Genomic DNA, 56149 nt, shown 5'->3' on the forward strand with positions numbered 1-56149 from the left:
CTGGCCCGTCCTGCTGGTCCTGTCGCGTGCTGCCACGGCGGGTGCCTCCCTGACGGGTGCGCGGTCGGGCAGCGCGGTGCTGGAGACGATCGCATCCGAGGGGTTCACGGTAGCGCGCCTTACGGCGTAAGGTCTGAATCGCGCTTACACCGTAAGCGACCCCGAACCCACGACACTCCGGCCACCACGCCGGGGATAGGAGCATCACCATGATCGACTCCCGCGACATCGGCAGCATCGTCGGCGCCACCGTGCACGACACGGACGGCGACAAGATCGGCTCCGTCGGCCAGGTCTACGTCGACCCCGACACGAACGCGCCCCTCTGGGCCACCGTCAAGACGGGCCTCTTCGGCACGTCCGAGTCCTTCGTCCCGCTCGAGGGCGCGGACTGGGATCGCGAGACCCTCACGGTCCGCTACGACAAGGCGAAGGTCAAGGACGCCCCGCGCGTCGACGCCGACGGCGCCCTCAGCGAGCAGGAGGAGGACGCCCTCTACGCGCACTACGGCCTCGGCGGCGGATTCTCCACCACCACGACGGGCGCCGGCACGCAGGGCCTGTTCGACCAGGACGAGCACGCGGGCGTCGACGGCGACCGCGACGTCGACCGCGACCGCGACCGTGACGGCGTGGTCGGCCACGACACCTCCGGCCCCACCACCGACGACGCGATGACCCGCTCCGAGGAGCAGCTCCACGTCGGCACCGAGCGCGTCCAGACGGGCCGCGCCCGCCTCCGCAAGCACGTCGTCACCGAGCAGCAGACCGTGACCGTCCCCGTCAGCCACGAGGAGGTCCGCCTCGAGCGCGAGCCCATCACCGACGCGAACGTGGGCGCCGCGACCTCCGGCCCCGACCTCTCCGACGAGGAGCACGAGGTCGTCCTCACCGAGGAGCGCCCCGTCGTCCACATGGAGACGGTCCCCGTCGAGCGCGTGAAGCTCGGCACGGAGACCGTGACCGACGAGCGCACCGTCACCGAGGACGTCCGCCACGAGGAGATCGAGGTCGACGGCGACACGGACGGCACCACCCGCCGCTGAGCCACCCGCACCACCCCGATGCCGGGACGACCGCCGGTCGTCCCGGCATCGGCCGGGCGGATCCCCGCAGCTCCGCCCGGCTGAGCACCCCCGCACCCCCGCACCACCCGCACCGCCTCCGCCGACGCCCCGCGTCGGCCCACCCGACCCTGAAAGGGCCACCCCATGGACTTCCCCGCCGTACTGCAGGACGGGCTCGCCGCGGTCATCGCGTTCGTGCCCCTCGCCCTGCTCTTCCTGCTCATCCTCGTCGTCGGCCTGATCGTCGCGAAGGTCATCTCGAAGGCCCTCGACAAGCTCCTCGAGAAGGTCGGCTTCGACCGCCTGGTCGAGCGCGGCGGCATCAAGAAGGCCCTCGCCGGATCCAAGCTCGACGCCTCCGACATCGTCGCGAAGATCGTCTACTACACGCTCGTGCTGTTCGTCCTGCAGTTCGCCTTCGGCGTCTTCGGGCCGAACCCGGTGAGCGACCTGCTCCAGGGCATCATCGGCTTCCTGCCGAAGATCATCGTCGCGATCATCATCGTGGTCATCGCGTCGGCCATCGCCGCCGGCGCCAAGGGCCTCATCCAGAACACCCTGGGCGGCCTCTCCTACGGGAAGCTGCTCGGCAACATCGTCGCCGTGTTCATCCTGTTCCTCGGCGTGACCGCGGCCCTCAACCAGATCGAGGTCGCGACGACCGTCACCACCCCGATCCTCATCGCCGTGCTCGCGATCATCGCCGGCGTGATCATCGTCGGTGCCGGCGGCGGCCTCATCAAGCCGATGCAGGCCCGCTGGGAGGCCATGCTGACGAAGGCCGAGGAGGAGGCCCCGAAGATTCAGCAGCACGCGAAGGACGCCCCGAGCGTGCAGCAGCAGGCCAAGCAGGCGCAGCAGAAGGCGCAGGACTCCTCGCGCCCCCGCCGCGCCTGATCCCACCCGCGTCCCCGGCCATCGCCATGCGCGCGGCGGCCGGGACGCACCCCGCACGCGACGACGGCCGGTTCCCCTCGGGGAGCCGGCCGTCGGTCGTGGTGCGGTCGCGCGGTGCCGTTGCTCGGCGGAGCGCATGCGGCGGCGGCGGCGGCGGCGGCGGCGGCGGCGGCGGCGGCGGCGGGCGGCGGCGGCGGCGGCGGCGGCGGCGGCGGCGGCGGGCGACGATCGCACGCCGAGCAGGTGGTCGACGACCGGATCTCCGCGGGGGCCCTGTCTCGTCGTGCCGATCGTGCGTCTTAGGTGCTGGCGCCATGGCTGTTCACGGGCAGAGCAGCAGGCCCGCGATCTCCCGAGGATGGTTCCCGCACGCGCACACCGGCGCGTGACATGGATGCTGGAGGAGAAGAATGACCATGATCCCACGTGCCCGATGCCGAATCGCGGCCGCGACCCTCGGCGCCACCCTCGCCGCCAGCCTGTCCCTTGCGGGGGCATGCGCCCCTGCGACAGCCTCCGCGGCGCAGGAGAGGCCGACCTTCACGATCATCGCGACCTCGACCGGCTCGGCCCCCAGCGTCGGGTCAGCGCGGATCACCTTGCGGGACGGCGAGACGCGCTGCGTCGTGATGAAGCGCACGACGAAGCCGGGCGACGGTCCGAAGTCGGGCACCGTAGTCAAGAAGGCCCGAATCCATCTCCCGATCACGAGGGCGACTGTCACGAGCTTCCGCGACGAGGGCTGCGATTCGCCCTACCCGCACACGACGGCAACGGCGCCTCTTGTGAAGGGCAAGGACACGATCATCGTGTCCACCGACCGGGTGCCGCAGATCAGCATCTGACCTCTCCGCTCCCGGAAGGCCGGCGGCCGGATCCATGATCCGGCCGCCGGCCGTTCTGTGGTGCGGTGCCGCTACTCCGCGGAGCGCAGGCGGCGGCGGGCCACGACGGCGCCCGCGCCGACGAGCGCCAGCAGCGCGCCGATCCCGCCGAGGCCGAGGGCCGCGGCGCCGTCGGTGCCCGTGACGGGCAGCGTGTCGTCGTGGTGCGCGGCAGGCTTCTGGATCGGCTTCGGGGCGGTGCCCGCGGGCTCGATCGAGGGCGCGGTCGGCGCCGGGGTGGCCGTGCCGGGCAGCGTGGGCAGGCCCGGGATGACCGGTCCGCCCGCGTCCGCGCCGGTGAGCTCGACGGTGCCGCCCTGCGTGAGGCCCGACTCGAGGCCCGCGACGGACACCCGGTAGGTGCCCGGCTGGACGTCGCCGAACAGGATGATCGGCTGCGCGAAGGTGCCGTCGACGTCGGCGCGCACGAGGTCCTTCAGCGACCGCGTGCCGACGCCGACGCCGCTGTTCGCGTCGCTGATCTCGATCACGCGGCCGTCGGGCGCGGTGACCGTGACCTCGACGGCCTCGTAGCGGAGGTAGCCGGTCGCGGTGATCTTCAGGCCGCCGAGGATGCTGGTCGCCTCGGTGACGGAGATCGGCGAGATGGTCGAGAACGACGCCTCGGCGCGCACGAACGGGCCGACGGGCGCCTCGGCGAAGCGCACCAGGCCGCGGATCTCGCCCGTCACGGTGAGGTCGAGGCCGACCTGCGTGAGCGTGACGCTCGCGGTCCGCGAGCCCTGCAGGAGCTCGGTGAAGCTCGCGGGGAACGCGTACGTGCCGTCCTCGCCGACGATGCCGATGCCGGCGATCGACCTGACGCCCACGGCGTTGAAGTAGCTGGCGGTGACGATGCTGCCCGCGGTGCCGGTGCCGGCGAACGGCACGGCCTCGTTGATCGGCAGGGCGACGCCGCGGTCGGGCGTGGTCCAGGTGAAGGGCAGCTCGACGACGGGCGCGGTCGGCTCGAGCGTCGGGAGGCCGGTCGTGGGCGCGCCGGGGGTCGCGGTGCCGGGGGCCGGGGCCGGGGTCTCGACGGGCGCGTCGTCGACGGGCGCGGTCTCCTCGGGGACCTCGGTGGGCGCGGGCGTCGGGGTCGCGTCCTCGGCCGGGGCCTCGACGGCGGGGGTCGGGGTCGCGACGGGGGTCGGCGCGGCGACGGGCGCCTCGGCGGCCGGGGTCGCCTCGGCCACGGGCGCGGCGGGGACGGTCTCGGCGTGGGCGGCGGGCGCCATCGCGAGGGGCAGGATCACGAGCGACGCCGAGAGGCAGGCGCCCGCGGCGGCGCGGCGGAAGGACCGGCCGCGGCCGGCGGCGGGGGTGGGACGGGTCATGACATCTCCAGTGGTGCCGACCGCGCGTCCGCATGGTGCTGTGCTGCGGCCGTGCGGGAGTGGGGTCTGCGTTCCGGGGTCTCGGGAACGCCGGGGGAGGATCTGCTCCCCACCGCGACTGTAGGGAATCCCGCTACTCACCTGGGGAAATATCCGGCGCCGTGTGACGCGTGGGACGTGCGAGGCCCGGAGTTGCGGGGGTGACACGCGGGACCGACCCCCGCACTGGGGGTCCGAGGGGCCGGCTCCCGGGATCCGGAGCCGGAAGCCGAAGCCGCCCGGCGTCAGACGACGGGCGCCAGCACGAGGTCGTCGCCGGCGACGGCGACGAGCACGGCCTGGTCCCGGCCGACGGCTCGGCCCGTCACGGACGGCAGGTCGAGGAGCGCGCGCGGCGCCACGACGCCGTGGCCCGCATCGGCCAGCCGGTGCGCGAGCTCGCGCCGCGGGAGGCGCCGCGTCGGCTCCTCGGCGAGCGCGCGCACGACCACGAGGTCCATCGGATCCAGGTCCAGCGGCACGCCCGCGAGCCACGCCTCGCCGGACACCGGGTCGAGCACGAGGTCGCCCGCGGTGACGAGGGCGGGCGCCAGGCCGCGGCGGCGGAAGAGCTCGCGGAGCGTGTCGACGACCTCCTCGAGCCCGAACGGCTTCGTGACGTAGTCGTCGGCGCCCGCCCCGAACGCGGCGAGCCGGTCCTCGAGCGAGTCGCGTCCGGTGAGGAACAGCACGGGCGACGCGACGCCCGCGCGGCGCAGCTCCGCCACCACCTCCACGCCCGAGACGTCGGGCAGCATCATGTCGAGCAGGATCGCGTCCGGCGCGGCCTCGACGGCGGCATCGATCGCGGCCCGACCGGTGGCGAAGGCGCGCACCTCCCAGCCCTCCATCCGCAGCGCGAGCGACAGGAGCTGCGTGATGGGCGCCTCCTCGTCGACCACGAACACGCGGAGCGCCCGGGGACCGGGGCCGGGCAGGGCCTGCTCGTCGTCACGGGCGGCGGGGCTCACGGTGCCGGTCATGCGGATCCTCTTCCGTCGGGGGGGCGTCGCCGCCGGCCCGAGGGGGCGGGCCGGCGGCGGATGCTCCTCGCGGAGCGCGCCTCCTCGCGGGGACGCATCCTCGCGGAGCGGCGGCCGGGGGTGGGCCGCTCCCCCATCCTCGCGAGCGGGGAGGGCCGGGGCGTCATCCGGGGGGACCGTCACGGGTAGTCCCTACGGAGTGCACGGGCGGAGCACCGGGGACCGCGAGGAGGCGCACGGCGCGTCCGCAGGCGCGCGCCGCGGGACGGACGGCGGGACGCACGGCGGCCGGCCGGACGCCCGCCTACCGGCCCGGGCGGCGGATCCGCGAGACTGATCCGCACGCCGACCTCACGGATCACCCCGCCCCGGCGTCTACCCGGTGTGGAGATGATGCAGCCGTTCGACAGGGTCGTGACCGAGCACGGCGCCGTGGTGCTCCGCGTTTGCCGGGCCGTGCTCGGCGGGCACGCGGATGCCGAGGACGCGTGGTCGGAGACGTTCCTGTCGGCGCTCCTCGCCTACCCGCGGCTCGGGCCGCGCGCCGACGTGCGGGCCTGGCTCGTGACCATCGCGCACCGCAAGGCCCTCGACGCGATCCGCGCCCGCGGCCGCCGCGCGCTCCCCGTCGACGAGGTGCCCGAGCGGGTGTCCGACCTCGGCGTGCCCGGATCCGACGACCCGGACCTCTGGCGCGCGGTCGCCGCCCTGCCCGAGCGGCAGCGGCTGGCGGTCGCGTACCGCTACCTCGGCGGGCTGCCGCACGCGGAGGTGGCCGCGATCGTCGGCGGCAGCCCCGAGGCGGCGCGGCGGGCGGCGGCCGACGGGGTCGCGAGCCTGCGCCGGACGATGGGCGCGGATCCGCCGGGCGGCGAGCGCGCAGCCGCATCCGCACCCGCCGCGACCGCTGGAGGACGACCGTGACCGACCCCGACGACACCACGCCCTTCCCCGACGCCGACGCCCTCGAGCGCACGGACCCGACCGCGCCCGCGCTCCACGCGCTGCGCCTCCGCCTGGCCGACGCGGCCGAGGACCGGGGCGCGCTCGACGTCGGCTTCACGACGATCGACTCCCCCGTCGGCCCGCTCCTGCTCGCCGCCACGGAGCGCGGCCTGATCCGCGTCGCCTACTCCCGCGAGGACCACGACACCGTGCTCGGCGACCTGGCGCGGCGGCTCGGTCCGCGGATCCTCCGCGCCCCGAAGCGCCTCGACCAGACCGCCCGCGAGCTCGACGAGTACTTCGCCGGCCGCCGCCGCTCCTTCGACCTGCCGCTCGACCGCCGCCTCTCCACCGGGTTCCGCGACCGGGTGCAGCAGCTGCTGCCGGGCATCCCGTACGGCTCGACGCGCACCTACCGCGAGGTCGCCGAGACCGCGGGCAGCCCGGCGGCCACGCGCGCGGTCGGCACGGCGTGCTCGACGAACCCGCTGCCCGTCGTGATCCCCTGCCACCGCGTGCTCCGCTCCGACGGCACGCTCGGCGGCTACATCGGCGGGCTCGCGGCGAAGACGACGCTGCTGGAGCTGGAGGGGCGCATCTGACGCGCGCGGCGCCGGCGGACGTCCCCCGTGAGGCGGACGCGCGCGGCGGCCCCGATGCCTAGCGTGGGGCCATGGACGACGAGCGGACGCCGGCCGATCCCGCGGGAACCGAGGACGACCCGGACCAGAACACCACCCTCGGGATCGTGTTCGGCATGCTCGGGCTGGTGCTGATGCTCACGCTCGAGGACACGCGCGTGGCCGGCCTGCCGTTCCTGGTGCTCGGCGTCACCTTCTTCGTCATGGGCATCCGGACCGCCGCGGGGAAGCGCGACCGCGCGGCGACGGACGGCGAGCAGCCCCCGCCGCCGGCGGCGTAGACAGGGCCATGCCCTCCTCGTCCGGCCACCCGCGCCTGCTGCAGACCGTCCTCGACGCGCCGGATCCGCGTCGCCTCGCCGAGTTCTACCGCGAGCTCCTCGGCCTCCGGTACCGGCCGGGCGACGAGCCGGAGGCGACTGGCCCGGATCCGGACTGGCTGGTGCTGATCGGCGAGGACGGCAGCCGCCGCCTCGCGTTCCAGCTCGCACCCGGCATGCCCGCCCCGAGCTGGCCCGAGGGCTCGCCGCCGCAGATGCTGCACCTCGACCTCACCGTCGGATCCGCCGCCGACCTCGAGCGGCAGCGCGCCCGCGCGGTCGCGCTCGGCGCCGAGGTGCTGCGGGACCGGTCGGCGGATCCCGACGAGCCCCTGTTCGTGCTGCGGGATCCCGCCGGGCATCCGTTCTGCGTCTTCGTCGCGCCGGCGTCCGCGGGCGCGGCGCCGTCGTCGGGGGCGGCACCCCCGTGAACGGCCGATGACGAGGCCGTCCGCTCCCGCCCACGGGCACGGACGGCTCCCCGCGTCCCCGTAGGGTGAGCGGATGCCCGAGCGCCCGCCACCGGCCACCCGCGGCATCCGTCGTCAGCTGCTCCGGCCGGCCCAGGCCATCGTCGCCGCGTTCGCCGGCGCCATCCTCATCGGGACCGCCGTGCTGATGCTCCCCGTCGCCAAGCAGGGGCCGGGCGGCGCGAGCTTCGTCGAGGCCCTGTTCACGGCCACGTCCGCCGTCTGCGTCACCGGTCACGTCGTCGTCGACACCGCGACGTACTGGACGCCGCTCGGCCAGGTGACCATCCTGCTGCTGATCCAGGTCGGCGGCTTCGGCATCATGACCTTCGCCAGCGTCATCGGGCTCGCGGTCGTGCGGCGCATGTCCCTGCGCTCGCGGATCACCGCCGCGGCCGAGGCGCACAGCACCGGCCTGGGCGACCTCCGCGGGCTCCTGCTCGGGGTCGTGCGGATCACGCTGGTCGCCGAGGCCCTCGTCGCCGTCGCGCTCGCGCTCCGCTTCTGGCTCGGCTACGGCGAGCCGTTCGGCCGCGCGGCCTGGCTGGGGGCCTTCCACTCGGTGTCGTCGTTCAACAACGCCGGCTTCTCGCTCTTCAGCGACAACCTCGTGTCCTACGCGACCGACCCGCTCGTCTGCCTGCCGATCGCAGCGTCCATCATCGTGGGCGGGCTCGGCTTCCCCGTGATCGTGCAGCTGCGGCGGCACCTCACGCTGCCCCGCGTATGGACCGTCACGACCCGGCTGGTGCTCGCCGGCACGCTCGCGCTGCTCGTCCTCGGCACCGTCTACATCACCGCCATCGAGTGGTCGAACCCGAGGACCCTGGGCGCCCTGGACTGGCCCGGCCGGATCCTCGCCGGCTTCTTCACGTCCGTCCAGACGCGCACCGCGGGCTTCAACAGCATCGACATCGGCGCGATGGACCCCGCGAGCTGGTTCGGCATGGACGCCCTGATGCTCATCGGCGGCGGCCCCGGCGGCACGGCGGGCGGGATCAAGATCACGACCTTCGCCGTGCTGTTCTTCATCCTCGTCACCGAGCTCCGCGGCGAGCGCGCGGTCAACGTGCTCGGCAAGCGGCTCCCCCGCTCCGTGCAGCGCGAGGCCATCACCGTCGTCCTCCTCGCCGTCGCGGTCGTGGTCACCGCCACCGTCACGCTGATGCTGATCACCGACGTCAGCACGGACCGGCTCCTGTTCGAGGTCGTCTCCGCGTTCGGCACGGTCGGGCTGTCCACGGGCATCACCGCGGACCTGCCCACGGCCGGGCAGCTGATCCTCGTCCTCCTGATGTTCATCGGCCGCCTCGGCCCCATCACCTTCGCGACGGCGCTCGCCCTGCGCCCGCGCCGCACCACCTACGAGCTCCCCCAGGAAAGGCCCGTCATTGGCTAGGTTCCCCTCCTTCGTCCGGTCCCCCACCACGCGGATAGCGCAGGCGGACTCCGTCGCCGTCATCGGCCTCGGCCGGTTCGGCAGCGCGCTCGCGCTCGAGCTCATGGCCAGCGGCGTCGAGGTGCTCGGCATCGACGACCGGGAGGAGGTCGTGCAAGACCACGACGGCCTCCTCACGCACGTGGTGCGCGCCGACGCGACCAAGGAGGACGTGCTCCGGCAGCTCGCCGTGCCCGAGTTCGACCGCGTGGTGGTGGCCATCGGCGGCGACCTGCAGGCCAGCATCCTCACGGCGTCCCTGCTGCTGAAGCTCGGGATCCCGACCATCTGGGCGAAGGCGGTCAGCGAGCCGCACAGCGAGATCCTGGGCCAGCTCGGGGTGCACCACATCGTGTCGCCGGAGAAGGACATGGGCCAGCGCGTCGCGCACCTGGTGCGCGGGGCGATGGAGGACTACATCGAGATCAGCCGGGACTTCGCGATCGTGAAGACCACCCCGCCGAACGCGATCCTCGGGATCCCCATGTCCGAGACGCGCGTGCGGGCGACCTACGGCGTCACCGTCACGGCGTTCCACCGGCCCTCCGCCGGCTGGACCTACACGAGCCTCGACACGGTCCTGCAGGAGGGCGACATCGTCCTCGTCGCCGGCGCCCCGGACCGGGTCGAGGCCTTCAGCCAGCTCCGTTGATCCGCCGACGGGTCACGAGGGCTGAGCCGTCGGAGGCTCAGCCCTCAGACGCTCAGCCCTCGGGGTAGGCCGTCGAGCGGCTCCGCTCGGCCCAGGCGTCGATGTCGGCGCGCAGGTCGTCGAGCGCCCCCGTGACGATCTCGATCGCGTCGCCGCCGAGGAGCAGGTAGTAGGGAGCGCCGGTCTCGACCGCGTCGACCAGGACGCGCGCGCCGAGGGCCGGGTCGTTCGGCTGGGTGCCGTCGACCGTGTCGTTCTCCTTGCGGCGCTTGCCAGCCGTCTCGGCGTAGTCGTCGATCACGGTGGCCGACTGCGTCAGCGAGCGTCCCGAGAAGTCGGTGCGGAAGGACCCGGGCGCGACGACCGTCGCGACGATCCCGAGCGGCTCCAGCTCGGTGCGGAGCGCCATCGTCATCTGCTCGATCGCGGCCTTCACGGCGCCGTAGTAGCCGGATCCGGCGCCCGTGCGCGCCGCCCCGATCGACGAGAGGTTGACGATCGTGCCGCTGCGGCGCTGCCGCATGCCGGGCAGCACCGCCTTGATCATGCGGACGCTGCCGTGGAACTGGGTGTCGAACAGGCGCGCGACATCCGCCTCGTCGCCCTCCTCGACGGCGGCGCGGTAGCCGTAGCCGGCGTTGTTGACGAGCACGTCGACGCCGCCGAAGCGCGCGGTCGCCTCGTCGACGGCGAGGGACACCTGCGCGGGGTCGGTCACGTCGAGGTCGAGCGCGAGGGCGTGCTCGGGGAAGCGGTCGGCGAGGTCCTGCACGGCCGCGGCGTCGCGGGCCGTGACGACGACGTCGTTCCCGCGCGACAGCGCCTCCTCGGCGAACGCGCGCCCGAGTCCGGTGGAGCATCCCGTGATCAGCCAGGTCGTCATGCGCGTTCCTCTTCCTCGTGGATGCGGTGGGCGGTGCGCCCGAGCGGCGCGTCCCCTGCCGAGGCTAGGCGCATCCCGCGGCGATGCCCGGATCCCCCGCTTGTCTTGATCCGTTAAAGACAAGGGGCTACAGTCGGACCATGCCCCCCCCGTGACGCCCGCCGCTGCCCCTGTGCACGCGCCTGCGGACGCGGACGAGCTGCGACGGACCATCCGGGCGACCGGGCTCAAGGTGACGGCGCCCCGCGTCGCGGTCCTCCAGGTCCTCCAGGGCACCCCGCACTCGAGCGCCGAGGTGATCCACCACGGCGTCCGCGACCTCCTCCCGAACTCCTCGGTCCAGGCGGTCTACGGGATCCTCGCGGCCTTCACCGGCGCCGGGCTCGCCCGCCGCTTCGACCCGCCCGGCTCCCCCGCGCTCTTCGAGAGCCGGGTCGGCGACAACCACCACCACCTGGTGTGCGTGCGCTGCGGGGCCGTGGCGGACGTGGACTGCGTCGTCGGCGAGGCGCCCTGCCTCACGCCGTCCGACACGTCCGGCTTCGCCGTCATCGCCGCGGAGGTCACCTTCGCCGGCGTGTGCAGCCGGTGCCAGGAGCAGAACGCCGGAGCACCGGCCGCCTGATCCCCGGCCGCACCGCTGCGGCCCCCGCCTCGACCGGAGGACCCTCCGCCGAGCGCCCACCTCGGCGACCCCGCCGCACGGGCCCGCCTCGGCGCGCCCGGCGTGCGGCGTCCGCCCCCGGACCACCCACCGACCGCACGAACCCGACGAACGGAGCACGACATGAGCCTCACCCTCGACAGGACCGCGCAGGACCCCCGCACGGCCACCACGCCCGCGACGGCCCCCGCCGCCACCCCGATCCGGACCGCCGAGGCGCCGTCCGCCTCGCCGCTCGGCGGCAGCTACGTGACGCGCGCCGCGTCCGCCCGACGCGAGGGCACGTACGTCTCCTCCCTCGCGGCCGCACGTCGCCCGCGCCGCGGCACCTACGTCACGACCCCCGCGACCCCGGCCGCCGTGGGCCGCTACACCGACACCCACGGGTCCGCGCGCGCCTGACGGCGCCGGCCACCCTGTGCCCGTGCCCGCTCGTGAGCGGCACGAGCTTCCTGCACGCACCCGAGCAGCGACGCGCGCGACGAGGTCAGGAGCTGCGACCGGGCATCCCGGCAGATGCGGACCACCCCCCTGACCGCATGTCGACTGCGCGAAGGACCAGCACTCCGTCGTCAGCGGCGGGGATCGTCCGATGGTCGTGATCCATCCCGGCCGGTCCCCCTCCGGGCATCAATCGACGACGACGTTCTCCTTCGTCTCCCCGAGCCTCTCGACCGATTCGAACGTGGAGTAGAGGCGCTTCAGGACCATCGCCTGGTTGTGCGGGTTGTAGTCGCGCAGCGCGTACCTCGCGGCAGCTACCGCCGCCGCCCGCGCGGCCGCCGGCTGCAGCTTCTGCAGGATCGGGACCAGGTCACCCGGTCTGCGGATCTTCAGCGGCAAGCCGACGCCGTCGAAGGCCGGTATGGCTCGGGCGACGGTGGGCACCCCGAGTGCCGTCGCCTCGAGGAGGGCCACGGGGAACCCCTCCCACGCGGCGGTGTGCACGTAGACGTCAGCCGTCGCGAGGAGACGGATCGACTCGTGACGTGGCAGCCAGCCGGTGACGTGGATGCCGGCCGCGCGGAGTGCGGCTTCCTCCTCGAGATCGCCACCTCCGACCCACACCGCATCGACCAGCAAGCCCGCGGCACGCGCGGCCCCGACAGCCTCCACGAAGAACCGGGGATCCTTCTGCGCGGAGAGCCGACCTGCCCCGTAGACGGTCGAGATGCGGTCGGCCTCGGCCAGGCCTTGCCGGTGATGCAGCAGATCGTCCGGTGCGATGTTGGGGATCATCCACGCGAGCGTGTCGGGCCGCAGGGCGCGGCTCAGCACGACCTCACGCGGCGAGCAGCAGGCGTAGGCGCTGGTGTTGCGGCCGAGCACCTTCTCGACCGCGTAGATCGCCCGTCGTTCCATGCGGCTCCGACTCGAGCGCTCGAAGCCGTAGCAGTGCGGCGAGTAGATCACGTGGTTCGTCCGCGCGTTCATCGAGAGGCGCACGTACACGCCGGCGAGACTGGAATGCGCGTGGATGACGACATCCCGTCGCCCTCCGAACGTCCGGGCCAGCCAGAGGACCCTGGCCAGATGTCCCGCGGGCAGCTCCTGCGCGGACGCGAATATGTCGAGGCTCTCCGCATCCACCGGCGACTTCTTGCGCTGGGCATAGACGAGGTGGTGCTCATGCTGCGGTGCGTTGCGTGCGAAGTCCTGGATGGCCGAGGCGACGCCCCCGCCGAAGCTCTCGGTGACGTGGATGATCTTCAGCATCGGGAAGCCACATCCCCTGTGGCGAACGGCATCCCCTCGCGATGGCCCCGAGCCACGCCTTCCGTGCTTCTCGCTCCTCGTCGCACCGAGCGACCGCGATGACCCAGTCCCTCTCGTACGCGGTTGACCCCCATCACCGGCATGCGCAGTACGACGACCGATGCGCACTCGCCGCCCCTAGGCGACACGACCACCGCCATCCGGTTCGCGTCGACGCACTTGAGGCTGTCTTGCAGGGACCGAGAACATACTGCCTTCCGGAATCAATGCTGTGGCCATGGTGGTGAAGAACCGTGTTCGGGTCAGGGCTCGATCGGGTGGTGTCTAGGTAGTCTAACGGCCGGGTGGGAGGCAGCACTGTCCTCCTATACGAGGACACCTGGTCATGCTCAAGCGGGTCCGCGGCCCGTTCGATCGAGCGCATCGGATCCTGAGGCGACGGCTGATGAGCTGCGCGCCTGGGTCGTGCCCGGCGGCGGCACCTGTCCGCGCCAGCGCTCGATCCGCGGGTCACCGCGCAGGGCGACGCCACGTCGCCCTTCCTTCCCCGGCCGTGACGAAGTCGACACCGGTCGTGCCCACGCGCGCGCTCAGGAGCACCCCGCGGCCCCTACCGCCGTGGGCCGCTACACCGACACCCACGGATCCCCGCGCACCTGACCGGTGACGGCGGCCTGCGCGCGCAAGCGGGATCCAGCCGGAGGTGCCATCCTGAGGCGACGATGATGCCGGGCCCGACCGTCGCATCCGCGAGACGGGGTCCCGGCTCCGCCGCAGGAGGATCACCGGTGCGCTGCCCGGATCTCGGTCGATCGACGTCGACTCCCCGTCTCCCGTCCACCCTCGCCCTCCCCCACCGCGGGATGCGCGCGTGACCGGCACCGAGCTCCTCCGGGAGCCCGAGCAGCGCCGGGCCCGCGCGGGCGTCACCGCGTGGCTGCTCGACGGCCTGCCCGGCGCATCCGGCGCCCACCCCGGCCCGCACGCCGAGACCGTCGCGAAGACGCACTCGTGGTGGCGCGTCATGTGCCTCACGGGCGTCGACTACTTCTCCACGCTCGGCTACCAGCCGGCCATCGCGGCCGTCGCCGCCGGCCTGCTGTCGCCGCTCGCGACGCTCGTCCTCGTGCTCCTGACGCTCCTCGGCGCCCTCCCCGTCTACCGGCGGGTGGCGCGCGAGAGCCCGCGCGGCGAGGGATCCATCGCGATGCTCGAGCGCCTCCTCCCCTGGTGGGGCGGCAAGCTCTTCGTGCTCGTGCTGCTGGGATTCGCGGCGACCGACTTCCTCATCACCATCACGCTGTCCGCCGCGGACGCGACCGCGCACGCCGTCGAGAACCCGTTCGCCCCGTCGTGGTTCGCCGGCAACGAGGTGCTGCTGACCCTCGTGCTGCTGGCCGCGCTCGCCTTCGTGTTCCTCCGCGGGTTCCGCGAGGCGATCTCCATCGCCGTCGTGCTCGTGGGCGTGTTCCTCGCGCTCAACGCGATCGTGATCGTCGTCGCGCTCTTCCACGTGGCCGGGAACGTCCAGGTGATCGACGACTGGTGGCTCGCGCTCACGGCGCAGCACGGCAACCCGCTCGTGATGGTGGGCATCGCGCTCATCGTCTTCCCGAAGCTCGCGCTCGGCCTCTCCGGCTTCGAGACGGGCGTCGCCGTGATGCCGCAGGTGCGCGGCGAGGACGACGCCGACGGGGTGCCGCGCACGCGCATCCACGGCACCAAGCGGCTGCTCACGACGGCGGCGCTCATCATGAGCGCGTTCCTCATCACGTCGAGCTTCGTGACGACGCTGCTGATCCCGCAGGCCGAGTTCCAGGACGGCGGCAAGGCCAGCGGCAGGGCGCTCGCCTACCTCGCCCACGACTTCCTCGGCGACGGCTTCGGCACGCTCTACGACATCAGCACGATCTGCATCCTCTGGTTCGCGGGCGCCTCCGCCATGGCAGGCCTCCTCAACATCGTGCCGCGCTACCTCCCGCGCTACGGCATGGCGCCGCACTGGGCCGCCGCGGTGCGCCCGCTCGTGCTCGTGTTCACGGCCATCGCCGTGATCGTGACGCTCGTGTTCCAGGCCGACGTGGACGCGCAGGCCGGCGCCTACGCGACCGGCGTGCTCGTGCTGATCACCTCGGCCTCGGTCGCGGTGACGCTGTCGGCGCGGAAGGCCGGGCAGCGCAAGCGCACGGTCGGGTTCGCGGCCATCGCGACGGTGTTCGCGTACACGACCGTGGTCAACGTGATCGAGCGGCCGGACGGCGTGCGGATCGCGGCGCTGTTCATCCTCGGGATCCTCGCGGTCTCGATCGTCAGCCGCGTGCAGCGCTCGTTCCAGCTGCGCGCCACCTCGCTCACGATGGACGAGCGGGCGCGCGCCTTCGTCCTGGAGGACGCCGAGGACTACGGCGCGGTGAGCATCATCGCCCACGAGCCGGACGAGCCCGACGAGGCGCTGACCGAGGAGGAGCGCATCGCCGAGTACCGCCGGAAGGCCAGCGACGAGCGGCGCGACAGCGGGATCCCGGCGCGCGCGCCCGTGATCTTCCTCGAGGTCACCCCCGGCGACTCGTCGGAGTTCGAGGAGGACCTCGTGGTGCGCGGGATCGTGCGCTGCGGCTTCCGCGTGCTGCAGGTCACGAGCGGCAACGTGCCCAACACGATCGCGGCCGTGCTCCTCGCGGTGCGCGACCTCACAGGCGTGAAGCCCGGCGTCTACTTCGAGTGGACGGAGGGGTCGCCCGTGGGCAACCTGCTCCGCTTCCTCGTGACCGGCACGGGCGAGGTCGCCCCGGTCACGCGCGAGGTGCTGCGGCGGGCCGAGCCGGTGCGGGCGCGGCGGCCGGACGTGCACGTGAGCTGACGCCCGGCGGGTGATGCGCAGAGGGGCCGGATCCGTGGATCCGGCCCCTCCCGTGCGTCAGGCGCAGTGCGTCAGGCGACCGCGTCGGGCCTCAGGCCGCGACGAGCGCGTGCGCGTCGGCGAGCAGCTCGACGGAGCGCAGGCGCTCGGGCGTGCGCAGCGAGGCGTGCCCCACGATGACCTCGTCGACGCCCGCCTCCTGGGCGAACCGCGTCGCGTAGTCGGACACCTCGGCGCCCGTGCCGACGCCCGTGTAGGTCATCATGCTGGCGACGTGCGCGCCGACGGGCGCCTCGAGGAGCCGGTCGAGCTCGTCGTCCGTGAAGGTCTGGCTCGCCGGGATCTGGCCGCTCTGGCGGAGCAGCATCATGAGGCGCGCCCGGCGGACCTCGTCGAACTGGCGCTCGGCGTCGCCTCGGTCGTCGGCCGCGATGGCGTTGATGCCCGCGATCGCGTACGGCTCGTCGAGCTGCGCGGACGGCCGGAAGTCGCGGCGGTAGATGGCCACCGCGTCGAGCAGGGCGTCGGGCGCGAAGTGCGACGCGAAGGCGTACGGCAGGCCGAGGGCCGCCGCGAGCTGGGCCCCGAACAGCGAGGATCCGAGGATGTAGAGCGGCACGCGGGTGCCGGCGCCGGGGGTCGCCGCGACGCCCGGGATCTGGCTCTCGCCCGCGAGGAAGGCCTGCAGCTCGACGACGTCCTCGGGGAACCGGTCGGACGACGCGGGGTCGCGGCGGAGCGCCCGGAAGGTGGCCTGGTCGCTGCCGGGGGCGCGGCCGAGGCCGAGGTCGATGCGGCCCGGGTGCAGCGTCTCGAGCGTGCCGAACTGCTCCGCGATGGTGAGCGGCGAGTGGTTCGGCAGCATGACGCCGCCCGAACCGAGGCGGATCGTCGACGTCTGGCTGGCCACGTGGGCGATGAGCACCGACGTCGCGCTCGACGCGATGGAGGCCATGTTGTGGTGCTCCGCGTACCAGACCCGGCGGTATCCGCTGCGCTCGGCCTGCTGGGCGAGGGCGACGGAGGCGGCGAAGCTGTCGCGGGCGGTCTCCCCGGGGGCGATGGGGGCGAGGTCGAGGATGGAGAGCGGGACGGTCATGCTCACCTCAACACCGCGACCCCGCCAGGTGTTCCGTCCCGGATCCGCGCCGCGCGCCGTCGCGGAGGACAGAATGGGCGAGGCGACGCGGCCCGACGGGCGCGCGGGACGCCGACCGCCCGCCCACCGCCGAACGCCCCGGAGGACCCATGCTCATCGAACCCGTCGACGCCGCCCGCGCGCACGTCAGCAGCCACGTCGACCCGGAGGACTTCGACGCGTTCTGGTCCGGCACCCTCGAGGAGGCCGGGCAGCACGACCTCGACGTGCGCCTGGCCCCGGTCGACACCGACCTCGCGCTCGTCGACGTGCAGGACGTGACCTTCGCGGGATCCGGCGGCACCGACGTGCGCGCCTGGCTCCGCACCCCGGCCGGCGCCACGGGCCCGCTGCCCACCGTGGTCTCGTACGTCGGCTACGGCGGCGGGCGGGGACGCGCCGAGGAGACGCTGATCTACGCGGCCGCCGGCTTCGCGCACCTCCAGATGGACACGCGCGGCCAGGGCTCCTACTGGAGCGCCGGCGCCACCGCCGACCACGGCGAGGCCGGTCCCGCGATCCCCGGCTTCATGACCCGCGGGATCGCCTCCCGCGAGTCCTACTACTACCGCCGCCTCTTCACGGACGCGGTGCGCGCGGTCGACGTGGCGCGGTCGCTCGACGTCGTGGATCCCGCCCGCATCGCCGTGCAGGGCGGCAGCCAGGGCGGCGGCATGGCGCTCGCGGTCGCCGGGCTGCGCGACGACCTGGCCGCGGTCTCCGCGTACGTGCCGTTCCTCTGCGACATCGAGCGGGCCACCCACATCACCGACGCGTACCCGTACCACGAGGTCGTCGACTACCTGAAGACGCACCGGGGCCGTGGCGAGGACGTGCACGCCGTGCTCCGCTACTTCGACGGCGTCGCGTTCTCGCGCCGCGCGACCGCGCCCGCCCGCTTCTCGGTGGGGCTCATGGACGCGACCTGCCCGCCCTCCACCGTCTACGGCGCGTTCAACGCGTACGCGGGCGAGAAGGAGATCGTCGAGTGGGAGTACAACGGCCACGACGGCGGCGGCATCGACGACGAGCTCGGGACGATCGCGTTCCTCAAGGAGCGGCTGGGCTGATCCGGGACCGGGCCGCGTCGGCACCGCGACCCGCCCGGTCGTCGGCCGTTCCGCGTACCCTGGGAGGACCTCGCCGGTGGAGCGGGCGGAGCGGGAGGACATCATGCCCCGGCCCCGCATCCGCCCCGCGAAGCCCTCCAAGCCCGGCGCTCCGCCGCCCTCCGTGGCCGCCCGCGTCGCCGCGGATCCGGCCCAGAAGGAGGTGCTCATCGAGGAGGCGCTGCTGCTCGTCGGCGTCGCGCTCCGGCTCCAGATGGAGAACCGGATCATCCTCCGCACGCTCCGGGAGCGCCGCCCGTTCGACGAGGAGTCGCTCATCGAGGCGCTCCGCGGCGAGCTGGCCGAGCTGATCGGCGAGAAGCGCGGCGAGGCCGAGCGGCTGCGCATGGCCCGCGACCGCGCGGCGCTGCGCGAGGGCAAGGGCAAGCGGCCCGACGACTACCGCGAGGGCGACGTGCCGGGGCTCCGGCTGCGCGCCGAGATCGCGGAGGAGATCGTGGAGCGGCTCGGCGCCCTCTCGCGCGACCCCAAGGCGCTCCGCGAGGTGCTCCTCATCGCGCGGGACTCGGCGCTCGAGCAGATCGTGCGCGCCCGGCTCGCGCCGCAGCTGCTGCCCGGCGCGTTCCCGGAGGAGGGGCGCGACGAGCGCGTGGGCGAGCTCCGCGACGAGCTCGCGCGCCTGGCCGCCGACCGCGAGCGGGTCGCGGAGCGCGCCGAGGCCCGGGGGCCGGGGCGCGTCCGCGTCCGCACGGGCGGGCGGAGCAGCGCGCAGGAGGCGTGAGCGCTCCGTGGATCAGGGCGCGAGCGAGAACCGCGGCTCGACCCGCTCGCCGGTCGCCGCGTCCGCCGCGAGGCTGCCGATGAGCGGCGCGAACTTGGCGCCGTGGCCAGAGCACGGCGAGACGATCGTGATGCCCTCGACCCGGTCGATCACGAAGTCCTCCGTGGGCGTGCTCGTGAACAGGCACGTCGCCTCGGCGTACGGCACGGGCTCGACGCCCGGCAGGTTGCGGCGCACCCAGTCGACGACGCGCGCGCGGTTGGCGGGATCCACGACGCCGTCCTGGTGCGCGGCCGATGGGATCACCCGCCCGCCGTCGAACTCGGCGACCTTGTGGCCGCGGCCCTCCACGTCGCGTCCGCCGGGCAGCGCGTAGACGGGCATCCGCTCGTCCATGTGGATGGAGGTCGGCACCGGGCGCGACGGCGGCCCGTCCATGTAGGCGAAGTGGAACACCTGCTCCTGGCGGACGCGCAGCGGCGGGACCCGGTCGAGCGCGGCGCGCGGCAGCGGCAGGTCGCCGAGGAGGTCGGGCAGCCAGGCGCCCGCGCCCACGACCAGGCCGTCGCCCTCGACGCGTCGGCCGTCGTCGGCGGTCACGGCGAAGCCCGCACCGACCCGCTCGACGCCCGTCACCTCGAAGCCCGCGTGCACGACGGCCCCGTGCGCGACGGCCAGGTCGAGCATGGTGGTCACCGCGGCCTCCGCGTCGAGGACGCCCGCGGCCGGGTGCCACAGCACGTCGGAGTCGAACGCCATCTCGGGCCAGCGCTCGGCGGCCTCGCGCGCCGACATCAGCTCGTGGTCGATGCCGACGCGCTCGAGCACGCGCGCGAGCTCGGCGGGGCGGCGGACGAGCCCGGAGTCGACGGCTCCGGTGGGCGTGACGAGCCGCACGCCCGTGGTGCGCTCGAGGCGGTCCCAGAGCACGCGGGCGTCGCGCATGAGGCGCACGTAGAAGGGATCGGGGTAGGCGTAGCGGAGGATGCGGGCGGATCCGTGCGAGCTGCCGAGCATGCTCGCGGGCCGGTCGCGCTCCAGCACCGTGACCTCGTGGCCGCGGCTCGCGAGCTGCCAGGCGGTCGCCGCGCCGGCGAGCCCGGCCCCGATGACGACGTGGTGCGCCGTGCGTCCGCGCGCCGTCACCGTGATCCCCGCATCGCTCCAGGCTACGGGCGCACGCACCGGACGACCGGGCCCGGCGGGAGTCGTAAGCGGTCCGGCCGGCCTCGGCGGGACCGAGGCGCGGGCACCGTCGCCGTCACGTCCAGAGCAGCAGGGACACCGCGGTCACGATCCCGACCACCGCGAACGGCAGGCCGACCAGGTGCATGGACCGCGGTGCCGGCTCGTTGGTCCGCGACGTGTGGTTCAGCGTCCGGAAGGAGTTCACGCCCATGCCGATCACGCACACGATCATGACGATCTGGAGCACCCGCTCGAGCCCGTCACCCATGCCGCCTCCGCTCGTCTCGCGTCGGATCCCCGGCCGCCCCTCCATCGTCGCCGATCCGCCCGCCCGCCCGCGCCCACCCGTCCGTCCGTCCGTCCGTCCGTCCGGGAGGATGGACGCATGTCCGCACCCGTCACGCTCACCGCCCGCGCGCTCCTCCTGGACATGGACGGGACGCTGGTGGACTCGACCGCGCTCGTGGAGGAGATCTGGACCATGCTCGCGCGGCGCTTCGGCCACGACCCGGCCGAGCTCATCCGCCGGATCCACGGCGTGCGCGCCGCCGACAGCCTCGCCCGCTTCGCCCCCGCCGGCAGCGACGTGCCCGCCCTCCTCGCCGAGCTCGACCGCCTCGAGCTCGACGGCAGCCCCGCGACCGTCGAGATCCCCGGCGCCCGCGACCTCGTGGCCGCGCTGCCCGCCGGATCCCACGCCCTCGTCACGAGCGCCGGCCGCGCCCTCGCGCGCGCCCGCCTGGAGGGCGCCGGGGTCCCCGTGCCCGACGTCGCCGTCACCGCCGAGGACGTCACGGCCGGCAAGCCCGACCCGTCCGGCTACCTGCTCGCGGCCGCGCGCCTGGGCGTGGATCCCGCGGACGCGATCGTCTACGAGGACGCCGAGGCGGGCATCCGGGCTGGCCTCGCCGCGGGCATGCGCGTGGTCGTCGTCGGCGACCACGCGAGCGACGCGACCGTCGGCCTCCCCCGCGTCCGCGACCATCGCGGCACGACCGTCGAGGTGCGCGACGGGATCCTGACGCTCACCCTCCCGGGCGTCGCCGGCTGAGCCCGGGCCGTCTCGTCAGACGTTCGTCTGACGTTAAGGCCCGCGTCCACGGAGTCCCTCGGGAGGAGGAGCCGGCGGCCCCTACCGTGCGAGGGCGGCGCCCGCCGCACCCAGAGAGAGGACTCCCGCATGTCCCGCATCCGCCGGACCCGCCCCACCCGCTCCACCCTGACCACCGTCACCATCGGCGCCGTGACCGCCCTCGGGTTCGTCATCGCCGCCCCCGGCAGCGGCGCCTTCGCCGTCGTCGACCCGCATTCCCCGGAAGCCCGCGTGGCCCACTCCATCGAGAGCGGGCACATCCTCGACGACATGGAGGCGGGGAGGATCACCGAGGCCGACATCGTCCACGCGGCCAGCACCGGCATCGACGTGCACGGCCAGCACATCGACAACTGGACCGACCTGTCGGCCGAGCAGAGCGCCCAGGCCGCCCCGCAGGTCGCCCAGCTGGAGGCGGCCGCGAAGACTGACCCGAGGATGGCCGCCGCACGGGACGGCCTCGCGGGCCCGGGCAGCGGCAACCGGGTGGTCCCCGCGGACACGGGCTCCGAGTACCTGGAGTCCAAGCACTGGTGGAACCACCTGACGCACTGGTTCACCATCTACCTGAACAACGCCTGGCTCCGGGGCCTGGTCGCCGGCACCGCGAGCGCTGCCGCCGCCGCCGCGTGCATGTCCTTCGACCTGTCCCGGGTGAGCTGCGCGATCCTCGGCGCGTTCGTCGCCGGCTCGTTCGAGGCGCTGAAGAGCTCCGATCTCTGCAGCGGCAAGGGCATCTACATCAAGATCCCCGACACCGTGCACTCGCACTGCGAGTAGCGCACCGGCCGTGACATGGCAGAGGGCCGGGCGGGAGATCCTCTCCCGCCCGGCCCTCTCCGCGACGCGACGTCAGCCCTTGACCGCTCCTCCGCCGAGGCCGGCCACGAGGTACTTCCGCGCGAAGACCGCGATGAGGACCACCGGGATCACGAGCGCGATGCTCGCCGCCGCGAGCGTCTGGTACGTCGAGATGTCGTCGGCGCCCTTCTGCGCGGCGATGAAGACGGGGATCGTCACGGCCTCGTTCTGCGTGAGCGTCAGCGCCACGAGGTACTCCTGGAACGCGACCAGCAGCGTGAAGACGCCCGCCGTCACGAGGCCGGGGCCCATGAGCGGCACGATCACGCGACGGAACGCGCCGAAGCGGCTGCAGCCGTCGATCATCGCCGCCTCGTCGAGCTCCGTCGGGATGTCCCGGAAGAACCCCACGAGCAGCAGCAGCGTGAACGGCATGTTCACCGCCACGAGCGCGGCGACCAGCGCGATCTTCGTGTCGTAGATCCCGAGCGCCTGGCTCATCTCGTAGAACGGCAGCACGACGGCGAAGCGCGGGATGGTGCGCAGCACCACGGCCAGCAGGAGCAGGATCGGCCCGACCACGCCCGCGTAGCGCGCGAACGCGTACGCGGCGGGTGCGCCGACCACCAGCGCGACGACCACCGTGAGCCCGGCGACGATGAACGTGTTGACGAGCACCTCGGCGAACAGCGTGCCGCGCCACAGCTCCACGAACGCGTCGAGGCGCGGCTCGAAGATCCACGTGGGCGGGTTCGTGAAGGCGTCCTGGAACGGCTTGACCGCGGTGAGGAGCGCCCAGACGAACGGGCTCAGCGAGATCAGCACGACCACGAGGAGCGCGGCGCCCGCTCCGAGCGAGCCCATCCGCTCGCGGCGGCGGCGCTCCTTCGCGGTCAGGGTGCGGACGTCGTCGGGCAGGCGGGTGCGGCCGGTGGGCACGAGCGGGGTGGATGCGGTCATGCGGCCCGCGCCCCCTTCCAGGTCTGTCGGAGGAACGGGATCAGCAGCACCAGGGTGATGGCGATGGTGACCACGTTGACCGCGCTCGCCACCCCCAGCCGGTACGACTCCCCGAGGGCCACCTGGTACACGAACACCATGAGCGACTCGGTGCCGACGCTGCCGGCGGCCGGGGTGATGATCCGGATGGAGTCGAACACCTTGAGGCTGTCCATCAGGCTGATGAGGGTCACGAACGAGAACAGCGGCGCGAGCAGCGGGATCACCATGTACCGCTGGCGCTGCCACCAGCCGGCGCCGTCGAGCTGCGCGGCCTCGAGCGGCTCCTCGGGCAGCGTCTGCAGCCCGGCGAGGAGCACGAGGATCACGAACGGCGTCTCGTGCCAGAGCGCGTGCAGGCCGATGAGGATGCGGGCGGGTCCCGTCTCCGTCAGCCAGTCCACGTGCACGCCGAAGACGGCGAGGATCTGGTTGACCACGCCGCCGAAGATGTCGTTGAACAGCCAAGAGAAGTTGAGCGCGCCGATCACGGTGGGCACCACGTAGCTCGCCATGAGCAGCCCGAGGATCACCATGCGGCCGCGCTCGATGCGGTTGAGCAGCAGCGCGATGCCGTAGCCGACGATGAGCTTCGCGATCGTCATGATGATCGCGAACGTCACGGTGAAGGCGGCGTCGCGCCCGAAGCGGCGGTCGGTGAAGATCTCGACGTAGTTCGCGATGCCGTTGAAGACGCCGGGCTGGCCGACGGGCACGTTCTGGAAGCTCCAGACGAGCGTGGTGATCAGCGGCACGATCAGCAGCCCCGCCATCAGGATGATGGCGGGGGCCGTGAACGCGGCGAAGGTCTTGAGCCTCATGCCCGGGGGCCGGGGACCGCTCGGCGGGCGACGCCGCGCGTGCCGGGTCCGCGCATCAGGGCGCGAAGCCCGCCGTGGCGATGGCCTGGACGGCCGCCGCCTGCAGCTGCGTCGCACCGTCCGCCGAGGAGAGCGTGCCGTCGACGACCTGCGCGAGGATCGGCGCCATCGCGGCGAACACGTCGGACATGTACGGCACGAGCGGCAGGCCGTTCGGCTTCTCGCTCTCGAGCACGTCGCGCGCGGCCTCCTCGAACGGGAGGTCGGCGGCCTGCGCCTGGGTGGTGCGGGCCGGGATCGTGGCCTTGGCGGCCTCGGTCGCGGCGTCCGCTCCCGTGGCGACGCCCAGCAGGTCGAAGAGGAGGTCGTGGTCCGTCTTCGCGTTCGCGGCGATGGAGAGGCCGTCGACCGAGAGGCTGGTGGCGGGGGTGCCGCCCTCCTCGACCGACGGCGGGACGGCGAACGCGAACTCGTCGAAGTTCTCCGTCTGGCCCTCGTCGAGGAGCGCGGAGACGCGACCGGCGAACAGCATCGACATCGCGGCCTGGCCGGTCTGGAGCTGGGTGATCACCTCGGGCGAGGACCACGAGGTCGACTGCGTGCTCATCTGCTGGTAGGTGGCGCGCAGGGTGTCGAGCGCCTGCACCGACTCGGGGCTGTCGAGGGTCGGGGTGGCGGAACCGTCCTCGAACCAGGTGCCGCCGAGCGAGCCGAGGTACTGGTTGTAGGCGCTCGAGTTGTCGCCCGCGGAGTTGAAGGGGAGGGCCAGCGGGTTCTCCATGCCGGTCTCCGTGCGGATCCGCTCCGAGGCCGCGTACATCTCCTCGAACGTGGTCGGCACCTCGATGCCGAGGTCGGAGAGGATGTCCTCGCGGTAGATGAAGATGATGGTGCCCCAGAAGGTGGGGATCCCGACCTGCTTCCCGTCGTACTGCAGCGACTCCATGAGCGTGGGGTCGATGTCGTCGAGGCCGAGCTCGTCGCCCTTGTCGGCGATGCGGTCGTCGAGGGGCTCGATCCAGCCGCGCTCCGCGTAGAGCGGGTAGACGGTGCCGTAGACCTCGACGAGGTCGTAGCTCGGGTTCGTCCCCGACATCGACTGCACGGCGCGCTGGTTCTGCCCGGAGAAGTCGGTGGTGGGCGCGTTGACCGTGAGGTTCCCGCCGGTGCAGCCGGTCGCGATCGCGTCGGTGAACGGGTTCGTCGACGGGCTGTTGTAGGAGAGGACGTTGACGGTCGTCTTCGCGTCGGGCTGCGGGATGTCGCAGGCGACGCCCGCGCCTCCCACGTCGGCGCCGGCGCCGCAGCCGGTGAGGGCGACGGTCGCGGCGGCCACCGCGGCGCCGATCGCCAGGCGGATCGGCCGGCGTCGCCGGCGGGTGGTGGTCGGGGAGGAGGTGTCGCGCATCGCGGGTCCTTCGGGGGTCGGGTCGCGGGAGGCGACGGATCGAGGAGGGTGCACGCGAGCGTGCGGTCGGGGTGGTGCCCGGCCCCGGCGGGCTCGTGCCGGAGGACGCCGGCCGCGTCCGCCGACCCGCGAACAGGGGCCGTTTGTCCACAAACTACGGGCGTGCTCACGGTACCGGTCGGGATCCCGTCGGGACGGTCAGCAAGACGAAAGAGAAGCGGGGCGGAGCGGATGTCCGGCGCCCGACGCCCTACTGGGGGTGCGGCGTCTCCCCCCGCTCGAGCATCGCGACGAGCTTCGCCAGCCGGTTCGCGCGCACGGTCGCGTTGGGCGCGGTCGCGACCCGGTGGATCACGGCGTAGCGGTTGACCTTCGACAGGGCCGCGAAGGCGTCGGCGGCCGTGGGCGACACGGCGAGCGCCGCGAGCAGGTCCTCGGGCTCGGCCGCCGACGCCTGGCCCGCGTAGGCGCGCTCCCAACGGCCGTCGCCCTGCGCGCGCTCGATCTCCATGACGCCGCGCGGGCGCATCCGCCCCTCGGCGGTGAGGGTCGCGACCAGGCCGATGTTGCGCTCCGACCACAGCGACGCCTTCCGCCTCGGGGTGAAGCGGCGGCGGAAGATCCGCTCGTCGATGCTCGCAGTCTGGCCGTCGATCCACCCGCTGCACAGCGCCTCGTCGAGGGCCTGCGCGTAGGTGAGCGAGGTCGGATCCGTCGTGCCCTTCTTCGCGAGCACGAGCCAGACGCCGTCGGACGCCTCCTCGTGCGCGTCGAGCCAGGCGCGCCAGGCGGCCTGATCGGGGACGGTGAGGAGCTCGTGCGCGGGGGCGGCCATGCGTCCGATCGTAGGGACCGCCCCCGGCGTCGCCGCTACAGCGTGACGACGAGCTTCCGCGCCGAGACGCCCGCGCGCAGCCGGTCCATGGCGGGCTGGATCGCCTCGAGTCCCGTCCCGACCACCTCCGCCGCGGGTGCGGCGACGTAGCGGCCCTCGGCGAGCGCCGCCGGGAGGAACCGCTCCCAGAGCATCGGGCCGACCTCGTCGTGCATGAGGGCGCTGCCCCAGATGAAGCTCGCGCGGATCCCGCGGACGCGCGCCCGCAGCATCAGGGGCGGGTGTCGCGGTGCCCATGCGGATCCCGAGGCGCACGAGCGGGAGGCCGACCCGTCCGCCGCGCGGGAGGGTGTCGAACGACACCGGCGGGCTCGCCATGCTGACCCGCTTCGCGCCCGTGGCGATCGCGATCTCGACCGCGGGTGCGCCGGATCCGGTGCCGATCGCGAGCACGCCCGCCACCCGGCGGCCGCTCTCCGCGAGGTGCGCCACGATGTCGCGCACGGCCGTGGGGCTCCGGTAGTCGAACGCGCGGCTCGCGCCGAGCGACGCGACGAGCGCGTGGTTGCGCGGCGACGCGGTGGTGACCACGTCGTACCCGGCCGCGACGGCGAGCTGGATCGCGTTCACGCCGACGCTCGTGGATCCGCCCCACACCACCACGGTCTCCCCCGTCGCCGGGGTGGTCGCGTCGGGCAGGCGCAGCCCGAGCTGGCCCGCGCCGAACAGGCCGGATGCGGCGGTGGAGATGCCGAGCGGGAGGACGGCGGCGTCCTCGAAGGGCATCGCGTCCGGGATCGGGGCGGCGAGGTCGGTGCGGACGACCGCCCGCGACTGGAACCCGCCCTCGGCCTGGTGCCGCCGGCCCTTCTCCATGCCCACCGCGTACGCGACGACGCGGTCGCCCACGGCGAAGCGCGTGACCCCGGGGCCGACCTCCTCGACGACGCCCGCGACGTCCTCGCCGAGCACGGCGGGGTGCGGGAGCCACCGGTACATGAGGTCGCCCATGTGCTGCTTCATGGTGTCGAGCGGGTTGATCGCCACGGCCCGGACGCGGACGGCGACCTCGCCCTCCCGGGGAGCGGTCCGCGGCGCGGGACCCACGGTGAGGTCGGCGGCGGACGAGGCGAGCCAGGCGGCGGATTCGGTGGGCACGGCGGATCTCCGATGTGAGGGTCGCGCTGCCCGATGACATCGCGTGTCATCACTGTATACACTCATGGCACGTCGTGTCATCACTAGGATCGACGCATGAGCAGATGGCAGCCGGACACGCGTGAGCGCCTCGCCGCCGCCGCGCTCGAGCTGTTCCGCGAGCAGGGCTTCTCCGACACGACCGTGCCGCAGATCACCGCCCGCGCCGGCCTCACGACCCGCACCTTCTTCCGCCACTTCGCCGACAAGCGCGAGGTGCTCTTCGCCGAGGAGGACGAGCTGCCCGCCCTCGTCACGCGCATCATCCGCGAGGCGGCACCCGACCGGTCGCCGCTCCAGGTCGTCGAGGACGGCTTCCCGGAGGTCGTCGCGTCGCAGTTCGCCGAGGGGCGGGACGCGCTGCTCGCCCGCAAGCGCATCATCGTCGCGGACGCGGGGCTGCAGGAGCGCGAGATGCGCAAGGTGCACGCGATGCAGGAGGCCGTGCGGGCGGGCTTCGTGGAGCGCGGGGTGGATCCGCTCACCGCCGTCCTCGTGGCCCACGCGACCGCCACCGTCTTCGGCGTCTCCATCGGCCGCTGGCTCTCGGAGGGCGGCCCCGACACCGACCTCGCCGCCGTGCTGCACGACACGCTCGACTCCTTCCGCCGGCTGATGGCGGCGGGCGCGTGATGCGCGTCACCTACGACCCGGCTGCGGACGCCGCGTACGTCGAGCTCGCCGGGCCCCTCGCCGACGGGGAGGCGGCCACGACGATCCACTCGATCGCGACCCCGGGCGACCGCGGCGAGGTCGCCCTCGACTTCGACGCCGACGGGCGCCTCCTCGGCATCGAGGTGCTGTGCGCGAGCGCGGTGCTGCCGGCGGCGGTGCTGGCGGGAGCGGCTCGGCTCGGCTAGCTCCGCAGCACCTTCGCCATCGGCCGGCCGCGGGCGATCTCGTCGACCAGCTTGTCGAGGATCCGGATCTCCTTCATGAGCGGGTCCTCGATCTCCTCGATGCGGACCCCGCAGATCACGCCGCGCACCTCGTCGGCGAGCGGGTTCTGGCGCGCGGCGGCGAAGAAGTCCTGGAACGTCGTCTCCGCGTCGAGGTGGTGCTGCAGCTCGGCGGCGTCGAAGCCGGTGAGCCAGGTGATCGCCTCGTCGACCTCCGCGCGCGTGCGGCCCTTCCGCTCCACCTTCTTCACGTAGAGCACGTGGACAGCCGCGAACGGCGTCGTGTAGATGCGGTGCATGACCGGAGCGTAGGCCGATGGGCATGATGGATCCAGCCCCGGTTTCCGGACCCGACGAGAGGCATGGCATGAGCACGGACGACGAGACGTCCTACGTGATGAGGAACCCCGTAGGCGCCGCTCGCCTCCTGGCCGCGATCGAACGCGCCCGTCGTGGTGAGTTCACTGCGCACGATCTGACGGAGCCGACGGAGCCCGACGCGACTCGGGAATGAACGGCTGCCCCGCCACCGTTCCCACTCCATGCAGACGCATCCACCTGGATGCCGTCGCCACGAGCACCGAGGAGCGGGCATGTCCACCAAGATCGGCTTCCTGTCGTTCAACCACTGGCAGGACGTGCGCGGATCCCGCGTCCGCACCGCCCAGGACTCCCTCCTCCAGTCGATCGACCTCGCGGTCGCGGCCGAGGAGATCGGCATCGACGGCGCGTACTTCCGCGTGCACCACTTCGCGCCGCAGCAGGCGGCGCCGTTCCCGCTGCTGGCCGCCATCGCGAGCCGCACCAGCCGGATCGAGATCGGCACCGGCGTCGTCGACATGCGCTACGAGAACCCCCTCTACATGGCGGAGGAGGCGGCCATGACCGACCTCATCTCCAACCGCCGGGTGCAGCTCGGCATCAGCCGCGGATCGCCCGAGCAGGTCGAGGCCGGCTACGAGTCGTTCGGGTACGTGCCGCGCGACGGCGAGACCGACGCCGACATGGCCCGCCGCCACACGGGCCTCTTCCTCCGCGCGCTCGAGGGCGAGGAACTCGCCGACGGCGCCCCGCAGCGCGGCATGGTCGCGGGTCGTGTCGCCCTCACTCCGCAGTCGCCGGGCCTCCGCGAGCGGATCTGGTGGGGCGCCGGCACGCGCGCCACGGGCAAGTGGGCGGCCGAGCAGGGCATGAACCTCATGTCGTCGACGCTCCTCTCGGAGGACACCGGCGTGCCGCTCGACGTGCTCCAGGCCGAGCAGATCCAGCAGTTCCGCGACGGCTGGGCCGTCGCCGGGCACGCGTGGGAGCCGCGCGTGAGCGTGAGCCGCAGCATCATCCCCATCGTCGACGACGAGTCGGCAGCGTTCTTCGGGATCCGCGCGCAGATCGAGGGCCGGGACCAGGTCGGCGAGGTCGGCGGCGAGAAGTGGCGCTTCGGCCGCTCCTACATCGGCACGCCTGAGCGCCTCATCGAGGAGCTCGGCGCCGACCAGGCCATCGCCGCGGCGGACACCCTCCTCGTCACGATCCCCAACCAGCTCGGCGTGGACTTCAACCTCCGCTCGCTCGCCGCGATCAAGCAGATCGGCGAGGCGCTGGGGTGGGACCGGGCCGAGGAGTCGGTGGGCGCGCCCGCCTGATCCGTCGCTGACGCGGGCGCCGCCTCCTCCCGGGAGAGTGCCCGCCGTCAGTCGCCAGTGGGCCGCTTGCGCTGCTGCTTCGTGGCGGACCGCTGCGTCTTGGCCGCGAGGCGGCGGCGCTGGGAGCCCCGCGTGGGACGTGTCGCGCGGCGTTGCGCGGCGTCCGGCGCCAGGGCGTCGGCCACGATCTCGCGGAGCGCGTCGATCGCGGCGACGCGGTTCCGCAGCTGCGAGCGCTGCTCGGACACCGTCACCGTGATGGTCCCCGCGACCAGTCGCCGGCCGAGCCGCTCGAGGATCCGCTCCCGCTGCGCCTCGGCCAGCACGAGCGATCCGACGACGTCCCACGTGAGCTGGACGCGGCTGTCCGAGGTGTTGACGTGCTGCCCGCCGGGACCGGACGACCGCGAGAACCGCCACTGCAGCTCGGCCGCCGGGATGGTCAGCGCCGGCGACACCACGAGATCCATGCGGCAAGGGTCGCACGAGGTCGGTGCGCCCACCGCACGACCTGGTTCGACCCCGTCAGCTGACGCACGCTCCGGGGTGGTGAGCGGCGCGAGGCCGCTCATCACCCCGGAGCAGGACCGGGACCGCCCACGAGGGCGGTCCCGGCCGTGTCCATCGATCTCGATGAGTCCGTCAGGGTGCGGTGGTCACTCGCGGAAGGCCGCCACCCTGTCGTACACCGACTTCTCCGTGGCCTGCCAGATGGGTCCGAGGACGTGCGAGTAGTCCGCGTAGCGCTCGGCGACGTTGGCGAACTGCGGGCCGTTCGCGTCATCACCCGCGAAGACGGGGCCTCCGGAGACGCCCTCGTTCATGTCGCAGCGAAGGGCGATCTGCTCTGCTGAGTAGGCCTCCCCGACCCCGCGGCAGCGCTCGAGGTGCTCACCGTCGAAACGGAGGCTCGCCGGGTAGCCGTACGCCGTCGAGGCACGGGTAGCGCTCTGGTCGAAGAGGACGGGGGACGCACCGACCACGCTCGTGATGTCGTCGCCGGCGTCGTTCAGGCCGACGGCGAGGAAGGCGGTGTCATCCTCTTGGGCGTCGTTATTCTTCTCGTACCAATCGGGAGTCGTCTGCCCGTAGATCACGGGCCACGCTCCGTATGCGGATTCGCCGGATTCGTACGCCGGATAGAAGACGATGTTCGTCGACCAGCCGTGCTTCTGAGTGAGGCAGTGGCCGGCCGTGGCCAGGGTCGAGCGGTTCGCCGACTGGACGACGTTGGCCGAGCAGCCGTAGCCAGCGCCGTTCTGCGTGTAGAAGATGGTGCCGATGTGAGGGACCGGCGCGACCTGCTCCGCTCGGGGGATGGCCGCTGCGGCGCTCGAGCTCACGCTGTCGCTCTCGCTCCCGGATGCGGTGGTGGTCGCATCCAGCGCTGCTGCACGGCGTTCCGGGGTCCAGTAGTCCAGAGCTCTCTGAGCCGCATCGGCATCGATGCGGATCGAGGCGACCGCGGATGCGGACGGAGTGGCGCCGCTTCCTCCGCTGGCGGCCCACGCCGATGGGGCGGTGGAGCAGAGCGCGACGGCGACGCACGCGACAGCCACGGCGCGGCTCCCTCGTCGAAGGGATGAGGAACGGTGAGAGTGCATGATCAGCCTTTCGATGGCGCCACGGAGTGACGACGGAAGCGCCGACGAGCGTCGGCGAGTGAGTGGTGCGTCTGGTGCGGGAAGCCGAGACGAGCGACGGCTTCGCGCGTGCATGCGGTGCCGTGCCGGCTCGAGCACCGCCTGCGTGCATCTGCATCTGCATTCGGCAGGAGGGCTTGGGGCTGAATGGTTCTCCGCCACGGGAGATCCTGCTCAGACTGCTCACAGGCGAGCGTGCTGCCGCCTGACCCACGGGGATTCGAATCGACGCCCCGGTCAGGGAGGGGTCGCGCACCCGCGGGGCGAGCTCCGGGAGACGGTCAGCGGGTCGCCGGCGCCTCCACCGCATCCGGCCGCCGGGCCGTCAGGTACAGCCGGTGCGCCGTGATCACGAGGGCGAGCCACGCACCGCTGAGGAAGAAGGCCGCGAGCACGTCGGTGAACCAGTGGTGGCCGAGGTACACGCGGGAGATGCCGACGGTCACGGCGAAGACCACCGCCAGCGTGATCGAGAGCACGCGGGTCGCGCGGCGGTGCTGCCGGAGGAGGAGCACGTAGGCCAGGATCCCGGCGATGGCGACCGCGTTCAGCGTGTGGCCGCTCGGGAACGACGGCGACGTCTCGTACGGCGGCACCGCGTCGGCGAGGTCGGGGCGGGCGCGACCGATGATGTTCTTCCCCGCGATGGTGAGCAGCAGGGATCCGGTGCCCGCGGCCGTCACGAGGATGATCGGCGTCCATGAGCGGCGCCGGATGGCCAGGAACAGCATCGTCACGACCGCGATGATGGGCATGATCACGACGCCCGCGATGTCCGTGTACGCCGTCGCCGCGATGTCGAGCCCCGGCGAGCGGAGCCCGAGCATGAAGGCGAGGAGCGGCTTGTCCAGGCCGGCGACCCCGTCGGCGTCGGTGACGCTGTCGTAGACCTGCGCGGCGATCGCGGAGAGGCCCACGGCGAGCGCGAGGCCCACCAGCAGCGTGATGACGAGGGCGGCGTGCGGGCCCAGCACGCGCATGATCCGCTGCACGACGCGGGCGAGGATCCGCCCGACGGGCGTCACCCAGCGCGTGAGGTCGCGGTCGCCGAGGAAGCGGTCCTGCCGCAGCTCCCCCTCCACGCCCTGCTCGGTCGGGTCGAGGGGCCGCAGCCCGCGCGCGTCGCTCATGTGGTTCCTCACGTCCGCGGAACGGATCCGCCCCTCGACGTTACCCAGGTGCGCGGGGAGACGACCGCCGCGACCGGAACGCGGGCGCGAGCAGCGCACCCACGAGGAACAGCACGGCGACCGGCCACAGCGCGGGGAGGATCCCGAACCCCTGGGCCAGCAGGCCGATGAGCGGCGGCCCGACGAAGCCGGCCACGTACCCGACGCTCGCGACGAGGGTCACGCGCGCGGTGGGATCGTCGCCCTCGGCCGCGGCGGACATCCCGAGCGGGAACCCCATCGAGACGCCGACGGACCAGAGCACCACGCCGATCACGAGCGGCACCGTGCCGAGGTCGACGATGAAGAGGGCGACGCCCGCGAGGCCGAGGGCGGAGGTCCACCGGATCACGGCGGCCCGGCCGAAGCGGTCGACGAGCGGGCCGGCCGCCACCCGGACGACCACCTGCGCCGCCGCGTAGATCGCGATCGCGGCGGCGGCGAAGGCCTCGGGACGTCCCATCGCGTCGCGGACCGCGACGCTGATCCAGCCGTTCGCTGCGCCCTCGCCGAGCTCGGCCCCGAGCATCACGACGCCGATCGCGAGCAGGCGGGCGTCGACGTGAGGCGCGCGCCGGACGCGCGCCTCCCCGCGCCGCCGTCGCGCGCGTCGCGTCCCCCGGCTCCCGACCGGCACCGCGCGCACCAGCACCACCCCGGCGGCCGCGATGACGACGGCCTGCGCGACGAGCTGCGCCTGCGGCGTGATCCCGACGGCCGCGCACGCCGCGCCCACGCCCGCCCCGAGGACGGCGCCCGCGGGCCAGGCCGCGTGCATCAGCGGCATGAGGGTACGGCGCGCCAGCCGCTCGATGACCGCGCCGTCGATGTTGAGGAGCACGTCCAGCGCGCCGAGGCCGATGCCGGCGACGGCGAAGCCGACGAGGAGCACCGATACGCTCCCGACCGCGACGCCGGCGCCCACGGTCGCGACGCCCGCGGCCATGAGGAGGGCCGCCGTGGCGAGCGACCGCCGCGCTCCCCCGCCGCCGAGGAGCAGCCGGGAGGCGAGGAGACCGGCGCCGGATCCCGCGGTCGTCGCGAGGAGCACGAACCCCAGCTCCGCGTCGTCGAGCTCGAGGCCCGCGCGGATCGCGGGCAGCCGGGCCGCCCAGCTCGACAGCGTGAAGCCGCCGAGCGCGAAGCCCGCGAGGATCGCGAGGAGCCAGCGCCGCCGCGCGTGCTCGGGGTCGATCCGTTCCATGCCGCCTCCGTTTACAACGCTGTAAACCGAGCCTAGGGGGTGCGGACGACGACGGATCCGTCGACGTGCCGAGCGGCTCAGCCGGCCGCCCCGCCCGCACCGAGCACGAACCGCACCAGGCGCGTCACGCTCTCCGCGTGGTCGCCCTTGCGCCCGAGGACGCGCAGCACGATGACGCCGAGGATCGCGTGGCCGAGCTCGTCGACCGGGGCGTCGGGCGGGAGCTGGCCCGCGCGGATCCCCGAGGCCAGGCGGTCGGAGAGCCCGCGGTCGACGCCGAGGCTGGCGCTCAGGCGGTCGCCGACGGCCGCGTCCTCCGCGGCCGCCGCCACGAGCGAGCGGACGAGCGGACCGCCGGTCGGGGCGTCGAGCACGGCCAGGACGCCGGTGAGCCAGCGCTCGATGTCGGCGAGGAGGTCGCCCGTGTCGGGCACCGCGAACTCGACGGGGATCAGGCGGCCCTCGGTCATGCACTCGGCGATGAGCGCGCCGCGCGACGGCCACCACCGGTAGATCGTCTGCTTGCCGACGCCCGCCTCCTTGGCGACGCCCTCCATCGTGAGGTGGTCGTACCCGCGGGCGTGGATGAGGCGCACGGTGGCGCCGAGGATCGCCTCGCGGGCCGCCTCGCTGCGGACCCGGCCGGACCGGTGCTCGTTCATCCGCTCAGGGTAGCTCGGCTAACTAGACGAGACGTAGCGTATGGTCAACGCGACTGAAGGAGATGACATGGCATCACTGCTGTTCCGGCTCGGCTCGATGGCCGCGCGTCGCGCGTGGCTCGTGATCGTCTCCTGGGTGGTGATCCTCGGCATCGGCGTCGGCTCGTTCCTCGCCTTCGCGGGCACGCTCGGCAACAGCTTCGACATCCCCGGCACCGCGTCCGGCGCCGTCACCGACGAGCTCGCGGAGACGCTCCCCGACACCGCGGGCGGCACCGGCACGGTCGTCTACCGCACCGAGGACGGCTCCGCCTTCACGGATCAGCAGAAGACCGACATCTCCGCCCTCGCGACGAGCGCGGGCGACCTCGCGGGCGTCGCCGGCGTCGTGGATCCCTTCGCCGTCACCCAGCAGCGCGCCGACCAGGCCGCGCAGCTCGAGGGCGGCGACGCGCAGATCACCTCCGGCCGCGCCCAGCTCGACGCCGCGCAGCAGCAGCTCGACGCCGGCCGGGCGCAGCTCGAGGCCGGCCAGCAGCAGCTCACCGCGGCCCGCCAGCAGGCGGAGGCGGCGGGCGCGCAGGCCGCGCAGCTCGCCCCGCTCGACGCGCAGCAGGCCCAGCTCGACGCGCAGACGCAGGCCCTCGAGCAGCAGCAGGCCACCGTCGACTCCTCGCGCGACCAGCTCGACGCGGGCGCCGAGCAGGCCGAGCTCGGCCGCACGCTCCTCGGCCTCACGGACGGCATCGGCGTCGTCTCCGAGGACGGCTCCACGGCGATCGTCAACATCTCCTTCACGGATCCGCGCCTCGAGCTGTCCGAGGAGACCAAGCAGGAGGCCATCGCCCACTTCCAGGACTCCCCCGTCGACGGCACCCGCGTCGACTTCGCGACCGACCTCGCGCAGGGCGTCCCCGAGATCTTCGGCATCGGCGAGGTCGTCGGCCTCCTCATCGCCGCCATCGTCCTCATCGTGATGCTCGGCACGGTCATCGCCGCATCGCTCCCCATCGTCACGGCGGTGGTCGGCGTGGGCGTCGGCGTCACCGCGTCGCTCGCGTTCTCCGGCGTCGTCGACATGGCGTCGGTGACCCCGGTGCTCGGCGTGATGCTGGGCCTCGCGGTCGGCATCGACTACTCCCTCTTCATCGTCAACCGGCACCGCAAGCAGATGCTCGCGGGGACGGGCGTGCGCGAGTCGATCGGGCTCGCCACCGGCACCTCGGGCACCGCGGTCGTGTTCGCGGGAGCCACCGTGATCGTCGCGCTCCTCGCGCTCAACGTGACGGGCGTGCCGTTCCTCGCGCTCATGGGCACGGTCGGCGCGGTCTGCGTCGCCGTCGCGGTGCTCGTGGCCATCACGCTCACGCCCGCGGTGCTCGGCCTGGCTGGCGCGCGCGTCCTGCGCAAGCGCGACCGCGCCACGGCGGCCGCCGCCCACCCGGCGCAGACGCAGGACGCCGCGAAGGCGCTGAAGCCGATGTCGAACGCGCGTGCCGTGCTCACGGTGGTCGGCACGGTCGTCGCCCTGCTCGTGGTCGCGATCCCCAGCCTCTCCATGCGCCTCGGCCTCCCGGACGGATCCAGCGAGCCCGCCGGATCCACCAGCGAGCGCGCCTTCACCACGGTCGCTGACGAGTTCGGCGAGGGCGCGAACGGCCCGCTGCTCGTGGTCGCCGACGTGCCCGCCGGCCTCGCCGACGACGACCTCCTCGCCACCCAGGTCGACGTCGCCCAGACGCTGCACGACCTCGACGACGTGGTCGCCGTGGCGCCCGTCGCCAACACGGACGACAACACCGTCCTCGCGTTCCAGGTGCTCCCGATGGAGGGCCCGAACAGCCCGTCCACGGAGGAGCTCGTGCAGGACATCCGCGCGCTGCCCGAGCTCGACGGCGGCATCTCGCTCGGCGTCGCCGGCCAGGCCGCCACCAACATCGACATCTCCGAGGCGCTGGCCGCGGTGCTGCCGCTCTACCTGCTGGTGGTCGTCGGCCTGTCGCTGCTGATCCTGATCGTGGTGTTCCGCTCGATCCTCCTGCCGCTGATCGCGACGGGCGGGTTCGTGCTGTCGCTGTTCGCGACCTACGGCCTCATCGTCGCGGTGTTCCAGTTCGGCTGGGGCGCGAGCCTCATCGGGCTGGAGAACAGCGGGCCCATCCTCAGCTTCCTGCCGGTGATCCTCGTCGGGATCCTCTTCGGCCTCGCCATGGACTACCAGCTGTTCCTCGCGAGCGGCATGCGGGAGGCGTACGTGCACGGCGCCGAGGCGCGGCTCGCGGTGGTGCAGGGCCTCCGGGCCGGGCGCGCGGTCGTCACGGCGGCGGCGCTCATCATGGTGTCGGTGTTCGGCGGGTTCGTCTTCTCGGAGTCGACCATCATCCGGTCCATCGGCTTCGGCCTCGCGTTCGGCGTGCTCCTCGACGCGTTCGTGGTGCGCATGCTCCTGATGCCCGCGCTCATGCACCTGCTCGGCCGCTCGGCCTGGTGGCTGCCGCGCTGGCTCGACCGGATCCTGCCGGACGTCGACATCGAGGGCGCGGCCTTGGAGCGCACGCACCCGCACGCGTCCGCGACCGCCGACGTGACCGCTCTGCCCGACGGGCTCCCGGCGGACGGCGGCCACGGCGCGCACGCCGCGCCGCCGACCACCTCGACCATCCAGGCCGAGACGGCTGCGCTGCCGCGCGACTGATCCGCGGGCGGCCGGCCGGCCTCACCCCATGACGAGCACGCCGGCGTGCGGCGCGAGGGCGCTGTCGAGCACCAGCTCGGCAGCGCCCTGCGCGGCGATCTGCTCCCCGACCGGGCTGCCGACCACCTCGAGGCCGGGGCGGGCGACGACCAGCTCGCTCCGCACCGCGTCCTCGAGCACGGGCAGGAATGCGGCGCGCAGCCGGTTCCACGCGGGACCGCCGAGCACCACGTGCGGCACGTCGAGGAGGTTGACGAGCACCGCGATCCCGGAGGCGACCCGCCGGGCGGCGCGCGCGAGGAGCTCCCCGGCCACGGGGTCCCCGCCGGCGGCGAGCTCCGACAGGCGCGTCAGCGCGTCGTCGAGCGCGAGGTAGTCCGCGAGGTCCGGCAGCGGCAGGAGGCCGGCCTGCGCCGCCTGGATCACGAGCGCCTCCGGCACGCAGGCCGCCGCGAGGCCGCCCCGACGGCCGCCCCAGCCGAGGTCCTCGGCGTCCGGGTCGACGAGGATGTCGCCGATCTCCCCGATGTTGTTGCTCACCCCGCGGAGCACCCGCCCCTCGGAGACGATCGCGGCGCCCACGCCGGAGCCGAGGTAGAGGAACAGGAGGTCGCTCGCGGCCGAGGCGCGCAGCTCCGCGGTGGCCGCGGCCGTCACGTCCTTGTCGAGCAGCACCGGCAGCCCGGTCGCGTCGTGCAGGTCGGCGCGCAGGCGCACGTGCCGCCAGGCCGGGAGCTGCGGCGGCGCGATCATGACGCCGGCGCGGACGTCGAGCGGGCCGGGCACCGCGACGCCGAGCCCGAGCACGCGGGCGCGGTCGACCCCGGACGCCCGGATCATCTCCTCGACGGTCGACGCGATGAGCGCGGTCGTGTCGTCCGGGTGGGGCGACTGCGGGGTGCGGAGCTCGCGGCGGTCGCGGATCCCCCCGGCGACGTCGAGGAGGAGCACCGTGAGGCGGGCCGGGTCGACGTGCACGCCGACCGCGCAGGCCCCGTCCGGATCCACCGACAGCGGGATGCTCGGCCGACCGCGGCTCGTGTCGCCGGGGGCGCTCTCGCGGATCATGCCGGTGTCGATGAGCCGGCGCGTGATGTTCGAGATGGTCTGCGAGGCCAGCCCGGACACGCGCTGCAGGTCGGCGCGGCTGCGGCCCGGGTCGCGCCGCACGAGGTCGAGCACGACGGCCTGGTTGTAGTCGGCGAGGCGCGGGAGGTTGCTGCCTCGGGGCATGTCCCCTCCTCGCGTGGACCGGGTGCGCCGCGGGCGGACGTCCCCCGGCGTCCGTCGAAGCTACCGCAGCGCGAGGGCCCCGCCTGCCCGGGGGCCGGGTGCGGACAGGGCGGGCCGGACGTCGATCCGCGTCCGCCATTGACGCTCCATGACCGCATGTCCTAACATCACACCAGCGCTTTATCCCATCGAAGTGGCAAAGTAGCCGACGGACAGGGCGCGGAGAGAGGCATCGCAATGAAGCGTTCCCGCGTGATCGCGGCCCTCGTCACCGGAACCGTCGCGGTCGGGCTCAGCGCCTGCTCCAGCGGCGGCGGCGGCGGATCCGGCGAAGACGGCCCCGTGACCATCACGATCATGGAGACCAAGCAGACCAACATCGACGCCATCGGCGCCGAGATCCCCGGCTTCGAGGCGGCGATGAAGGAGCAGGGCAAGGAGATCAAGGTCGACCTGATCGCCGATCAGCTGACCGACGAGCAGTTCATGACCAAGATGACCCAGCAGCTGATCGCGGGCCAGGCCCCGGACGTGCTGGACATCGGCGAGAACATGGCCATCGCCTGGTCCTCGGCCGGCTACCTCGAGCCGCTCGACGGCTACCTCGAGGAGTGGGACGGCTGGTCGCACTACTACCCCGCCGTCAAGGAGGCGATGACCCGCCAGGACGGCAGCATCTACAGCCTCCCCTCGGGCGCCGGCGTCCTCAACCTCTTCATCCGCCAGGACGTGCTGCAGGAGGTCGGCGTCGACACCTCCCAGCCCGCGACCTGGGACGAGCTGATCGACCGGCTCGTGCAGGTCAAGGAGAAGACCGGCGGTACCCCCATCGTCATCCCGGCGGGCACCGCGTGGGGCGGCGGCACGTGGGGCGAGGGCTTCCAGCCCCTGCTCGGCGGCACCGACACGGGCTACTACGACCCCGAGACCGACACGTGGGACCTCGAGAGCCCCGGCTGGCTCGCCGTGTTCGAGCTGTACGCGGAGCTGGTCGAGAAGGGCCTCATGCCGGTCGAGGACCTGCAGAACCCGAACCCCTGGGAGCCGACGAAGTACGAGAAGTTCCCGGAGGGCGAGATCCAGGTCGCCGCGCAGGGCACGTGGGGCTGGAAGTTCGACTGGGGGCCCGAGGGCGCGACCCCGATCGAGGGCCTCGACGAGAAGGTCACCACCTGGCAGTTCCCGGGCCTGCGCTCCGGCGACGAGCCCTACGGGTGGAGTAGCACCGGCGGCGGCTACGCGATCTCCGAGCAGTCGGAGAACAAGGAGGCGGCGATGGAGTTCATCGAGTACCTCTCCAGCGGCAAGCCGCTCGCCGAGCAGCTCACGGCCTCGGGTGCGGCCTCCGCGCGCGACGACCTCGACGACGTCGCGCCCTACTCCGGCGAGCCGCGCCTGCTGGAGGCCGGCGAGGACCTCGCCGACAGCATCTACGTGGTGACGGGCGACGGCGCGGACCAGATCGGCCAGGCCGTGGCCTCCGCGACGGAGATGATCCTCAGCGGCGAGGCCGACGGCCAGCAGGCGTACGACGCGTTCGTGAAGGACGCGACGGACCTCCTCGGCCCGACCCTGGTGAAGGAGTGACGTCGGTCATCGACGCCGCGATCCCGGTGCAGGCGGCCGTCCGGCCGCCTGCACCGGCGCGGAGGCGCAAGCGGTCGAACCTGCCGCTCGTGCTGCTCCTGCTCGGACCCTCGGCGCTGCTCATCACCGTCTTCATCGTCCTGCCCGCGGTCTACAGCGTGTGGCTCAGCCTGACCAACACGCAGCTCACCGGCTTCGCGGCCCGGGACCCGAAGTTCATCGGCCTCGACAACTACGCCTACCTGCTGACGAACGCCGACTTCCTCGGGTCGCTCGGGCAGACCGGCACGTTCCTGCTCTTCTCGGCCATCATCGGCCAGACGGTGCTCGGCATGGTCGCGGCGATCCTCCTCAGCCGGCCGTGGATCCGCGGCAAGGGCTTCTTCGGCGCGGCCGTGCTCACGCCGATGGTGGTCCCCGAGGTCGTCGCCTCCCTCACCTGGGCGAGCGTCCTCGCGACCAGCCCGGAGGGCACGCTCAACCGGCTGACCCAGGTGTTCGGCCAGGAGCCGACCGCCTGGCTCCAGACGGCGCCGATGCTCGCGATCATCCTGGTCAACATCTGGCGCGGGGTGGCCTTCGCGATGATCATGTTCCAGGCCGCGCTCGAGGACGTCCCGGTCGAGCTGATCGAGGCCGCCCGCATGGACGGCGCCCGCGCGGTGCAGATCTTCCGCCACGTCACGCTGCCGCTGATCCGCGGCCCGGTGTTCCTCTACCTGCTGCTCACGACCATCAGCACGGTCGGCGTGTTCGGGCTCGTGTACTTCCTCACCCGCGGAGGCCCCGGCGGGCAGACGCGCCTGGCCGCGATCTACATCTACGAGCGCGCCCTGCAGTTCTCCCAGATCGGGATCGGCAGCGCCGCCTCCATCATCCTGCTCGTCATCGTCCTGGTGCTCGGCGCGGTCTACATCCGCCTGGCGAAGGTGGAGGTGTGACATGACCGCATCCATGGACCGCGTGCCCGCGACCCTGCCCGTCCGGCGACGACGCCGACCGCTCTCGCCCCTCGCCCTCACGCAGCGGGGCGTCGGCTACGTGCTCATCGTCCTGCTGGGGCTCTTCTGCCTCGTCCCGTTCGCCTGGGTCGCGTTCAGCGCGATCGACGCGGACGCCGGCGCGACCGTGCAGCTCCCCTCCTTCTCCCTCGACAACTTCGCGCGGTTCTTCACCGCGGCCGGCACGCCGAGGCTCCTGCTCAACAGCTTCGTGATCGCCATCGCGTCCACGGCGCTCAACCTCGCGCTGGGGATCGCCGGCGGGTACGCGCTCTCGCGCTTCACCTTCCCCGGCCGCCGGTTCTTCATGTTCGGCATCCTGCTGATCCGCGTGATCCCGGCGCCGGCGACCATCGTCGCGCTGTACCTGATCATGGTGAACCTGCAGATGGCCAACACGCTGCACGGCCTGATCCTCGTGCAGGCCGTCAGCGGCCTCCCGGTCACCCTCTGGCTCATGAAGGGCACGGTCGACGCCGTCCCCATCGAGCTCGAGGAGGCCGCCTGGACGGACGGCAACACGCGGCTCCAGGGCGCGCGCCGGATCGTGCTGCCGCTCATCGGGCCCGGCCTCGGCGCCGCCGCGATGCTCATGTTCATGGGCTCGTGGGGCGACTTCCTCACCCCGCTCGTGCTGCTGCAGGACCAGGAGCTCTACCCGCTCGCCATCGGCCTCTTCCGCGCGTTCAGCGAGCGGAACGTGGTCGACTGGGGCCTGCTGGCCGCGAGCGCGGTCGTCTACGTGCTGCCGCCCGCCGTGCTGTACGTGGTCGCGCGCAAGCACCTCCTCAAGTCCAGCCTGGGCGGAGCGCTGAAGGGATGACCACCATGACCGACCTCCGAGAGCACCCGTCCCCCGGGTCCGCCGCCGACGACGCGCGACTGCCCGTCGTGGTGGTGGGCGCCGGCGCCATGGGCGGCGCGTGGATCCGCATGCTCGCCGCCTCCCCGCACGCCGCACCCGTGGGCGTGGTCGACCTCGACGTGCCGCTCGCGGAGGCCGCCGTGCAGGCGGCCGGCCTCGAGGGCGTCGTCGTCGGGCCGTCCGTGGCGGAGGTCGCCGCGCGCGCCGGCGCCCGGGCCGTGGTGAACGTGACCGTGCCGCAGGCGCACCGCGTCGTGAACGAGCAGGCGCTCCGCGCGGGCCTGCCGGTGCTGTGCGAGAAGCCGCTCGCGCCGACCGTCGCCGAGGCGCTCCGCCAGGTCGCGCTCGCCGACCTCACCGGCGGGCTCCTGATGGTCAGCCAGTCCAGGCGGTACTTCAACCACCTCGCCGCGTTCCGCGAGGCGGTCGCGCAGGTCGGGCCGCTCGCGGTCGTGCACGCGCAGTTCCTGCACGAGGACCACGAGCCGGGCTTCCGCGAGCAGATGGCGCACCCGCTCCTCGTCGACATGTCCATCCATCACTTCGACCAGCTGCGCTACGCGACCGGCGAGGAGCCCGTCGCCGTGCGGTGCAGCTCCTGGAACCCGCCGTGGAGCTGGTTCGCGGGCGACGCCGCCGCCACCGCCGACTTCGAGCTCGCCTCCGGCGCCCGCTTCGCGTACGTCGGCAGCCGCTGCACGCCGGGGATGCCCACGTCGTGGAACGCGGACTGGCGCGCGTACGGCGAGCGCGGCGCGGCCTCGTGGGACGGCGACGACGTCGTCCGGACCGACGTGCCCGACGCCCGCTTCCGCGTGCCCGAGCGCGCCGAGGGCATCGAGGCGTCGCTGGCGGAGTTCGTCGGATCCCTGCGCACCGGCACGACCCCGCAGAACGAGGTGCGGCACAACGTGCTCAGCCTCGCGATGGTCGAGGGCGCGATCCGCAGCAGCGAGCGGGGCGGCGAGCGCATCGTCATCGCCGACCTGCTGGAGGACGCCCTCGCGCAGGCGATCGCCGACGAGCGGAGCCCCGACGTCGCCGACCTGCTGCGCTCGTGGACGAGCGCCGCCGACGGCATCCGCACCCCGGCCTGGGGATCCGCCCCGGCCGCCCACGCCCCGGGAGGGACCCCATGACCGACACCACCACCCCCGTCCGCGTCGTCGTCTGGGGCGAGAACAGGCACGAGAAGGTCAACCCGGTCGTCGCCGGCATCTACCCGGACGGCATGCACAGCACCATCGCCGACGGGATCCGCTCCCTCCTCGGCGCCGACGCCGACGTCACCACGCGGGTCCTCGACGACCCCGAGCACGGCATGACGGAGGAGCTCCTCGCCCGCACCGACGTGCTGCTCTGGTGGGGCCACACCGCCCACGAGGAGGTGTCGGACGAGGTCGTGGACCGGATCCAGAGGCACGTGCTCGAGGGGATGGGCATCATCGTGCTGCACTCCGGGCACCACTCGAAGATCTTCCGCCGCCTCATGGGCACCACGTGCAGCCTGCGCTGGCGGAACGACGGCGACAGCGAGCTCGTGTGGACGGTCGCGCCGCGGCACCCCATCACCGAGGGCGTGTCGCAGCCGATCCAGATCCCCGGCCAGGAGATGTACGGGGAGTTCTTCGACATCCCCGAGCCCGACGAGCTCGTCTTCATCAGCAGCTTCTCCGGCGGCGAGGTGTTCCGCAGCGGGATCACGTACCGGCGCGGCTACGGGCGCGTCTTCTACTTCAGCCCGGGCGACGAGGTCTACCCCGTCTACCACCACCCGGACGTGCAGCGCGTGATCGCCAACGGCGTGCGCTGGGCGCGGCCGGAGCGGGCGCGGGAGTCGTACCTCGTGACCCCGATGTACCTCACCGGCCGCTTCGACCAGCCCGTGCTCGGATCCCCCGGCGCGCTCGTCGACTACCGCACGGGGGAGCCGGTCGAGGGCTGATCCCGGCTTGCCCGCTCGCCCGACCGACCCGAACAGAACCGAACCAGGAGACCGCCGCCCGTGACCGACCGCACCGCCCCGATCCCCAAGCCCGAGCACCCGCGACCGCAGCTCACGCGGCCCGACTGGCTGAACCTCAACGGCCCGTGGCAGTTCGAGCGCGACCGCGGCGACTCCGGCCTCGAGCGCGGACTCGTCGGGCGGGAGCTGGCCGAGGAGATCCTCGTGCCGTTCGCGCCCGAGTCCACGGCGTCCGGCATCGGCGACGTCGACTTCCTCACGGCCGTCTGGTACCGCCGCACGGTGCGGATCCCCGCCGGCTGGAGCGGACGCCGGGTCCTGCTGCACTTCGGCGCGGTCGACCACGACGCCACCGTGTGGGTGGACGGCGAGGAGGTCGCCCGGCACCGCGGCGGCTTCACCCCGTTCACGGCGGACCTCGGCGTGCGGGCCGACGAGGAGGAGCTGACCATCGTGGTCCGCGCCCGCGACACCCGCGACGCGCCGCAGGCCCGCGGCAAGCAGGCCACCTGGTACGCGAACACCGAGTGCTTCTACACGCGCACCACCGGCATCTGGCAGACGGTCTGGCTGGAGCCGGTGCCGGACGCGCACATCCGCTCCGTGCACGTCGAGCCGCAGCTCGGCGACGCCTCCTTCACGGTGACCCCCGAGCTGTCGCACCGCACGGCGGGCCTCCGGTTCGAGGCCGTCCTCTCCGACGCGGCCGGCGAGGTCGCGCGCGCGGCCGTCCCCGCGGGCGACCTCGGCGCGCGCGTCGTGCTGCGCATCCCGGAGGACCGGCTGCGCCCGTGGTCGCCGGCGGATCCGCACCTGTACGGGATCGCGCTCCGGCTCGTCGAGGGCGCGGGCGCCGACGCGGGCGCGGGCGCGGGCCCCGACGCCCGCGTGGTCGACGAGGTCGCGACCTACGGCGGCCTCCGCTCCATCGCGATCGACGGCCAGGACCTGCTCCTGAACGGCCGCCGCGTCTTCCAGCGGCTCGTGCTCGACCAGGGCTACTGGCCGGACACCCTCATGACCTCGCCCGACGACGCCGCGCTCGTCCGCGACATCGAGCTGTCGATGGCCGCGGGCTTCACCGGCGCGCGCCTCCACCAGAAGGTGTTCGAGGAGCGCTTCCTCTTCCACGCCGACCGCCTCGGCTACCTCGTCTGGGGCGAGTTCGGCGACTGGGGCGCCGGCTCGAAGGACGCGCAGCTGCCGACGGCCTCGTTCATCACCCAGTGGATCGAGGCGGTGGAGCGGGACCGCTCCCACCCGTCGATCGTCGGCTGGTGCCCGCTCAACGAGACCTACCAGGCGATCCACGACCGCATCACGCAGCTCGACGACGTGACCGCCGGCATGTACCGGGCGACCAAGGCGGCGGATCCGAGCCGTCCCGTCCTCGACGCCTCCGGCTACGCGCACCGCGTCCGCGCCGCCGACGTCTACGACTCCCACTCCTACGAGCAGGACCCGGACGCGTTCCGCTTGGAGCAGGCGGGCCTCGCCGAGGGCCGGCCGTTCACCAACGACCTCGACGGCCGCGCGATCTCCCTGCCGTACGCCGGCCAGCCGTTCTTCGTCTCGGAGTACGGCGGCATCTGGTGGAACCCGGAGGAGGCCGACGCCTCGTCAGCCGCCGGCGACGCCGACCCCGATCGCGCGGTCTCCTGGGGCTACGGCGAGCGCGTCGCGAGCGCCGAGGAGTGGCACGCGCGCTTCCGCGGCCTCACCGAGGTGCTGCTGCAGGATCCGCGCATGTTCGGCTACTGCTTCACGCAGCTCACCGACACGTTCCAGGAGCAGAACGGCATCTACGACTTCCACCGCCGCCCCAAGTTCGACATCGCCCGCATCCGCGAGGTGCAGGAGCAGCGGGCGGCGTACGAGTTGCGCGACGGCGCCTGACCGGGACAGCCCGCGAGACGAGAGCCCGCCCCCGCGGTCCATCCGGACGACGGGGCGGGCTCTCGTCTCGCGCGCGGCAACACCCGCGCATCGGCCGCATCACCTCGCGGCGAGTGGCCCCGCCGATCCCGCCGACGCTGAAGTACTTGTGGGACTGATCGGCCAATGGTGCTGATAGGAAACTACCGAACCCTGGGCTGGAGACTTCGGCCCAGGAGGCGCAACCGGCGCCGTCGCGCCATCGATCGGATTCAGGCGATCCGATTGGCAGCTCGCTCGAGAGCGATCGTGAACTCCTCACGCTTGTTCGGCTGCTTGAAGGACAGGTTCGATGGATGCCACGTTCGAATCACCGCGGGCCCGCCCTCGATATGCGGCTCGATGTAGGAGGTCCACCCTTGTTGAGCCTTAAGGCCGCAGAGGACCACGACGCGGAGATCAGGCAGAAGCTGCATCAGCCCCCGTAGCTCGATCGCCCCTTGCGCAAGCTCCGTCGGCCCCGGATGCACCGACGCCTTGCCGAGCACCCAAGGGCAGATGTTCCACGAGAGCGTGTGCTCGTGCAGGCCCGCGCTGTTTCGTGCCGTCCAGTTGTTCTGTGCCGTCGGGTCATCGTTGTCCGTGCTGATGAACCCGGAGCCGCCCCACTCCACCACGGTCTTCGGTCCCGGCGCCTCGAACACCATGAGTGCGCGCGTCGCTATGCCACCGCCCACCTCGGCTGGATCGAAGTCCGGGATCACGATGTCCGGGCGCTTCGTTCGTCGCCGAGCGAGCACATCCTCTTTCCACTCCCGGAGCGGCTGCACGCCCTCCGCTGTCGTGAGCATGTGGCGGCGCTCAGCGAGTCGAATCTCGTCTTTCAGCCCTCGGGGCGCGTCCATGTACATCTACGGAGCGTATCGGCCCACGCCGAAACGGCATTTGGGAGGTTCAGGGCCCCTCTTGAATGCCGATTGCTGGTCGCATCACCCATGGGCCGTTAGACGGCGACGGCTGGGAAGACGACGAGCGACCCGTCGCGGCTTCGCTCGATGTCGATGGCGACGTCAGCCTGCGAGGCGCCTGCGTTGAGGCCGTCACCCAGGCTGCGGAGCCGGTATGCCGACCGAAGGAGATTGTCCACTTCAGCCGGCGTGAAGACCGCGTGGCGCAATCCACTTCGACGCTTCAACTCGAGGGTCGACAGCCGAGAGAGGATCGAGACGAGCCCGGCTTCGAGGTCGTTGACGCGCCGCTCGTCTTCCTGCAAGGCACCGAGGAAGTTGGTGAACGGATTGCTTCCACTATCCATCTGAGCGTGCTCGACGGCCTGGAGGATGAGAACTCGCCGCCTGAGAGCGATCGTCAGACGCGCGAGCTCCAGGTGCGCTCGGAAGAGGCCGCCGTCCTCGTTGATTCCCGGGAACGCTTTCGTGATGGCCGCGAGATCCACCGGCCCATCTGGGAATCCCGCCAAGGAGGCCTGCCACTTCGCCAGTCGCCGACGGCTCATTTCCAACGACTTGCTGATCGCGTGGACGGCGCTGTCCAAGCCCAGTGCGGGACCGATGCGGCCCTGGTCGAGCAGGATCGCCGTCGCCTTGTCGATGGCGTCGCGGCACCCGTCGAGCTCACTGCGTTCCTTGTCCAAGTTGTCCTCGTGCAACTGTTCCAGCAGGTCAGTGATCCGCTCAATGGCTACCTGGCGCTCATGCTCTGCGTAGGCGCTGACTCCGACAGCCACGGCCATGAGCACGAGCGGCGCCGCGACGGTGATCACACCGGCGGCAGTGACTGCGCCACCGGCTGCTCCGGCGGCACCGACCGCGCCTCCCGCGCCAGCCGCTGTTGCGCCGGCGCCGGCAGTTGCCGCCTTGCCTGCAACAGGTACGAACGTCGCACTGGCAACGATCCCAGCCTTATCGAGCAGACCGCTGTGGATCCCTCCGGCCACCGCTTTCGATGCCATGGGCTTCACGAGCCCCGTTCCGACCTGCGCAGCGACCTTGGCGGGGACGACCATCCGATACAGAACCTCGCCGGATGCCGCCGCGTCCAGCGCTGGCCCAGCCGCCTTGGCCGTCGACGCGGACTTGGCCGTGTCCGACACGAGCTGAGACAGCTGCTTCGCGAGCGGACTGGCTGCCTGGAGCCGGATGCCCTGGTGCGGATCACGTGGAGTTGTCACCGGCCGGACCTCCAGCGTCGCGATCGGACTAGCCGCGAGCGTGGCCAAAGCCGTCCGCAGCTCACCGAGGCGAGCGGGAGTGAGGTCGCCTCCGCCAAGTACGGACGGCAAGCTCACCGCCTCGGTGGCCAGAGTCCACACGGGAACCAACGCACTGTTGTCGAAAGTCATGACTGGCCTCTTCCTCGTCCGCGACGCACCGTCAGCGACGTCCGCGACGCACCGTCAGCCATCGTGACACGGCAAGCCCTTGGATTGACCCCGCCCGCCCGTCCAGGTTGCGCTGAGCCGTCAGCGTGCTGGCTCACGCTGCAGCGCATGGACACGCGGAGTTCGCCATCGTTCTGCCGTACTCAGCCCGATCGCGCCGAAGACGTACGGCATCTTGGTGACAGCACGTCACAGACAGACAGCGCCGGTAGCTGCAGATACTGTAAGGAGCGTGATCACTGGAGAGCTCAAGAGCAAGATCGATCGTGTCTGGGATGCCTTCTGGTCAGGGGGGATCTCGAATCCTCTCGAGGTGATCGAGCAGATCACCTACCTCTTGTTCGTGCGACGGCTCGACGACCTTCAGACGCTCGCCGAGAAGAAGGCGCGCGTCACCGGCAATGCCGTCGAGAAGCCGATTTACCGGCCGCGGCAGGAGCATCTGCGGTGGAGCCGCTTCAAGAACGACGACCCCGAGGTCATGTGGGAGGTCGTCGGCGACGAGGTTTTCCCGTTCCTGCGTGGTCTGGGCGGCGACGGGTCGACGTACGGCGAGCACATGCGCGACGCCCGCTTCACCATCCCGACGCCCGCGTTGCTGTCGCGGGTGGTCGACATGCTCGACGACATCCCCATGGCGGAGCGCGACACCAACGGTGACCTCTACGAGTACCTGCTGTCGAAGATCGCCTCCGCGGGGGTGAACGGGCAGTTCCGCACCCCTCGCCACATCATCGAGCTGATGGTCGCCATGACCGCACCACAGCCCGGTGACGAGATCTGCGACCCTGCCTGCGGCACGGCCGGATTCCTGGTAGCTGCCTCGGAGTACGTGCGACGCGAGCACCCGAGCGTGGTGACGGACGCCGAGCAGCGGTCGCACTTCCACTCGAGCATGTTCCACGGCTTCGACTTCGACTCGACCATGCTGCGCATCGGCAGCATGAACATGCTGCTGCACGGCATCGAGTCCCCGGACATCCGCTACCGCGACTCGCTCTCGGAGGGCGTGAGCGCCGACTCCGAGCGCTATTCGCTGATCCTCGCCAATCCGCCCTTCGCCGGGTCGCTCGACTACGAGTCGACGTCGAAGGACCTACAGCGCGTCGTCAAGACGAAGAAGACCGAGCTGCTCTTCATGGCCCTGTTCCTGAAGCTGCTGAAGCCGGGCGGCCGCGCGGCCGTGATCGTGCCGGACGGCGTCCTATTCGGTTCGTCGACGGCGCACAAGGCGCTCCGCCGAATGCTCGTGGAGGACCAGAAGCTCGACGCTGTCGTCAAGCTGCCATCCGGTGTATTCCGCCCGTACGCGGGCGTGTCGACCGCGATCCTGTTCTTCACGAAGACGGATTCCGGCGGCACCGACGACGTCTGGTTCTACGACGTGCGCGCCGACGGCTTCTCCCTTGACGACAAGCGCAACCCGGTCGAGGCGAACGACCTGCCGGATGTTCGCGCGCGCTGGGCGGACCGCCGCACCTCCGAACGCGACCGGCCCCGTACGGACCAGTCATTCACGGTGGCCAAGGCGGACATCGTCGCGCAAGGCTACGACCTCTCTCTCAACCGCTACAAGGAGGTCGTTCACGACGAAGTGGAGCATCGAGCGCCACTCGACATCATCGCGGATATCGAAGTTCTCGAGGCCGAAATCGCCGATGGGCTCGCCGAGCTGAAGGCGATGCTGTCGTGACAACCGTGGCGCTCGGCGGACTTATTCGACCCGCTCCGGTCGTCGGCGGGCTGCGGACAACACGTATCCGATCCTTTCCATGACAATGCATGGCGGCCTCGTCGACCAATCGGAGAAGTTCAAGAAACGTATTGCGAGTGAGGACGTATCTACCTATAAAGTCGCCCGGCGCGGGCAATTGGTTGTTGGCTTTCCAATCGATGAGGGTGTGCTGGACTTTCAGCTGCGCCATGAAGCGGGTATCGTAAGCCCGGCTTATGGCGTCTGGGATGCCGATAGCGCCCTCGCGGACCCTAAATACCTGGGGCGTTACCTTCGATCAAATCGAGCATTGGCCTACTACAAGTCGAAGCTTCGTGGAAGTACCGCGCGTCGAAGGTCCCTGCCGTCTAGCGTATTCTTGGAATTGCCCGTCTTCCTGCCGCCGCTCGACGAACAGGTGCGTCTCGCTGCAATCCTAGACCGCGCCGATGCGCTGCGCGCCAAGCGCCGCCAGGTTCTTGCGCACCTAGAAGCGCTCCCCCAGGTAATGCTCAATGAGCTGATTGGCATCAGCGAGTACGAAACCGTCCCGCTCGGGTCGGTCGTGACATGTGTTGACTCGTTGCGCAAGCCAGTGACTGCTAGAGATAGGCCCATCGGCAACATTCCTTACTACGGCGCGAACGGCCAGCAGGGCTGGATAGATCGGCCTCTGACCGACGAGTCCTTGGTCCTCGTTGCGGAAGACGGTGGGCACTTTGACGCTCCGGAGCGCGGTGTTGCATACAGAATTGATGGGCCAGCTTGGGTAAACAATCATGCCCATGTTCTCCGGCCGGGGCCGCGCCTGCATATTGAATACTTGCATCGAGCCCTTCAGCATTACGATTTTCGGGCCTACATATCAGGAACGACGCGCAGTAAGCTCAATCAGAAGCAAATGCTTGCTGCAAGTATCAAAGTTCCTTCACTTGCCGCCCAAATTCATTTTGCCGACCGAGTATCGTATGTGAGAGCCCAGACAAAAATCGCCGAACAAGCGCAGTCCGCGGAGGACAAGCTCTTCGCGTCATTGCAGCATTGGGCCTTCCGGAGCGCGCTGTGACCGCCAACTTCGCCTTCGCGCGCGCCGCATGGCCGGACGTATTCGAAGATGCGTCCCGCGCCGAGTCCTACCTTTCCAGCGACCCCCGCTCAGCCTGCTTCTACAGCCGCCGCGCGGTGGAGCAGCTCGTGGGTCACCTCTACGACGTGCTCAACCTCCCCGTCCCCTACCAGGACGACCTCGCGGCGCGCATCAACGACGCCGGTTTCGCGCGCATCACTGGGGTGGGGATCGCGCAGAAGCTAAACCTGATCCGCAAGCTCGGCAACCAGGCGGTTCACGCTCAGCATCCGATCCGGCCTGACATCGCTCTGGCGACGTTGCGGGAGTTGCACCACGTGCTGGTGTGGGCTGTCTTCCGGCACTCGGCTCACCCGGAGGGTGTGCCGACGAGCGCGCAGTTCAATCCTCAGCTCGCGGCCGATGCCGTGCCGCTGTCCCGGGACGACGTCCGGCGGCTCGCGGAGAAGTTCGCCGCGCAGGATCAGGCCCACGCTAGGGCCCTCGCGGAACGTGATGACCTCGCGGCGGAGCAGGCGGAGGAGATCGAGCGGTTGCGGGCGCAGGTGGCCGCGGCGCAAGTGGCCAACCGCGCGGCCGACAACCACGACTACTCCGAGGCCGAGACGCGCGACCTCTTCATCGACGTGCTGCTGGCCGAGGCCGGCTGGCCGCTCACGGAGGTGCGCGATCGTGAGTTCGAGGTCGCCGGCATGCCCAACGGACTCGGGGTCGGATACGTCGACTACGTGCTGTGGGGCAGCGACGGCCTGCCGCTCGCCGTCGTCGAGGCCAAGCGCACGACGACGAGCGCGCAGGTCGGACAGCAGCAGGCGAAGCTCTACGCCGACTGCCTCGAAGCGACCTTCGGCCGGCGTCCCGTGGTGTTCTTCACGAACGGCTACGAGCACTGGGTTTGGGACGACGCTGCCGGATACCCTCCGCGGCAGATAGCGGGCTTCTTCACCCGCAGCGAGCTCGAGCTGATGATCCAGCGCCGCACGACACGCGTCCCGCTGGCGGGGGCCGCGGTGAGCACGGGAATCGCGGGTCGCCACTACCAGGTGCAGGCGATCCGCGCCGTGGGAGATGCGTTCGACCGCCACCAGCGGCAGGCGCTGCTGGTCATGGCGACGGGGTCGGGCAAGACCCGCACGGTCATCGCGCTGGCCGACCAGCTGATGAAGGCGAACTGGGCCAAGCGCATCCTGTTCCTCGCCGACCGCACGGCGCTGGTGAAGCAGGCCGCCAATGCCTTCACGCAGCATCTGCCCGGTGCCGCGACCGTGAACTTGGTCACCGAGCGGTCCGCAGAGGGGCGCGTCTACGTTTCGACGTACCCGACGATGATGAACCTCATCGGCCAGGTCACCGAGGGCGAGGGCGCGCCGACGCGGCGGTTCGGGCCTGGGTTCTTCGACCTGATCGTGATCGACGAGGCGCACCGGTCGATCTACCAGAAGTACGGGGCCATCTTCGACTGGTTCGACGCGCTGCTCGTCGGGCTGACGGCGACCCCGAAGGACGAAGTCGACCACAACACCTACCGCCGCTTCCACCTGGAGGACGGCGTGCCGACGGATGCGTACGCACTCGACGAAGCGGTCACGGAGGGCTTCCTGGTACCGCCGCGCGGGGTGTCGGTCGGCACGCGATTCCTGCGGCAGGGCATCCGGTACGACGAGCTCAGGACGGAGGAGAAGGACGCCTGGGATGCGCTGGACTGGGGTGACGGCGACACGCCCACCACGGTCGAGGCCGACGAGCTGAACCGCTTCCTCTTCAACGAGGACACCGTCGACAAGGCGCTCGCGACCCTCATGACGAGCGGGTACAAGGTCGCGGGCGGCGACCGCCTCGGCAAGACCATCGTGTTCGCGAAGAACCAGGCGCACGCCGAGTTCATCCAGCGCCGCTTCGACGAGCAGTACCCCGAGCACGCGGGGCACTTCGCGCGCGTGATCACGCACAGCACCCCGTACGCGCAGAACCTCATCGACGAGTTCTCCATCGCCGACCACGCACCGCACATCGCGATCTCCGTCGACATGCTCGACACCGGGATCGACGTGCCCGAGATCGTGAATCTGGTCTTCTTCAAGCCGGTTCGGTCGAAGTCGAAGTTCTGGCAGATGATCGGCCGCGGCACGCGCCTGCGCCCCGACCTGTTCGGCGACGGGCAACCGAAGAAGGACTTCCTGGTCTTCGACTTCTGCGGCAACCTCGAGTTCTTCAGCCAGGACTTGCCGGGCAGCGAGGGGTCTATCCAGAAGTCGCTCACCCAGCGGCTGTTCGAGGCCCGGCTCGGGCTGATCACTGCCCTCGACCGAGCTCAGCTGGATCGGGAGCTGCGGGCGTCGGCAGCCGAGACCCTGCACCGGATCGTCGCGGGCATGAACCTCGACAACTTCCTCGTGCGCCCCGAACGGCGATGGGTCGAGCGGCTCGCCGACCCCGCGGCGTGGGATGCGCTGACGCCCGAGGACGCGGCCGAGGCCCTCACGCACCTGGCTGGCCTGCCGTCCAGCGTCACGGACGACGACGTGGACGCCAAGCGCTTCGACCTGCTCGTCTTGCGGCGACAGCTCGCCCAGCTCGACGGTGACCTCGTGGCTGCAGAGCGCGTCCGGCAGCAGGTGCAGGCCATCGCCACCGCGCTGCTGGGGAAGTCAGCCATCCCCTCGGTCGCGGAGCAGCTCGTGCTGCTCGAGGAGGTCGCCAGCGATGACTGGTGGGTCGACGTGAGCCTCGACATGCTCGAGATCGCGCGGCTGCGCCTCCGCGCGCTGGTGAAGTTCGTGCCGAGCATCACTCGACCACGCGTGTACACCGATTTCATCGACGAGCTGGGCGAGGCGACCGAGATCGTGCTGGGGCAGACCACGCCGGGAACCGACCTCGGACGCTTCCGGGCGAAGGCGACCGCGTACCTGCGGCAGCACGAGGACCACCTCGCTCTGCAGCGCCTGCGCCGGAACCGGCAGCTGACGCCCGACGACCTGACCGCCCTCGAGACGATGCTGCTCGCCAGCGGTGCGGGCTCGAAGGCCGACATCGAGCTGGCCGCCGAGCAGGCACGCGGGCTCGGGCCCTTCATCCGGTCCCTCGTCGGCTTGGACCGTGACGCCGTGATGGAGTCGTTCGCCCGGTTCCTCGACGGGTCGCGGTTCTCCGTCGAGCAGATCCGCTTCATCCACCTGATCGCCGACGAGCTCACCGCCAACGGCCTGATGGAGGCCGCTCGCCTCTACGAGTCGCCGTACACGGACCGTGCCCCGAGCGGCGTGGACTACCTCTTCGACGAGTCCGACGTGGATGCGATCGTGGAGATCCTGGAGGACGTCCAAGCTCACGCACGGCCCGCAACCGTGGCCTGAGGTCGCCCCGAGAACAATCAGATAGGTACGGCGCAGGCGCCCGGGGCGTCGCGTCCGCCGTCCGCTGTTCGACTACTACTCCCCGACCGGTCACCCGCCGACGTAGGCCGCGAGGTGCTCGCCCGTGATCGTCGAGCGGGACGCGACGAGCTCGGCGGGCGTGCCCTCGAACACGATCCGGCCGCCGTCGTGACCGGCGCCGGGCCCCACGTCGATGATCCAGTCGGCGTGCGCCATCACCGCCTGGTGGTGCTCGATGACGATCACGGTCTTCCCCGAGTCGACGAGGCGGTCCAGGAGGCCCAGCAGCTGCGCGACGTCGGCGAGGTGCAGACCGGTCGTCGGCTCGTCGAGCACGTACACGCCGCCCTGCTTCTCGGCCATCTGCACCGCGAGCTTCAACCGCTGCCGCTCGCCGCCCGACAGGGTCGTGAGCGGCTGCCCGAGCGTCACGTAGCCGAGTCCCACGTCCTCGAGACGCGACAGGATCGCCACGGCCGCCGGGGTCCTCGCCTCGCCGTCGGCGAAGTACGTGCGCGCCTCGGCGATGGGCAGCGCCAGCACCTCGCTGATGTCCTTGCCTCCCAGCGTGTACTCGAGCACCGAGGCCAGGAAGCGCTTGCCGCCGCAGTCCTCGCACGTCGTCGACACCGTCGACATCGGCCCGAGGTCGGTGAAGATGACCCCGGCGCCGTTGCAGGTGGGGCACGCGCCCTCGGAGTTCGCGCTGAACAGCGCGGGCTTCACCCCGTTGGCCTTCGCGAACGCCTTGCGGACGGGCTCGAGCAGCCCGGTGTACGTGGCGGGATTGGAGCGCCGGGAGCCGCGGATCGCCGTCTGGTCGATCGACACGACGCCGTCGCGCCCGGCGATGGAGCCGTGGATGAGCGACGACTTGCCGGAGCCGGCGACGCCCGTCACCACGGTGAGCACGCCGAGCGGCACGTCGACGTCCACGTCCTGGAGGTTGTGGGTCGACGCGCCGCGCACCTCGAGGACGCCCGTCCGCGCGCGCACCGCGTCCTTCAGCGTCGCCCGATCGTCGAGGTGGCGCCCCGTCAGGGTGCCGCTGGCGCGCAGCGCCTCGACCGTGCCCTCGAACCGGATCTCCCCGCCGTGCGAGCCCGCCCGCGGCCCGAGGTCGACGACGTGGTCGGCGATCGCGATGGTCTCGGGCTTGTGCTCGACGACCAGGACCGTGTTGCCCTTGTCGCGCAGCTGCAGCAGCAGGTGGTTCATGCGCCGGATGTCGTGCGGGTGCAGGCCGATCGTCGGCTCGTCGAACACGTACGTGACGTCGGTGAGGGCCGAGCCGAGGTGCCGGATGAGCTTCGTGCGCTGCGCCTCTCCCCCGCTGAGCGTGCCGGAGGCGCGGTCGAGCGACAGGTACCCGAGGCCGATCGACACGAACGAGTCGAGCGTCTGCGCGAGCGACTGCACGAGCGGCGCCACCGTCGGCTCGTCGATGCCCCGGACCCACGCGGCGAGGTCGGAGATCTGCACGCTGCAGGCCTCCGCGATCGACATCCCCGCGACCTTCGAGGACCGCGCGGGCGCCGCGAGCCGCGTGCCGTCGCAGTCGGGACACGTCTGGAACGTGACCGCGCGGTCGACGAACGCGCGGATGTGCGGCTGCATCGACTCCTTGTCCTTCGACAGGATCGATCTCTGGATCTTCGGCACGAGACCCTCGTAGGTCATGTTCATCGTGTCGACCCTGACCTTGGTCGGCTCCTTGTAGAGGAAGTCCTGCCGCTGCTCGTCGGTGAGGTCGCGGATGGGCACGTCGCCGGGCACGAACCCGGAGGCGGCGAAGATCTTCACCATCCAGCCGTCGGCCGTGTAGCCCGGGACGGTGATGGCGCCCTCGAGCAGCGACCTCGAGTCGTCGAGGATCTGCGTCAGGTCGATGTCGTTGACCCGGCCGAGCCCCTCGCAGCGCGGGCACATGCCGCCGAGCATCGTGTGGTCCTGCGCGACCGCCTGCGTCGCGGCGCCCCTCTCGACCGTCATCGACCCCTG

Annotated in this window: 51 protein-coding genes and 1 pseudogene (2 of these 52 cut by a window edge); 29 read left to right on the forward strand and 23 right to left on the reverse strand. The window is 72.1% G+C overall.

The genetic code is table 11. From position 1 onward, the window contains the following. Window positions 1-108 carry the 5' end (the start) of a TetR/AcrR family transcriptional regulator C-terminal domain-containing protein gene (locus tag QFZ62_RS09720; protein WP_307504885.1) on the reverse strand. The gene continues 681 nt to the left of window position 1, outside the view, so the window shows 108 of its 789 coding nt (coding positions 1-108); it begins with the start codon at window positions 106-108; its stop codon lies off the left edge, out of view. 101 nt (window positions 109-209) lie between these two features. Between QFZ62_RS09720 and QFZ62_RS09725 the strand changes: the two genes are divergently transcribed. From QFZ62_RS09725 to QFZ62_RS09735, 3 genes are all read left to right on the forward strand, one after another. Beyond that, window positions 210-1046 (forward strand): PRC and DUF2382 domain-containing protein, encoded by an 837-nt coding sequence (locus tag QFZ62_RS09725; protein ID WP_307504891.1) that lies wholly within the window; start codon window positions 210-212, stop codon window positions 1044-1046. Between the two features lie 165 nt (window positions 1047-1211). Next, entirely contained in the window at window positions 1212-1964 is a 753-nt protein-coding gene (locus QFZ62_RS09730; RefSeq protein ID WP_307504895.1) for a hypothetical protein, read from the forward strand. Between the two features lie 410 nt (window positions 1965-2374). Beyond that, window positions 2375-2809 (forward strand): hypothetical protein, encoded by a 435-nt coding sequence (locus QFZ62_RS09735; protein ID WP_307504897.1) that lies wholly within the window; start codon window positions 2375-2377, stop codon window positions 2807-2809. A gap of 71 nt (window positions 2810-2880) precedes the next feature. On the opposite strand, the gene QFZ62_RS09740 is transcribed toward QFZ62_RS09735, so the two are convergent. Then, on the reverse strand, window positions 2881-4185 hold the full coding sequence (locus QFZ62_RS09740; RefSeq protein ID WP_307504900.1) for a sortase: 1305 nt from the start codon (window positions 4183-4185) through the stop codon (window positions 2881-2883). 284 nt (window positions 4186-4469) lie between these two features. Then, window positions 4470-5207, reverse strand: a complete 738-nt coding sequence (locus QFZ62_RS09745) for a response regulator transcription factor (protein ID WP_307504903.1) — start codon at window positions 5205-5207, stop codon at window positions 4470-4472. 393 nt (window positions 5208-5600) lie between these two features. On the opposite strand from QFZ62_RS09745, the gene QFZ62_RS09750 reads away from it, so the two are divergent. From QFZ62_RS09750 to QFZ62_RS09775, 6 genes are all read left to right on the forward strand, one after another. Beyond that, window positions 5601-6131, forward strand: coding sequence for an RNA polymerase sigma factor (locus QFZ62_RS09750; RefSeq protein WP_373425974.1), 531 nt, complete (start codon window positions 5601-5603; stop codon window positions 6129-6131). Further along, on the forward strand, window positions 6128-6754 hold the full coding sequence (locus QFZ62_RS09755; RefSeq protein ID WP_307504910.1) for a methylated-DNA--[protein]-cysteine S-methyltransferase: 627 nt from the start codon (window positions 6128-6130) through the stop codon (window positions 6752-6754). The genes QFZ62_RS09750 and QFZ62_RS09755 overlap by 4 nt, the downstream gene beginning before the upstream one ends. 71 nt (window positions 6755-6825) lie before the next feature. Then, window positions 6826-7074: a hypothetical protein gene (locus QFZ62_RS09760; RefSeq protein WP_307504913.1), complete on the forward strand. Its 249-nt coding sequence runs from the start codon at window positions 6826-6828 to the stop codon at window positions 7072-7074. Between the two features lie 8 nt (window positions 7075-7082). Continuing rightward, a complete protein-coding gene (locus tag QFZ62_RS09765; protein ID WP_307504915.1) occupies window positions 7083-7544 on the forward strand; it encodes a VOC family protein in 462 nt (153 codons plus the stop codon). Window positions 7545-7617: 73 nt separating this feature from the next. Beyond that, complete coding sequence (locus QFZ62_RS09770; RefSeq protein ID WP_307504918.1) at window positions 7618-8982, forward strand: TrkH family potassium uptake protein; 1365 nt, start codon at window positions 7618-7620, stop codon at window positions 8980-8982. Next, the gene (locus QFZ62_RS09775; RefSeq protein WP_307504921.1) at window positions 8975-9673 is read left to right on the forward strand and encodes a TrkA family potassium uptake protein; all 699 of its coding nucleotides are present in this window, start codon (window positions 8975-8977) and stop codon (window positions 9671-9673) included. Before QFZ62_RS09770 ends, QFZ62_RS09775 begins: the two co-directional genes overlap by 8 nt. 52 nt (window positions 9674-9725) lie before the next feature. Here the strand turns inward: QFZ62_RS09775 and QFZ62_RS09780 are convergent, their stop codons facing one another. Beyond that, a complete protein-coding gene (locus tag QFZ62_RS09780; RefSeq protein WP_307504924.1) occupies window positions 9726-10556 on the reverse strand; it encodes an oxidoreductase in 831 nt (276 codons plus the stop codon). A gap of 151 nt (window positions 10557-10707) precedes the next feature. Here QFZ62_RS09780 and QFZ62_RS09785 point away from each other — a divergent pair, with 151 nt between their 5' ends. Together QFZ62_RS09785 and QFZ62_RS09790 are read left to right on the forward strand one after the other, a co-directional pair. Next, window positions 10708-11181: a Fur family transcriptional regulator gene (locus QFZ62_RS09785; protein ID WP_307504927.1), complete on the forward strand. Its 474-nt coding sequence runs from the start codon at window positions 10708-10710 to the stop codon at window positions 11179-11181. 162 nt (window positions 11182-11343) lie between these two features. Further along, entirely contained in the window at window positions 11344-11622 is a 279-nt protein-coding gene (locus tag QFZ62_RS09790; RefSeq protein WP_307504930.1) for a hypothetical protein, read from the forward strand. Between the two features lie 228 nt (window positions 11623-11850). On the opposite strand, the gene QFZ62_RS09795 is transcribed toward QFZ62_RS09790, so the two are convergent. Then, on the reverse strand, window positions 11851-12936 hold the full coding sequence (locus tag QFZ62_RS09795; protein ID WP_307504933.1) for a glycosyltransferase: 1086 nt from the start codon (window positions 12934-12936) through the stop codon (window positions 11851-11853). A gap of 1024 nt (window positions 12937-13960) precedes the next feature. Here QFZ62_RS09795 and QFZ62_RS09800 point away from each other — a divergent pair. Further along, window positions 13961-15796: an amino acid transporter gene (locus QFZ62_RS09800; RefSeq protein WP_373425975.1), complete on the forward strand. Its 1836-nt coding sequence runs from the start codon at window positions 13961-13963 to the stop codon at window positions 15794-15796. Window positions 15797-15887: 91 nt separating this feature from the next. Here the strand turns inward: QFZ62_RS09800 and QFZ62_RS09805 are convergent, their stop codons facing one another. Continuing rightward, window positions 15888-16895 (reverse strand): LLM class flavin-dependent oxidoreductase, encoded by a 1008-nt coding sequence (locus QFZ62_RS09805; RefSeq protein ID WP_307504938.1) that lies wholly within the window; start codon window positions 16893-16895, stop codon window positions 15888-15890. Between the two features lie 149 nt (window positions 16896-17044). Between QFZ62_RS09805 and QFZ62_RS09810 the strand changes: the two genes are divergently transcribed. Then, on the forward strand, window positions 17045-18004 hold the full coding sequence (locus QFZ62_RS09810) for an acetylxylan esterase (RefSeq protein ID WP_307504940.1): 960 nt from the start codon (window positions 17045-17047) through the stop codon (window positions 18002-18004). A 103-nt stretch (window positions 18005-18107) separates the two neighbouring features. Next, window positions 18108-18785, forward strand: coding sequence for a hypothetical protein (locus QFZ62_RS09815; protein ID WP_307504943.1), 678 nt, complete (start codon window positions 18108-18110; stop codon window positions 18783-18785). A gap of 12 nt (window positions 18786-18797) precedes the next feature. Here the strand turns inward: QFZ62_RS09815 and QFZ62_RS09820 are convergent, their stop codons facing one another. Both QFZ62_RS09820 and QFZ62_RS09825 read right to left on the reverse strand, forming a co-directional pair. Further along, complete coding sequence (locus tag QFZ62_RS09820; RefSeq protein ID WP_307504944.1) at window positions 18798-19931, reverse strand: FAD-dependent oxidoreductase; 1134 nt, start codon at window positions 19929-19931, stop codon at window positions 18798-18800. 115 nt (window positions 19932-20046) lie between these two features. Next, window positions 20047-20241 carry a hypothetical protein gene (locus tag QFZ62_RS09825; protein WP_307504947.1) on the reverse strand — a complete coding sequence of 65 codons (195 nt, stop codon included), beginning with the start codon at window positions 20239-20241 and terminating at the stop codon, window positions 20047-20049. A gap of 117 nt (window positions 20242-20358) precedes the next feature. On the opposite strand from QFZ62_RS09825, the gene QFZ62_RS09830 reads away from it, so the two are divergent. Both QFZ62_RS09830 and QFZ62_RS09835 read left to right on the forward strand, forming a co-directional pair. Further along, a complete protein-coding gene (locus QFZ62_RS09830; RefSeq protein ID WP_307504950.1) occupies window positions 20359-21024 on the forward strand; it encodes an HAD-IA family hydrolase in 666 nt (221 codons plus the stop codon). A gap of 129 nt (window positions 21025-21153) precedes the next feature. Next, entirely contained in the window at window positions 21154-21846 is a 693-nt protein-coding gene (locus QFZ62_RS09835; protein ID WP_307504953.1) for a hypothetical protein, read from the forward strand. A gap of 72 nt (window positions 21847-21918) precedes the next feature. On the opposite strand, the gene QFZ62_RS09840 is transcribed toward QFZ62_RS09835, so the two are convergent. The 5 genes and pseudogenes from QFZ62_RS09840 to QFZ62_RS09860 all read right to left on the reverse strand — a co-directional run. Further along, window positions 21919-22827, reverse strand: coding sequence for a carbohydrate ABC transporter permease (locus QFZ62_RS09840; protein WP_307504955.1), 909 nt, complete (start codon window positions 22825-22827; stop codon window positions 21919-21921). Continuing rightward, window positions 22824-23687: a carbohydrate ABC transporter permease gene (locus QFZ62_RS09845; RefSeq protein ID WP_307504957.1), complete on the reverse strand. Its 864-nt coding sequence runs from the start codon at window positions 23685-23687 to the stop codon at window positions 22824-22826. The genes QFZ62_RS09840 and QFZ62_RS09845 overlap by 4 nt, the downstream gene beginning before the upstream one ends. 55 nt (window positions 23688-23742) lie before the next feature. Next, window positions 23743-25095: an ABC transporter substrate-binding protein gene (locus QFZ62_RS09850; protein ID WP_307504960.1), complete on the reverse strand. Its 1353-nt coding sequence runs from the start codon at window positions 25093-25095 to the stop codon at window positions 23743-23745. Between the two features lie 250 nt (window positions 25096-25345). Then, window positions 25346-25930 carry a YdeI family protein gene (locus QFZ62_RS09855; protein WP_307507759.1) on the reverse strand — a complete coding sequence of 195 codons (585 nt, stop codon included), beginning with the start codon at window positions 25928-25930 and terminating at the stop codon, window positions 25346-25348. 849 nt (window positions 25931-26779) lie between these two features. Next, a pseudogene (locus tag QFZ62_RS09860) lies at window positions 26780-27169 on the reverse strand (alcohol dehydrogenase catalytic domain-containing protein); the annotation flags it as partial. Between the two features lie 15 nt (window positions 27170-27184). On the opposite strand from QFZ62_RS09860, the gene QFZ62_RS09865 reads away from it, so the two are divergent. Both QFZ62_RS09865 and QFZ62_RS09870 read left to right on the forward strand, forming a co-directional pair. Next, entirely contained in the window at window positions 27185-27760 is a 576-nt protein-coding gene (locus tag QFZ62_RS09865; RefSeq protein WP_307504963.1) for a TetR/AcrR family transcriptional regulator, read from the forward strand. Continuing rightward, on the forward strand, window positions 27760-27987 hold the full coding sequence (locus QFZ62_RS09870) for a DUF2283 domain-containing protein (protein ID WP_307507761.1): 228 nt from the start codon (window positions 27760-27762) through the stop codon (window positions 27985-27987). The genes QFZ62_RS09865 and QFZ62_RS09870 overlap by 1 nt, the downstream gene beginning before the upstream one ends. Here QFZ62_RS09870 and QFZ62_RS09875 read toward each other — a convergent pair. Continuing rightward, on the reverse strand, window positions 27984-28325 hold the full coding sequence (locus QFZ62_RS09875) for a DUF2200 domain-containing protein (RefSeq protein ID WP_307504965.1): 342 nt from the start codon (window positions 28323-28325) through the stop codon (window positions 27984-27986). The two genes, QFZ62_RS09870 and QFZ62_RS09875, sit on opposite strands and share 4 nt — an antisense overlap. A 294-nt stretch (window positions 28326-28619) precedes the next feature. On the opposite strand from QFZ62_RS09875, the gene QFZ62_RS09880 reads away from it, so the two are divergent. Then, window positions 28620-29669, forward strand: a complete 1050-nt coding sequence (locus QFZ62_RS09880) for an LLM class flavin-dependent oxidoreductase (RefSeq protein ID WP_307504967.1) — start codon at window positions 28620-28622, stop codon at window positions 29667-29669. 47 nt (window positions 29670-29716) lie between these two features. Here the strand turns inward: QFZ62_RS09880 and arfB are convergent, their stop codons facing one another. The 5 genes from arfB to QFZ62_RS09905 form a co-directional block, all read right to left on the reverse strand. Further along, window positions 29717-30139, reverse strand: a complete 423-nt coding sequence (gene arfB / locus QFZ62_RS09885) for an alternative ribosome rescue aminoacyl-tRNA hydrolase ArfB (RefSeq protein ID WP_307504970.1) — start codon at window positions 30137-30139, stop codon at window positions 29717-29719. Between the two features lie 186 nt (window positions 30140-30325). Continuing rightward, window positions 30326-31228: a serine protease gene (locus tag QFZ62_RS09890; RefSeq protein WP_307504972.1), complete on the reverse strand. Its 903-nt coding sequence runs from the start codon at window positions 31226-31228 to the stop codon at window positions 30326-30328. Between the two features lie 365 nt (window positions 31229-31593). Then, window positions 31594-32442: a phosphatase PAP2 family protein gene (locus tag QFZ62_RS09895; RefSeq protein WP_307504973.1), complete on the reverse strand. Its 849-nt coding sequence runs from the start codon at window positions 32440-32442 to the stop codon at window positions 31594-31596. Between the two features lie 40 nt (window positions 32443-32482). Beyond that, entirely contained in the window at window positions 32483-33685 is a 1203-nt protein-coding gene (locus tag QFZ62_RS09900; RefSeq protein WP_307504976.1) for an MFS transporter, read from the reverse strand. A 77-nt stretch (window positions 33686-33762) separates the two neighbouring features. Beyond that, the gene (locus tag QFZ62_RS09905) at window positions 33763-34347 is read right to left on the reverse strand and encodes a TetR/AcrR family transcriptional regulator (protein ID WP_307504979.1); all 585 of its coding nucleotides are present in this window, start codon (window positions 34345-34347) and stop codon (window positions 33763-33765) included. Between the two features lie 67 nt (window positions 34348-34414). On the opposite strand from QFZ62_RS09905, the gene QFZ62_RS09910 reads away from it, so the two are divergent. Beyond that, entirely contained in the window at window positions 34415-37042 is a 2628-nt protein-coding gene (locus QFZ62_RS09910; protein WP_307504982.1) for an MMPL family transporter, read from the forward strand. 21 nt (window positions 37043-37063) lie between these two features. Here QFZ62_RS09910 and QFZ62_RS09915 read toward each other — a convergent pair whose 3' ends face one another. Further along, window positions 37064-38275 carry an ROK family transcriptional regulator gene (locus tag QFZ62_RS09915; RefSeq protein WP_307504983.1) on the reverse strand — a complete coding sequence of 404 codons (1212 nt, stop codon included), beginning with the start codon at window positions 38273-38275 and terminating at the stop codon, window positions 37064-37066. 237 nt (window positions 38276-38512) lie between these two features. Between QFZ62_RS09915 and QFZ62_RS09920 the strand changes: the two genes are divergently transcribed. Genes QFZ62_RS09920 through QFZ62_RS09945 form a run of 6 tightly spaced genes read left to right on the forward strand, consistent with a single transcriptional unit; the run spans window position 38513 to window position 45590 of the window. Continuing rightward, a complete protein-coding gene (locus tag QFZ62_RS09920; RefSeq protein WP_307504985.1) occupies window positions 38513-39862 on the forward strand; it encodes an ABC transporter substrate-binding protein in 1350 nt (449 codons plus the stop codon). Further along, window positions 39859-40803, forward strand: a complete 945-nt coding sequence (locus tag QFZ62_RS09925) for a carbohydrate ABC transporter permease (RefSeq protein WP_307504988.1) — start codon at window positions 39859-39861, stop codon at window positions 40801-40803. Before QFZ62_RS09920 ends, QFZ62_RS09925 begins: the two co-directional genes overlap by 4 nt. Window position 40804: 1 nt before the next feature. Then, entirely contained in the window at window positions 40805-41686 is an 882-nt protein-coding gene (locus QFZ62_RS09930) for a carbohydrate ABC transporter permease (RefSeq protein ID WP_307504991.1), read from the forward strand. Between the two features lie 5 nt (window positions 41687-41691). Then, complete coding sequence (locus QFZ62_RS09935; protein WP_307504995.1) at window positions 41692-42867, forward strand: Gfo/Idh/MocA family protein; 1176 nt, start codon at window positions 41692-41694, stop codon at window positions 42865-42867. After that, on the forward strand, window positions 42864-43673 hold the full coding sequence (locus QFZ62_RS09940) for a ThuA domain-containing protein (RefSeq protein WP_307504999.1): 810 nt from the start codon (window positions 42864-42866) through the stop codon (window positions 43671-43673). The genes QFZ62_RS09935 and QFZ62_RS09940 overlap by 4 nt, the downstream gene beginning before the upstream one ends. A 60-nt stretch (window positions 43674-43733) precedes the next feature. Then, the gene (locus tag QFZ62_RS09945; RefSeq protein WP_307505001.1) at window positions 43734-45590 is read left to right on the forward strand and encodes a glycoside hydrolase family 2 protein; all 1857 of its coding nucleotides are present in this window, start codon (window positions 43734-43736) and stop codon (window positions 45588-45590) included. 251 nt (window positions 45591-45841) lie between these two features. Here QFZ62_RS09945 and QFZ62_RS09950 read toward each other — a convergent pair whose 3' ends face one another. Both QFZ62_RS09950 and QFZ62_RS09955 read right to left on the reverse strand, forming a co-directional pair. Further along, on the reverse strand, window positions 45842-46480 hold the full coding sequence (locus tag QFZ62_RS09950) for a uracil-DNA glycosylase (RefSeq protein WP_307505004.1): 639 nt from the start codon (window positions 46478-46480) through the stop codon (window positions 45842-45844). A 92-nt stretch (window positions 46481-46572) separates the two neighbouring features. Next, entirely contained in the window at window positions 46573-47931 is a 1359-nt protein-coding gene (locus QFZ62_RS09955) for a hypothetical protein (protein WP_307505007.1), read from the reverse strand. 271 nt (window positions 47932-48202) lie between these two features. On the opposite strand from QFZ62_RS09955, the gene QFZ62_RS09960 reads away from it, so the two are divergent. The 3 genes from QFZ62_RS09960 (at window position 48203) to QFZ62_RS09970 (ending at window position 54127) form a co-directional block, all read left to right on the forward strand. Next, window positions 48203-49663, forward strand: a complete 1461-nt coding sequence (locus QFZ62_RS09960) for a class I SAM-dependent DNA methyltransferase (protein ID WP_307505010.1) — start codon at window positions 48203-48205, stop codon at window positions 49661-49663. 79 nt (window positions 49664-49742) lie between these two features. Then, window positions 49743-50750 carry a restriction endonuclease subunit S gene (locus QFZ62_RS09965; protein WP_307505013.1) on the forward strand — a complete coding sequence of 336 codons (1008 nt, stop codon included), beginning with the start codon at window positions 49743-49745 and terminating at the stop codon, window positions 50748-50750. Further along, entirely contained in the window at window positions 50747-54127 is a 3381-nt protein-coding gene (locus tag QFZ62_RS09970; RefSeq protein WP_307505016.1) for a DEAD/DEAH box helicase family protein, read from the forward strand. Before QFZ62_RS09965 ends, QFZ62_RS09970 begins: the two co-directional genes overlap by 4 nt. Window positions 54128-54217: 90 nt before the next feature. On the opposite strand, the gene QFZ62_RS09975 is transcribed toward QFZ62_RS09970, so the two are convergent. Continuing rightward, a protein-coding gene (locus QFZ62_RS09975) for an excinuclease ABC subunit UvrA (RefSeq protein WP_307505019.1) crosses the window boundary here: on the reverse strand, window positions 54218-56149 show its 3' portion. The gene runs 435 nt beyond the window's last position; only the last 1932 of its 2367 coding nucleotides appear in the window; its start codon lies off the right edge, out of view; it ends in the stop codon at window positions 54218-54220.

The organism is Clavibacter sp. B3I6 (assembly GCF_030816895.1).
Classification (GTDB): Bacteria; Actinomycetota; Actinomycetes; order Actinomycetales; family Microbacteriaceae; genus Clavibacter.

What these genes read in the sequence shown, in the direction of transcription:
- QFZ62_RS09725 (WP_307504891.1), top strand. Translation starts at nt 210, where the DNA reads ATGATCGACTCCCGCGACATCGGCAGCATCGTCGGCGCCACCGTGCAC.
- QFZ62_RS09730 (WP_307504895.1), top strand. Translation starts at nt 1,212, where the DNA reads ATGGACTTCCCCGCCGTACTGCAGGACGGGCTCGCCGCGGTCATCGCG.
- QFZ62_RS09735 (WP_307504897.1), top strand. Translation starts at nt 2,375, where the DNA reads ATGACCATGATCCCACGTGCCCGATGCCGAATCGCGGCCGCGACCCTC.
- QFZ62_RS09740 (WP_307504900.1), bottom strand. Translation starts at nt 4,185, where the DNA reads ATGACCCGTCCCACCCCCGCCGCCGGCCGCGGCCGGTCCTTCCGCCGC.
- QFZ62_RS09745 (WP_307504903.1), bottom strand. Translation starts at nt 5,207, where the DNA reads ATGACCGGCACCGTGAGCCCCGCCGCCCGTGACGACGAGCAGGCCCTG.
- QFZ62_RS09750 (WP_373425974.1), top strand. Translation starts at nt 5,601, where the DNA reads ATGCAGCCGTTCGACAGGGTCGTGACCGAGCACGGCGCCGTGGTGCTC.
- QFZ62_RS09760 (WP_307504913.1), top strand. Translation starts at nt 6,826, where the DNA reads ATGGACGACGAGCGGACGCCGGCCGATCCCGCGGGAACCGAGGACGAC.
- QFZ62_RS09765 (WP_307504915.1), top strand. Translation starts at nt 7,083, where the DNA reads ATGCCCTCCTCGTCCGGCCACCCGCGCCTGCTGCAGACCGTCCTCGAC.
- QFZ62_RS09770 (WP_307504918.1), top strand. Translation starts at nt 7,618, where the DNA reads ATGCCCGAGCGCCCGCCACCGGCCACCCGCGGCATCCGTCGTCAGCTG.
- QFZ62_RS09780 (WP_307504924.1), bottom strand. Translation starts at nt 10,556, where the DNA reads ATGACGACCTGGCTGATCACGGGATGCTCCACCGGACTCGGGCGCGCG.
- QFZ62_RS09790 (WP_307504930.1), top strand. Translation starts at nt 11,344, where the DNA reads ATGAGCCTCACCCTCGACAGGACCGCGCAGGACCCCCGCACGGCCACC.
- QFZ62_RS09795 (WP_307504933.1), bottom strand. Translation starts at nt 12,936, where the DNA reads ATGCTGAAGATCATCCACGTCACCGAGAGCTTCGGCGGGGGCGTCGCC.
- QFZ62_RS09800 (WP_373425975.1), top strand. Translation starts at nt 13,961, where the DNA reads ATGTGCCTCACGGGCGTCGACTACTTCTCCACGCTCGGCTACCAGCCG.
- QFZ62_RS09805 (WP_307504938.1), bottom strand. Translation starts at nt 16,895, where the DNA reads ATGACCGTCCCGCTCTCCATCCTCGACCTCGCCCCCATCGCCCCCGGG.
- QFZ62_RS09810 (WP_307504940.1), top strand. Translation starts at nt 17,045, where the DNA reads ATGCTCATCGAACCCGTCGACGCCGCCCGCGCGCACGTCAGCAGCCAC.
- QFZ62_RS09815 (WP_307504943.1), top strand. Translation starts at nt 18,108, where the DNA reads ATGCCCCGGCCCCGCATCCGCCCCGCGAAGCCCTCCAAGCCCGGCGCT.
- QFZ62_RS09825 (WP_307504947.1), bottom strand. Translation starts at nt 20,241, where the DNA reads ATGGGTGACGGGCTCGAGCGGGTGCTCCAGATCGTCATGATCGTGTGC.
- QFZ62_RS09830 (WP_307504950.1), top strand. Translation starts at nt 20,359, where the DNA reads ATGTCCGCACCCGTCACGCTCACCGCCCGCGCGCTCCTCCTGGACATG.
- QFZ62_RS09835 (WP_307504953.1), top strand. Translation starts at nt 21,154, where the DNA reads ATGTCCCGCATCCGCCGGACCCGCCCCACCCGCTCCACCCTGACCACC.
- QFZ62_RS09840 (WP_307504955.1), bottom strand. Translation starts at nt 22,827, where the DNA reads ATGACCGCATCCACCCCGCTCGTGCCCACCGGCCGCACCCGCCTGCCC.
- QFZ62_RS09845 (WP_307504957.1), bottom strand. Translation starts at nt 23,687, where the DNA reads ATGAGGCTCAAGACCTTCGCCGCGTTCACGGCCCCCGCCATCATCCTG.
- QFZ62_RS09850 (WP_307504960.1), bottom strand. Translation starts at nt 25,095, where the DNA reads ATGCGCGACACCTCCTCCCCGACCACCACCCGCCGGCGACGCCGGCCG.
- QFZ62_RS09855 (WP_307507759.1), bottom strand. Translation starts at nt 25,930, where the DNA reads ATGGCCGCCCCCGCGCACGAGCTCCTCACCGTCCCCGATCAGGCCGCC.
- QFZ62_RS09865 (WP_307504963.1), top strand. Translation starts at nt 27,185, where the DNA reads ATGAGCAGATGGCAGCCGGACACGCGTGAGCGCCTCGCCGCCGCCGCG.
- QFZ62_RS09870 (WP_307507761.1), top strand. Translation starts at nt 27,760, where the DNA reads ATGCGCGTCACCTACGACCCGGCTGCGGACGCCGCGTACGTCGAGCTC.
- QFZ62_RS09875 (WP_307504965.1), bottom strand. Translation starts at nt 28,325, where the DNA reads ATGCACCGCATCTACACGACGCCGTTCGCGGCTGTCCACGTGCTCTAC.
- QFZ62_RS09880 (WP_307504967.1), top strand. Translation starts at nt 28,620, where the DNA reads ATGTCCACCAAGATCGGCTTCCTGTCGTTCAACCACTGGCAGGACGTG.
- arfB (WP_307504970.1), bottom strand. Translation starts at nt 30,139, where the DNA reads ATGGATCTCGTGGTGTCGCCGGCGCTGACCATCCCGGCGGCCGAGCTG.
- QFZ62_RS09895 (WP_307504973.1), bottom strand. Translation starts at nt 32,442, where the DNA reads ATGAGCGACGCGCGCGGGCTGCGGCCCCTCGACCCGACCGAGCAGGGC.
- QFZ62_RS09900 (WP_307504976.1), bottom strand. Translation starts at nt 33,685, where the DNA reads ATGGAACGGATCGACCCCGAGCACGCGCGGCGGCGCTGGCTCCTCGCG.
- QFZ62_RS09905 (WP_307504979.1), bottom strand. Translation starts at nt 34,347, where the DNA reads ATGAACGAGCACCGGTCCGGCCGGGTCCGCAGCGAGGCGGCCCGCGAG.
- QFZ62_RS09910 (WP_307504982.1), top strand. Translation starts at nt 34,415, where the DNA reads ATGGCATCACTGCTGTTCCGGCTCGGCTCGATGGCCGCGCGTCGCGCG.
- QFZ62_RS09915 (WP_307504983.1), bottom strand. Translation starts at nt 38,275, where the DNA reads ATGCCCCGAGGCAGCAACCTCCCGCGCCTCGCCGACTACAACCAGGCC.
- QFZ62_RS09920 (WP_307504985.1), top strand. Translation starts at nt 38,513, where the DNA reads ATGAAGCGTTCCCGCGTGATCGCGGCCCTCGTCACCGGAACCGTCGCG.
- QFZ62_RS09930 (WP_307504991.1), top strand. Translation starts at nt 40,805, where the DNA reads ATGACCGCATCCATGGACCGCGTGCCCGCGACCCTGCCCGTCCGGCGA.
- QFZ62_RS09935 (WP_307504995.1), top strand. Translation starts at nt 41,692, where the DNA reads ATGACCGACCTCCGAGAGCACCCGTCCCCCGGGTCCGCCGCCGACGAC.
- QFZ62_RS09940 (WP_307504999.1), top strand. Translation starts at nt 42,864, where the DNA reads ATGACCGACACCACCACCCCCGTCCGCGTCGTCGTCTGGGGCGAGAAC.
- QFZ62_RS09950 (WP_307505004.1), bottom strand. Translation starts at nt 46,480, where the DNA reads ATGTACATGGACGCGCCCCGAGGGCTGAAAGACGAGATTCGACTCGCT.
- QFZ62_RS09955 (WP_307505007.1), bottom strand. Translation starts at nt 47,931, where the DNA reads ATGACTTTCGACAACAGTGCGTTGGTTCCCGTGTGGACTCTGGCCACC.
- QFZ62_RS09965 (WP_307505013.1), top strand. Translation starts at nt 49,743, where the DNA reads ATGACAATGCATGGCGGCCTCGTCGACCAATCGGAGAAGTTCAAGAAA.